The following is a 57671-nucleotide window of genomic DNA, read 5'->3' on the forward strand; positions in this document are numbered from 1 at the left end:
TTGCGGCCCATCAGAGTGGCAAAGGTGCACGCTACTTTTATTCCAGCCCGGCGGTGGCACTTGTTTATGTTGAGCAGTGTGTGAGCAAGGGGGAGGCGTTGCGCCAGGAGCGGTTGATCAAGAAATTGAGGAAGAGTGCGAAGGAGTGTCTGGCGGCGGGGTATTGCACCACGCTGCCCCGCGTTAAATAGCGGACCTCTATGCTGGGCTGCGAACACAATTCCCGTGGGAGCGAATTCATTCGCGAAGAGGCCGGTACATCCGCAGCTTATGCATCGTGTGGAATATCGCTTTCGCGAATGAATTCGCTCCCACTGGGTTCTGTATTCTTTCAGGCACACCTCGCTCTTGTACGCTTTGTCGGAGGTTACGACGGCGAAGATGCCGGTTTGTCTGGCGCGCCGCCATTCGCAGCCTTCGGCAGCTCCAGAACACTGTGTTTCGATCAATCGCTGTGATGATTTGCCATCATTGTTGTCGGGTAGGCTCGCTGCCTGTACCCGGTTAAGCTGCTGACTTACCTACCGTTGGAAAGCCAGCCATGACCGACATCATCCTGCACCATTACCCCACCTCGCTGTTCGCTGAAAAAGCCCGTCTGATGCTGGGGTTCAAAGGCCTGTCCTGGCGCTCCGTCACTGTCCCTTCGATCATGCCAAAACCCGATCTGACGGCGCTGACCGGTGGTTATCGCCGAACTCCGGTGCTACAGATCGGCGCTGATATCTACTGCGATACGGCATTGATGGCCCGTCGTCTGGAACAGGAAAAAGCCTCGCCTGCGTTTTTCCCGGAAGGGCAGGAGTTCACGGTCGCCAGCTTTGCAGCGTGGGCCGACTCAGTAATGTTCATGCACGCCGTGAGCCTGGTGTTCCAGCCTGAGTCGCTGGCGGTACGTTTCGCCAAAGTGCCGCCTGAAGGAGTGAAAGCCTTCGTCGCTGATCGCGCTGCGTTGTTCCAGGGCGGCAGTGCAACTCGTTTGCCCGTCGAGCAGGCCAAACACCAATGGCCAACGCTGATGTCCCGGCTGGAGCAGCAACTTGAGCGCAATGGCGACTTCCTGTTTGGCGCACCTTCGATTGCCGACTTCTCTGTTGCCCATACCCTGTGGTTCCTCAAGCAAACCCCTGTGACTGCGCCGTTTGTCGATGATTACCCTGAAGTGGCGGCCTGGCTGGCTCGGGTTCTGGGCTTCGGTCATGGCGCGCCAAGCGAGTTGAGCCCGGCTGAGGCGGTTGAGATCGCTTTGAACGCGACGCCTGCTGCGTTGCCGGATGAGCAGTTTGTTGATCTCAATGGCTTCAAGGCCGGTGATCAAGTGTCCATTTCAGCTGTTGATTACGGCGTGGATCCGGTTGAAGGCGAGCTAGTCTTCAGTGGTCGCGAAGAGTTAATCCTTCGCCGTGAAGACGAGCGGGCGGGTGTGGTGCATGTGCACTTTCCGCGGTTTGGATTTCGAATCGAGAAGGGCTGAGAGAGCCAGCTGTGAATCTACCTGTGGGAGCGAATTCATTCGGGAAGGCGGTGCTTCAGTCGATACAAGGTTGTGGATGTACCGGCCCCTTCGCGAATAAATTCGCTCCCACAGGAAGTGAGCTAGCAGGCCAATGTAGAGTCCCACAGGGTGTTGTCTAGCCTTGGAGCTCCGCGATCACTTCAGCGCCGCCAATATCGCCTCTTCGCTGAAGCCTCTGATGATCGTGCCATTCACATCAATCAACGGGATGCCACGGCCACCCAGCGCTTCATATGCCTTGCGGCCTTCATCTGACTTCTCGATGTCGTACTCCTTGAACGGAATACCTTTGCTGTCGAGGAAACGCCGCGTTTGTTTGCAGTAGCCGCACCACTCGGTCGCGTACATCACCACCCGGGCTTGCGCCTGAGTCTGTGCAGGGATTGCGTCCGAGGGGTTGAAGAAGTGCTCGATCTTGCCCCAGTTCTGATAAACCAATACGACCAGCATGATCAGAGCGAACTTCTTCAGGGTGCGTAGCAACATGCTCGTGTGTCCTCAGCGGCGCTTGAGCTGATCAGTCAGTTGCGTTGGCAGACCTTTGATGATCAATGTACCGGCGGCTTCGTCGTATTCGATCTTGTCGCCCAGCAGATGCGCTTCAAAGCTGATCGACAGGCCTTCTGCGCGGCCGGTGAAGCGGCGGAACTGGTTGAGGGTGCGCTTATCGGCAGGGATCTCCGGCGACAGGCCGTAGTCCTTGTTGCGGATGTGATCGTAGAACGCGCGTGGGCGCTCTTCGTCGATCAGGCCGGAGAGTTCTTCCAGGCCCATGGGCTCACCCATTTTGCTCTGGCTGCTGGCGTAGTCGACCAGGGTCTTGGTTTTCTCCCGGGCGGAATCTTCCGGCAGATCTTCGCTTTCGACGAAGTCGCTGAAGGCCTTGAGCAGGGTGCGGGTTTCGCCAGGGCCGTCGACGCCTTCCTGGCAACCGATGAAGTCGCGGAAGTATTCCGAGACCTTCTTGCCGTTCTTGCCCTTGATGAACGAGATGTACTGCTTGGACATCTTGTTGTTCTGCCATTCGGACACGTTGATCCGCGCCGCAAGGTGCAGTTGACCAAGGTCCAGATGGCGTGACGGGGTCACGTCGAGGGTTTCGCTCACGGCCACGCCTTCGCTGTGGTGCAGCAGGGCGATGACCAGATAATCCGTCATGCCTTGTTGATAGTGAGCAAACAGCACGTGGCCGCCGACGGACAGGTTGGATTCTTCCATCAGCTTTTGCAGGTGCTCTACTGCGACCCGGCTGAATGCCGTGAAGTCTTTGCCGCCGTCCATGTACTCCTTCAGCCAGCCGCTGAACGGATGCGCGCCAGACTCGGCGTGGAAGAATCCCCAGGCCTTGCCCTGTTTGGCGTTATAGCTTTCGTTGAGGTCGGCCAGCATGTTCTCGATGGCTTGAGACTCAGCGAGTTCGGAGTCGCGTGCGTGGAGAACTGCGGGCGTGCCGTCGGGTTTCTTGTCGATCAGGTGGACGATGCAATGACGGATCGGCATGGGTTTCTCGGCTGGTTGTGAGCGGAATACTGACGAGCGGCGCTGCTCGATTTACGGCACGCAGTGTAACGCACCCGAGACGTGAAACGAGGCTGAACCCCTTGGTTTTAGCTCTCATGAGGTGTCCGAACCGCTTTTTTTCGGTTCAAACGGGAGAAACCTGTCCAAACGGGTAGGTTAGTGCGGATATTTGCTCGGCTCTGTGCTAGTTTTGCCCCGTCTTGTGCAGCATAGCGCGCCAAGCACCGCAGTTTGTGTGCGTTTGGGCCGAACCAATGCCCGGTTTCAGTATCTACACTTCGCGATTAATCGTGGCTGCTACTGGAGGGTCGGGTTCATTATCCGGCTCCAGGCCGACGCTGCACTCTGCAATCCAAATGAATTTGATAGGGAAGGAACACCACCATGGCTCTGACTAAAGACCAATTGATCGCCGATATCGCAGAAGCTATCGACGCGCCAAAAACCACCGCGCGTAATGCTCTTGAGCAATTGGGCCAAATTGTTGCCGACCAACTGGAAAACGGCGCTGAAATCACTCTGCCGGGTATCGGCAAACTGAAAGTAGCCGAGCGTCCAGCTCGCACTGGCCGCAACCCTTCGACTGGCGCTGCCATCGAAATCGCTGCCAAGAAAGTCATCAAGTTCGTACCAGCTAAAGTGCTGAACGACTCGATCAACAAGTAAGCACACGCTTGCTGTTGAAAAAGCCGTGCACCGGTTAACCGGGCACGGCTTTTTTGTGTCTGTCTATTGGAAATGCGGGCCTGTGGGAGCGAATTTATTCGCGAAGAGGTCGGTACATTCAATGCACATCTATCGTGAGTAACGCCGTCTTCGCGAATAAATTCGCTCCCACAGGTGAGTACCGGTTGTTTATTTCAACACCCAGCGCTCCAGCCGCCACGCCTCCTGTTTAGCCTTGTCATGAAACGTCCACGCCACGAAGCGGCTTTGCTTCTGGCCCTGGCCCATCTCGATCACCTGGCTTTCAAACACTCCTGCTTTTTTCAGTGTGCTTTGAATCATTGGCAGGTTGGACGCCTTTGAAACCAGCGTGCTGAACCACAACACCTGTTTAGCTGATTGGGTGCTTTCTTTGATCAGTTGAGTGACGAAGCCGATCTCGCCGCCTTCACACCACAACTCCTGCGATTGCCCGCCGAAGTTGAGTACCGGAAGTTTTCGTTTCGGGTCCGCCTTGCCCAACGCCCGCCATTTACGCTGGCTGCCGCGCTGTGCTTCTTCCAGAGACGAGTGGAAGGGCGGGTTGCAGAGGCTCACTTCGAAGCGTTCATCGTCGCTCAGCAGGCCCAGCAGGATCTGATTGCGATTGGTTTGCTGACGCAGGCTGATGGCTTTGCTCAGGTTGTTGGACTTGATGATCGCAGTGGCAGCTGCAACGGCGGTGGTGTCGATTTCCGAGCCCAGGAATTGCCAGCCATAGTCGCTATGACCGATCAGTGGATAGACGCAGTTGGCGCCTGTGCCGACGTCCAGTGCCTTGATCGAGGCACCGCGTGGGATAACGCCTTCGTTGCGCTCAGCCAGCAGGTCGGCGAGGAAGTGCAGGTAGTCGGCGCGGCCCGGAATCGGCGGGCACAGGTAGTCGGCCGGGATATCCCAGTGGGCGATGCCGTAAAACGACTTGAGTAGCGCCCGGTTGAACACGCGTACGGCGGCCGGGTTGGCGAAGTCGATGCTTTCCTTGCCATACGGATTGGTGATCAGAAACTGCCCCAGTTCCGGGCTGCTTTTGATCAGCTTGGGAAAATCGTAATGGCCTTGATGGCGATTGCGTGGGTGCAAAGTCGCTTTTTCACGGGGCTCGGCGGGTTTGCCTGGCTGCGCCGGTTTAGGCTTTTTGCGGGGTGGTTTTGGCTTGTCTGGAGTAGTCATGACCAATTCAATTCTGGAGAGAGCACAAAACCCTGTAGGAGTGACCGGGGTGGCGCTCCACCTTGCTCGTGATAGCAGTTTGTCAGGTGTGAATGACAGACCGCTATCGCGAGCAAGGTGGAGCGCCACCCCGGTCGCTCCTACAGGGTTCGTTGTTGTCGGCCAGCCTTGGGGAAGGCTGGCTGACTGTTTTATTTACAAGCTCGCAATCCGCGCATGCTGCTCAGCCAGCTTGCCCAAGGCCTGTTCGGCCTCGGCCATCTTCGCGCGTTCCTTGGCGATGACCTCAGGCGGTGCCTTGTCAACGAAGGCAGCGTTGGACAGCTTGCCGCCGACCCGTTGCACTTCGCCTTGCAGGCGCAGGATTTCCTTGTCCAGACGCGCCAGCTCGGCATCTTTGTCGATCAGGCCAGCCATTGGCACCAGCACTTCCATTTCACCCACCAGACCGGTAGCCGACAGCGGTGCTTCTGCGCCTGCTTCCAGTACGGTGATGGATTCCAGCTTGGCCAGTTTCTTCAGCAGGTAATCGTTCTCCTGCAGGCGACGCAGGTCTTCGGCGTTGACGTTCTTGAGGAACAGTTGCAACGGCTTGCCCGGACCGATGTTCATTTCGCCACGGATGTTACGGGTGGCGAGCATCAGGCCCTTGAGCCATTCGATGTCGTCTTCGGCGGCTTGATCGATGCGCGCTTCATTGGCCACTGGCCAAGGCTGCAGCATGATGGTTTTGCCTTCTGCACCGGCCAGCGGCGCGAGGCGCTGCCAGATTTCTTCGGTGATGAACGGCATGAACGGATGCGCCAGACGCAGCGCAACTTCCAGCACGCGAACCAGCGTACGGCGGGTGCCACGCTGACGTTCAACCGGGGCATTCTCGTCCCACAGCACCGGCTTGGACAGTTCCAGATACCAGTCGCAGTACTGGTTCCAGATGAACTCGTACAGCGCCTGAGCCGCGAGGTCGAAACGGAATTGATCCAGTTGACGGGTCACTTCGGCTTCGGTGCGCTGCAGTTGCGAGATGATCCAGCGATCAGCCAGGGACAGTTCGACTTCTTCGCCGTTCTGGCCACAGTCTTCGCCTTTGTCCAGCACGTAGCGTGCGGCGTTCCAGATCTTGTTGCAGAAGTTGCGATAGCCCTCAACGCGGCCCATGTCGAACTTGATGTCGCGACCGGTAGACGCCAGCGAGCAGAAGGTGAAGCGCAGGGCGTCGGTGCCGTAGCTGGCGATACCGTCAGCGAACTCGTCGCGAGTCTGCTTTTCAATTTTCTTCGCCAGTTTCGGCTGCATCATGCCGGAGGTGCGTTTCTGCACCAGGTCTTCCAGCTCGATGCCGTCGATGATGTCCAGCGGGTCGAGGACGTTGCCCTTGGACTTGGACATCTTCTGACCTTGGCCATCTCGGACCAGACCGTGCACATACACCGTCTTGAACGGCACTTGCGGCGTGCCGTCTTCGTCTTTCACCAGATGCATGGTGAGCATGATCATCCGGGCAACCCAGAAGAAAATGATGTCGAAGCCAGTAACCAGTACGTCGGTGGAGTGGAAGGTTTCCAGCGCTTTGGTCTTTTCCGGCCAGCCTAGGGTGGAGAAGGTCCACAAGCCCGAACTGAACCAGGTGTCGAGTACGTCGTTGTCCTGTTGCAGCGCAACGTCGGGGCCCAGGTTGTTCTTGGCACGTACTTCGGCTTCATCGCGACCGACGTATACCTTGCCGGACTCGTCGTACCAGGCCGGGATGCGGTGGCCCCACCAGAGTTGACGGCTGATGCACCAGTCCTGGATGTCACGCATCCACGAGAAATACATGTTTTCGTACTGCTTGGGCACGAAGGCGATGCGGCCGTCTTCAACTGCAGCGATAGCCGGTTCAGCCAAAGGCTTGGTAGACACGTACCACTGGTCAGTCAGCCACGGCTCGATGATGGTGCCGGAGCGGTCGCCTTTCGGGACTTTCAGGGCGTGATCGTCGACGCTGACCAGCAGGCCGGCGGCGTCGAATGCAGCAACGATCTGCTTGCGCGCTTCGAAACGGTCAAGACCTGCGTATTCGGCGGGCAGGGTTCCGTCTACGGTTTCGTTCAGGGTGCCGTCGAGGTTGAACACCTGAGCGGCGGCCAGTACGTTGGCGTTCTTGTCGAAGATATTCAGCAGCGGCAGGTTGTGGCGCTTGCCGACTTCGTAGTCGTTGAAATCGTGGGCCGGGGTGATTTTCACGCAGCCGGTGCCGAATTCCGGGTCGCAGTATTCATCTGCAATGATCGGGATGCGGCGGCCAACCAGTGGCAGCTCAACGAACTTGCCGATCAGCGCTTTGTAACGCTCGTCTTCCGGGTTAACGGCGACGGCGGCATCACCGAGCATGGTTTCCGGACGCGTGGTGGCAACGATCAGATAATCCAGACCGTCAGCGGTTTTCGCGCCGTCAGCCAGTGGATAACGCAGGTTCCACAGGAAACCTTTCTCGTCGTGGTTCTCCACTTCCAGGTCGGAAATAGCGGTGTGCAGTTTGGTGTCCCAGTTGACCAGACGCTTGCCGCGATAGATCAGGCCGTCTTCATGCAGACGTACGAAAGCTTCTTTAACCGCGTCCGACAGGCCGTCGTCCATGGTGAAGCGCTCACGGCTCCAGTCAACGGACGAGCCCAGGCGGCGGATCTGACGGCTGATGTTGCCGCCGGACTGATCTTTCCATTCCCAGATTTTCTCCAGGAATTTTTCGCGGCCCAGATCGTGACGGTTCAGGCCTTGCGCTTCGATCTGACGCTCTACCAGCATTTGCGTGGCGATACCGGCGTGGTCGGTGCCCGGTTGCCACAGGGTGTTGCGACCCTGCATGCGGCGGAAACGGATCAAGGCGTCCATGATCGCGTTATTGAAACCATGGCCCATGTGCAGGCTGCCGGTGACGTTCGGCGGCGGGATCATGATGGTGTACGAGTCACCCGCGCCTTGTGGGGCGAAGTAATTCTCGGATTCCCAGGTTTGATACCAGGAAGTTTCAATAGCGTGCGGCTGGTAGGTCTTGTCCATGCGCGGCGGGAACCTATTGCTGTAATTCGGGAAAGCCGACAAGTATAGCGGGGATGAACGGCTGGGCGTAGAGCGGGGCGATGATGGGTGACGCAAAATTGGGTTATGTGTGAATCAGATACTGAATTTTCGACTGTTAAGGCTTTTTCGCGAATGAATTCGCTCCCACAGGTAAATGCGGTTACCCCTGTGGGAGCGAATTCATTCGCGAATGCATCAGTCCAGGCGCCGCCGTGGTTATTTAATTCTGATACTGGCTCAGCAGCCGTTCCATCCGCGCTTCAAGACGGCGTTTGATTTCCGTCTCGATATGCGGCGCGAAGTCGTCGATGACGTCCTGCATGATCAACTGGGCGGCGGCGCGCAGCTCCGAGTCCAGATGCAACAGAGCATCTTCTTTTGATCTTGCCTGCGCCGGAGCAGCAGCCACGGGCGTTTCGACGGGTTGTGCGACAGGCTCAGGTGTCAGGGTTGGAATATCGGCCTCATCTTCATCGCCGAAATCCAGTTCCTGGTGCAGTGCCGGTTTTGCGCCCACCACATCGAACAGCAAAGGGATCTGCCCTTCGCCATGAGTGGGCGGTTGCTGGGAGTCATCGCCGAGCAGTTGGCGGATCGACTCGAGGTCGTCCAGCAAATGGGCGGAGTTTTTCAGAGGGTTTGAATTATCCATCGTGTGCTCAAAGCCGCTGTAGTCGGTGATCTTGCAGAGGATAGCCCTGTTCACGATAGAAACGAAAACTCTCTCGTGCGGCCAGTCGTATGGCGGGGTCTTCCACCACTATTTCCGCCACGCGGGCGAAACGTTTGAAAAATTCGGGGATGCGCAGGTCCAGATTGACCAGCAGATCCTGATGTTGCCCCGGGTCTTCTCCGAGGCCCAGCACCACTGGCGCGACCTGATCGTCTTCAGCGTCACCGTGGGGAATAAAAGTTTCGCCCTTGAAGCGCCATAGCCGGGCATCCAGATCTTCACGCTGCGCGGCATCGCTGCAATGCAGGTAAATCCGATGGCCCATGCGCCAGGCTTTCTCCGTGAGCTTGCAGGCGAAGTCCAGACGTGCCGAAGGATCGGGGCTGGGGAGAATGTAGAAATCGACTTGTGTCATGTAGGTTCCAGGTCGCGGGGCGCTTGTCAAACATCACATGAAACGCAGTTTCCGGTAGGAGCGAACTTGTTCGCGAGGCGTAATAAATGCGTTTGCAGGTCTATCGCCTCGCGAACAAGTTCGCTCCTACCGGGCTGTTAACGCCCCCGGTTTCCTCACGCGCCGGCGCGGTCGAGCAGGTACTGGGTCAACAACGGAACCGGACGGCCGGTGGCGCCCTTGTCCTTGCCGCCGCTCAGCCAGGCTGTGCCGGCGATGTCCAGGTGCGCCCAGTCATAGGTTTTGGTGAAGCGCGACAGGAAGCAGGCTGCGGTGATGGTGCCGCCTTTCGGGCCACCAATGTTGGCGATGTCGGCGAACGGGCTGTCCAGTTGCTCCTGATATTCGTCGAACAACGGCAATTGCCATGCACGGTCGTCGGCAAACTTGCCAGCGTCGAGCAACTGATTGATCAGTGCATCGTTGTTGCCCAGCAGACCGGATGTGTGACCGCCCAATGCCACGACGCAAGCGCCGGTCAGCGTAGCGATGTCGATCACGGCCTGAGGCTTGAAGCGTTCGGCGTAGGTCAACGCATCACACAGCACCAGACGGCCTTCGGCGTCAGTGTTGAGAATTTCCACGGTCTGACCGCTCATGGTGGTGACGATATCGCCTGGACGCGTCGCGGTGCCGCTCGGCATGTTTTCCGCGGCGGCGATGACGCATACCAGATTGATCGGCAGTTGCAGTTCCAGCACGGCGCGCAGAGTACCGAACACGCTGGCAGCGCCACACATGTCGAACTTCATCTCGTCCATGCCCGCAGCAGGCTTGATGCTGATGCCGCCGGTATCAAAAGTGATGCCTTTACCGACCAGCACGAAAGGCTTTTCGCTTTTCTTGCCGCCGGAGTAGTTCATCACGATCAGGCGTGGCGGCTGAGCGCTGCCCTGTGCCACGGCGAGGAACGAACCCATGCCCAGTTCGGCGAGTTTCTTCTCGTCGTGAACTTCAACCTTGAGGTTCTTGTGTGCTTTACCCAGCGCCTTGGCCTGTTCGCCCAGATAAACCGGGTGGCAGACGTTAGGCGGCATGTTGCCCAGATCGCGAGTGAACGCCATGCCAGCGGCGATGGCCTGTGCATGAGTAGCTGCACGCTCTACATCGGCGACGCTGATCTTGTCGGTCAGCAAGGTGACCTTTTTCAGCGCTTTGGCTTCGGCTTTCTTGCTCTTGAAACGATCAAAAACATATTCGCCGTCGGCGAGGGTTTCTACCAGCAGACGTGCCTTGCCGTAGGTATCCCGGCTTTTGACGACGACCTGATCCAGGGCGATGGCTGCGTCGCTGCCGCCCAAACCTTTAAGAGTCGACAGCACGGCGCTGATGACTTTCTTGAATTGACGGTCAGACAATTCCGCTTCTTTACCGGTGCCGACCAGCAAAACGCGCTCGGCTTTCAAATTGGGCAGGTTGTGCAGGAGCAGGGTTTGAGCCACTTTGCCGGCCAGATCGCCACGTTTGAGCACTGCACTGATGGCGCCGCCGCTGAGCGCGTCTACGGTTTTTGCAGCGTCGCTGAGCGCGCGGCCTTCGCCTACGGCGACTACCAGGGTCGCGGTTTTCAAGGTTTCTGGGCTTACGCTTTTAACAACCAATTCCATGTCGGGGTCCCCGAATAAACGATGAGCTATCGCGAAATGAATGACGTGCGCGGCAGGGAGCGGGTGTTTCGCATCAACATGCCAACGACAAGGCCCGCAGTTTGACCCCGCCACGGGATCGCTGACAACCCCGGAAAACATGTGAATGTGGCTCTGTGCAGGACGTTTCCGAGAGAACTATCCGGAGCACGCAGTGACAGAGGACCTCATTCACAGGATAATGCCGCATATTTTTTGGCAGACCTGTGTTGAATCTGCCGCCACTGCTAGTACCTTTTCTTGTCTGGCTGCCTGAGCCTGGCGACCCTGGAGTGTCTGGTTTGATCGTCTTTCGTTATCTGTCCCGAGAAGTGCTGGTTACCCTGAGCGCTGTGAGCGCCGTGTTGTTGGTAATCATCATGAGCGGACGCTTCATCAAGTACCTCGCGCAGGCTGCGTCCGGGGCACTGGATCCGGGCGTACTGTTCATGATCATGGGCTTTCGTATGCCCGGCTTCCTGCAACTGATCCTGCCGCTGGGTCTGTTTCTGGGGATTCTGCTGGCTTACGGTCGGCTTTACCTTGAAAGCGAAATGACTGTTCTTGCCGCGACCGGCATGAGCCAGCAGCGTTTGCTGTGGATGACCATGGCACCGGCGACCGTGGTGGCGCTGCTGGTAGCCTGGCTGAGTTTTAGCCTGGCACCGCAAGGCGCGACCCAGTTCTCCCTGCTTATTAACAAGCAGGACGCGATGACCGAATTCGATACGTTAGTGCCAGGCCGCTTCCAGGCGCTACGCGATGGTACTCGCGTCACTTATACCCAGGAGCTTTCCGAAGACCGTTCGAATCTGGGCGGCGTGTTCATTTCGGAAAAGCGTGTCTCCTCCGACAAGAGCAAGGATCGCGGGATTACCGTTCTGGTGGCAGAAAAAGGCCACCAGGAGATCAAGCCGGACGGCAACCGCTTCCTGATCCTGGAGAACGGCTATCGCTATGACGGCAATCCGGGTGAGGCCAATTATCGGGCGATCAAGTACGACACTTATGGCGCGATGCTGCCCAAGCCGGACATCAGCGACGAGATCACTGACCGCGAAGCCATTCCGACCTCCGACCTGTTCGGCAGCGATGTCTTGCGCAATAAAGCCGAACTGCAGTGGCGTATCTCGCTGCCGATTCTGGTGTTCATCGTGACCTTGATGGCAGTGCCGCTGTCCCGCGTCAACCCGCGTCAGGGTCGTTATCTGAAGCTGCTGCCTGCAATCCTTCTCTATATGGCTTACCTGACCATGCTGATCGCGGTGCGCGGTGCACTGGAGAAAGGCAAGCTGCCAATGGCGCTGGGAATCTGGTGGGTGCATGTGCTGTTTCTGTTGATCGGCCTTGGGCTTTTGTACTGGGAGCCGCTGCGCTTGAAGATGGCGAGTCGCCGCAGCGCGTCGGAGGTGGCTCATGGTTAAGCTCGATCGTTACATTGGCAAAAGCGTTTTCGTTGCCATCCTGGCGGTTCTCGGGATCATTCTCGGTCTGGCGTCGTTGTTCGCCTTTATCGATGAAATGGGTGACATCAGCGACAGCTACACCTTGCTGGATGCCAGCAGCTTCGTATTGATGACTGCGCCACGGCGTGTGTATGAAATGCTGCCAATGGCGGCGCTGATTGGCTGCCTGATCGGCCTGGGCAGCCTGGCCAGCAGCAGCGAACTGACGATCATGCGTGCCGCTGGCGTGTCTATCGGCCGTATCGTCTGGGCGGTCATGAAACCAATGCTGGTGCTGATGATTGCCGGTGTACTGATCGGCGAATACGTAGCTCCCGCAGCCGAGAACCAGGCTCAGGCCAACCGTTCTCTGGCGCAGGGCAGTGGTGATGCGCAAAGTGCACGCCACGGTATGTGGCACCGTCAGGGCGATGAGTTCATTCACATCAACTCAGTGCAACCTAACGGCATTCTGTACGGCGTGACACGGTATCGTTTCGACAATGAGCGTCACATGCTCAGCGCCAGCTTCGCCAGACAGGCCAAGTTCAACGAAGATCACTGGTCGTTGAACGACATCTCCACCACCTTCTTCCGCGATGGCAGCACCGAGGTGATCAAGACCGCTGACGAGCGTTGGGACGTTGCGCTGAGTCCGCAGTTGCTCAGCACGGTTGTCATGCCGCCCGACTCGCTGTCGATCACCGGTTTGTGGCAATACGCGCACTACCTGGCCGATCAAGGCCTGAGCAATGGCCGTTACTGGCTGGCGTTCTGGACCAAGGTTCTGCAGCCGCTGGTAACCGTCGCGTTGGTGTTGATGGCGATTTCCTTCATCTTCGGTCCGCTGCGCTCCGTGACGCTGGGCCAGCGGGTGTTCACCGGCGTGCTGGTGGGGTTCACCTTCCGCATCGTGCAGGACCTGCTGGGGCCATCGAGCCTTGTGTTCGGCTTCTCGCCGTTATTTGCAGTGCTGGTGCCTGCGGGTGTCTGTGCATTGGCCGGGGTGCTGTTGTTGCGCAGGGCCGGGTAAGGTTCGCAGCTGTGAAAAAGCCGACTTCGTGTCGGCTTTTTTGTGTGTGCAGTTAAGTACCGTGGCGAACTTACTACAGCTGCCGCGGGCAAGCGCGCTCCTACATAACCGCGCGCTCCGGTAGGAGCGAACTTGTTCGCGAGGCGGTCAGCCTGAATCGCCGCATCAAGCCCGTTCGCCAACAAGTTGCCTCCTACCGGATCGCGATCCGGCTGTAGGGATCTAATGGCACCACCCACCCGCAAAGATGAGCTGTTCTACCGCTTCTTCGGCACCCGCACCAACTGGCTATTGGAATACAGGTCATGCCAGCTACGATTCCGCTTATCAAACAACGCCCAGATAAACCCCAGCCCTAAACACAGCCACGATGCGATGGACACCATGAAGCGCAGCAGCGCTTGCAGCAGACTGATTCCGCTGCCATCGGCGTTCTGCACGCGGATGCCCCACACCTGCATGCCCAGCGTTTGCCCTGAGTGAGTCCAGAATTTCGCGAAGAAACCAAATATCACCAGCAGCAAAATCGTAGACAGGAATGGGTCGCCGTCCAGCGAGCCTGATTCCGACATCGCCTTCAGTCGGGCCTCGCCAATGAACGCCATCAACACCAGCTTGTAGATAAAGGCTGTGACCAGCAGCAGAGCAAAGCACAGCAGCGCGTCGTAGAAAATCGCAGCAAGGCGACGGCCCAGGCTCGCGGGCGGGAAGTCACCTTGCGGGCTAAGCAGGTGTCGGGACATGGCAGCGGTTCTCAATCATCGAAAGCGTGCATGTTACTGACTCGCGCCCACAAAAAAGCCCCCTGATATCAATACCAGGGGGCTTTTCATGTTCCAAGGCTTACGCTTCGGCTTGAACTTCGTCAGCCTGCATACCTTTCTGGCCTTGCACCGCAACGAAAGTCACTTTCTGACCTTCTTTCAGGCTCTTGAAGCCGTTGCCCTGAATAGCGCGGAAGTGCACAAACAGATCCGGACCGCTTTCTGGAGTGATAAAACCAAAACCTTTCTCGTCGTTAAACCACTTGACGGTACCGCTCTGACGTTCAGCCATTTTCTTATTCCCTGGAACTTGAATTGATGACAGCCTCTTTCACATGAAAGAGTACTGGGCTGGTTGCAGGAATTAAGAAGCGTAGAGCGGGTTGTAGCAAACTTGGCGCTACTGCCCAGGTCCCGATTCAGCGACCCATGCAAACACAGTTGAGAAACTCTACGCTAACTCTTATTACAAACACAAGCCCCTGTCTGGTGCCCGGATTCAGGCGGTTTCGCGGCGTTTTAAAATATTTACCAGTTATCAGGAATCGATAGTTTTTTACTGTTAGGCGCACTCTTCGAGTGCGCTGTTTTGGCTATTACGCTGCTGTTTAGTGCGTGTAATACAAGCGGCTGATATAGGCGTTAGCCGCCGTATTTTTTTGACGCCGTTAATCAGCCGCGACTGGCACTTACCCGCGATAGTAGCGTTGTGCAACGAAAGGCATTTTGCTGACCAGCATCGGTACTTGCTTGCCGCGCACTACCGCCCAGACTTGAGTGTCCAGTGCGGTAAACGCGCTGTTCAAATAACCCATCGCCAAAGGACCGCCAAGGCTGGGGCCGAAGCCGCCGCTGCATACGGTGCCAATCGAGTTGCCGTGGGCATCGACAATATCTGTGCCTTCGCGCACAGGCGTGCGTTCCTGTGGCAACAGGCCAACGCGTTTGCGGGCTGGGGCGGTCTGTTGTTGAGCAAAGATCTGCTCGGCACCGGGGAAGCCGCCGGCACGAGCGCCATCAGCGCGGCGAACTTTGGAAATAGCCCACAGCAGGCTGGCTTCAATGGGGGTTGTCTCGGTGTTCATGTCGTGGCCGTAAAGGCACAAGCCTGCTTCCAGACGCAGCGAGTCGCGCGCACCCAGGCCAATCGGGGCCACTTCCGGTTCATCCAGCAAGCGCCGGGCCAGGGTTTCAGCCTGATCGGCCGGTACAGAAATCTCGTAGCCGTCTTCGCCAGTGTAGCCCGAGCGGCTGACGTAGCAGTCCACGCCCAGCAACTGCACGCTGGCGAACTGCATGAAGGTCATTTTTGCGACTTCCGGCGCCAGACGCGCCAGCACGGTCACAGCCTGCGGACCCTGAAGGGCGAGCAGGGCGCGCTCTTCAAACAGGGGCTGGATTTCACAATGCTCACCCAGATGTTTCTGCAGGTGGGCAAGGTCGTCGTTCTTGCAGGCAGCGTTGACCACCAGCATCAGTTGGTCATTGCCGAGATTGGCGACCATCAGATCGTCAAGGATGCCGCCGGTGTTGTTGGTGAACATTGCGTAACGCTGCATGCCGACGGGCAGGTCAATGATGTCCACCGGCACCAGAGCTTCCAGTGCCTTGGCGGCATCGGCACCGCTCAGGCGAATCTGGCCCATGTGCGACACATCAAACAACCCGGCTTTTTCCCGGGTGTGCAGGTGTTCTTTCATCACGCCCGCCGGGTATTGCACCGGCATGTCGTAGCCCGCGAAAGGCACCATTTTGGCACCCAGTTCACGGTGCAGGGCGTGGAGCGGGGTGGTGAGCAGTTGTTCGGTTGTCATGGTTCAATCCTTTTGAAGAGGCGGATGAAATCCCTGTAGGAGCTGCCGCAGGCTGCGATCACCTGCGGAGCAGGTGTCAGAGGGTCGAAGACCGTTCCGGTCTTTTCGCAGCCTTCGGCAGCTCCTACAAAGGAGTTGCGCAATGAATCACGCCTCTTGATAGCTCTCGATGGACGGGCAGGCACAGATCAGGTTGCGGTCGCCAAACACGTTGTCGACGCGGCCAACCGGTGGCCAGTATTTGCCATCGATCAAGGACTCAACTGGATACACCGCTTGCTCGCGGCTGTAAGGATGGGTCCATTCGCCGACGATTTCCGCCGCAGTGTGCGGGGCGTTTTTCAGCGGGTTGTCTTCCTTGTCCAGTACGCCGCTTTCCACTGCGCGGATCTCTTCGCGGATCTTGATCATGGCGTCGCAGAAGCGGTCCAGCTCTTCTCTGGATTCACTTTCGGTCGGCTCGATCATCAAGGTGCCAGCAACCGGGAACGACATGGTCGGTGCGTGGAAGCCAAAGTCGATCAGGCGCTTGGCGACGTCATCAACGCTGATGCCGCTGGTTTCTTTCAGCGGACGCAGGTCGAGGATGCATTCGTGAGCCACCAGACCGCTGCTGCCGGTGTAGAGCACCGGGTAGTGTTCTTCAAGGCGGCGAGAAATGTAGTTGGCGTTGAGGATCGCCAGTTGCGAGGCGCGTTTCAGGCCTTCGCCGCCCATCATGCTGATGTACATCCAGGTGATTGGCAGGATGCTCGCGCTGCCGAACGGTGCTGCACAGACTGCGCCTTCCTTGCGGGCCATGGTCGCGTGGCCCGGCAGGAACGGGGTCAGATGCGACTTGACGCCAATCGGGCCAACGCCCGGGCCGCCACCGCCGTGCGGGATGCAGAAGGTTTTGTGCAGGTTCAGGTGGGAAACGTCGCCGCCGAACTTGCCCGGTGCGCAGAGGCCGACCATGGCGTTCATGTTGGCGCCGTCGATGTAAACCTGGCCGCCGTTGTCGTGAACGATAGCGCAGATCTCGCGGATGCCTTCTTCAAACACGCCGTGGGTCGACGGGTAGGTGATCATGATCGCGGCCAGATGATCGCGGTGCTCGATGGCCTTGGCGCGCAGGTCTTCGATGTCGACGTTGCCACGCGAATCGCACGCTGTCACAACAACGCGCATGCCAGCCATGTTGGCGGTGGCCGGGTTGGTGCCGTGAGCAGATTGCGGGATCAGGCAGATGTCGCGGCGCTCGTCGCCCCGGCTCTGGTGATAGGCACGGATCGCCAGCAGGCCGGCGTATTCACCTTGAGAGCCCGCGTTAGGCTGCAGCGAGATCGAGTCGTAACCGGTGGCTGCGCAAAGCATCGCTTCCAGTTCGTCGGTCAGTTGCTGGTAGCCAGCGCTTTGGTCCGCAGGTGCAAACGGGTGCAGGTTGCCGAACTCAGCCCAGGTCACCGGGATCATTTCGCTGGCTGCGTTGAGCTTCATGGTGCACGAGCCCAGCGGGATCATGGTGCGATCCAGCGCCAGGTCCTTGTCGGCCAGTTTGCGCAGGTAGCGCATCAACTCGGTTTCAGAGTGATAGCGGTTGAACACCGGGTGGCTGAGGATCGCCGACTCGCGCAACAGTGCTTGCGGCAGGCGAGCTTCAACACTTTGTTCCAGTGCTGCGAAGTCCGGCAGGGTTTGCCCGTCACCGGCAAAGATCGCCCACAGGTCTTCGACCGATGCTTGCGAGGTGGTTTCGTCCAGCGACAGGCCAAGACGCTGAGCGTCGATTTCCCGCAGGTTGATCTGCTGGGCGCGTGCTTTGGCATGCAGCGCTGCGGTATCAGCGCCGGTGTTCACAGTCACGCTGTCGAAGAAGTATTGCTGTTCGACGTTCAGGCCCAGCTGGCTCAAACCCTTGGCGAAAATTGCAGTCAGGTGATGCACGCGGTTGGCGATTTGCGTCAGGCCGCGTGGGCCGTGATAAACGGCGTACATGCTGGCGATGTTGGCCAGCAGCACTTGGGCGGTGCAGATGTTGCTGGTGGCTTTCTCGCGACGGATATGTTGCTCGCGGGTCTGCATGGCCAGACGCAAGGCCTGCTTGCCGTGACGGTCCACGGAAACACCGACCAGACGGCCAGGCATGTCGCGCTTGTACGCATCTTTAGTCGAGAAGTAAGCAGCATGCGGGCCGCCGAAACCCAGTGGCACGCCAAAACGCTGGGCGCTGCCGATGGCCACGTCTGCACCGAACTCACCGGGCGGCGTCAGCAGGGTCAGGGCCAGCAGGTCTGCCGCGACGGCCACCAGAGCGTTGGCAGCATGGAAGCGTTCAACCAGTTCGCGGTAGTCGAACAGGTCGCCGTTGCTGGCAGGGTATTGCAACAGGGCGCCGAAGAACGGGCTGACGTCGGTCAGCTCTGCTTCATCAGCCACTACGACGGAGATGCCCAGTGGCTCGGCGCGAGTGCGCAGCACGTCGAGGGTTTGCGGATGGCAGTGGCTGGAAGCGAAGAACTGGTGGCTGCTCTTGTTCTTGCTCAGGCGTTTGCAGAAGGTCATGGCTTCTGCAGCGGCGGTGGCTTCATCGAGCAGCGAGGCGTTGGCGATTGGCAGGCCGGTCAGGTCGCTGATCAGGGTCTGGAAGTTCAGCAGCGATTCCAGACGGCCTTGGGAAATTTCTGGCTGATAAGGCGTGTAGGCGGTGTACCAGGCCGGGTTTTCCAGCAGGTTGCGCAGGATCGGCGCAGGCGTGTGGGTGTTGTAGTAACCCTGACCGATGTAGGTCTTGAACAGCTGGTTCTTGCTTGCGATGGCTTTGATCGACGCCAGTGCGTCTGCTTCGCTCAGGCCTGGCTGCATGCCCAGAACGCTGGTGCCTTTGATGCTTTCCGGGATGACGCTGGCGCTCAGGGCTTCCAGCGAATCAAAGCCCAGGGTTTGCAGCATGGCCTGTTCGTCAGCGGCGCGTGGGCCTATGTGACGGGCGATGAACTCGTTGGCGGTGTTCAATTGAATACGGTCAGTCATGGTCTGCTCCTCAGGCTTCGGCGTTGGCTTTGATCAGGCGGTCGTAGGCGTCCTGATCAAGCAGGCTATCGATAGCGCTGGCGTCTTGGGGAATGAAGCGGAAGAACCAGCCGGCGCCCAGGGCGTCTTCATTGACCAGTTCTGGAGTGGCGTCGAGGGCCTGGTTGACTTCAACCACTTCGCCATCGAGCGGCATGTTGATGCTGCTGGCTGCTTTTACCGATTCGACGACCGAGGCTTCGGCGTCTTTGGCGTAGGTCTGCAGCTCAGGAAGTTGCACGTAAACCACATCACCCAGAGATTCTTGCGCGTAAGGCGTGATGCCTACCGTGACACTGCCATCGGCTTCGGCCCGCAGCCATTCGTGATCGACGGTGAATCGCAACTCGCTCATAGATACTCCTAAGGTGACTTTGATGCTCGCGGCAGGCCCGAGCATTGATGACAAACACTTAGCAAATATGCGGCCAGTTTTATTTTTGTTATATAAATCAGCTAGTTATATGATATCGAATATCTAGCAATGATTTGCGGTGTAGCGAAATCGATACAACCTGTATCCGGTTACAAACTTTCGACGGATCAGAGCCTTGGCGGCGGCGGGCATGCCAATTTCGTATTGAAATCGTTACGGTGTATTGAAATCGATACGATTGTGGGGGCCGTTGCTGGCACTGGCTGAACGAAGTCCTGTGGGAGCGAATTCATTCGCGAATGGGCCGGTACATTCAATACATCTCTTTCTTCTGGAATTCCGCTTTCGCGAATGAATTCGCTCCCACCGTGATCAGCGTTTGCATGCCAACATAGAATCGCCCACAGGTTCTGCGTCGTTCACACCATCACCGCACCGCACTCACCCCATCCAGCGTCGAGAACGACGTGTCCTTGGCAGTCAGCAGGAAGTCGCGCATGTAGGGCGCGTCCAGCATGTCGGTTCGCACTCCGGCATAGAGTGTAGCGAACAAACCTTTTTCGCCCAGGCGTTTGCCTTTCACATAGCCTCGCGAGCTGTATTCATGCAATGCCCAGTGGGGCATGCCACAGACGCCACGGCCGCTGGCGACCAGTTGCATCATCATGACGGTGAGTTCCGATGTGCGCACCTGCGCCGGTTCGATGTCGGCGGGTTCAAGGAAGCGCGTGAAGATATCCAGCCGATCCCGTTCCACGGGGTAAGTGATCAGGGTTTCCTTGATCAGGTCTTCGGGCACGATGTACGGCTTGCTCGCCAATGTGTGCTGATTGGCAACCGCCAGCATGGCCTCGTAGGTAAACAACGGCACGTAGGTAATGCCCACCAGTTCAAGCGGATCGGACGTCACCACCAGATCCAGATCTCCTCTGGCCAGAGCAGGCAAGGGTGCGAAGGCAAAGCCGGAAGCCAGGTCCAGTTCGACTTCCGGCCAGGCGTCGCGGAACTGGTCGATGGTTGGCATCAGCCATTGAAAACAGCTGTGGCACTCGATCGCCATGTGCAAACGCCCGGCGGTGCCGCCCGCCAGTCGGGCAATGTCCCGTTCAGCGCCACGCAATTGTGGCAGCACCGAGTCCGCCAGTTGCAGCAGGCGCAGCCCGGCGCTGGTAAAGCGTACGGGTTTGGTTTTACGCACAAACAACTGCATGCCCATTCGCTCTTCCAGTTCCTTGAACTGGTGGGACAACGCTGATTGCGTCAGATGCAGGCGCTCGGCGGCTTCCACAAGGCTATCGGCCTCGCGCAAGGCATGCAGGGTTTTCAGATGGCGTATCTCAAGCATCTCGTCTCGCAGACATCTCTGCGCTCCATGAATGAATTTTGTGATCAACACGAAAACAATGAGTTTGTCTCACGTTGGTCCGGCTGTCGACAATGGCGTCATATTTCGACAGGAGCTTCATCATGGCCTTGGCCCACAATCTTGGTTTCCCGCGCATCGGCGCTGACCGTGAACTTAAAAAAGCGCTGGAAGCGTACTGGAAAGGCGATATCGATCAGTACGGTTTGCGCACAGTAGGCCGTGATCTGCGGGCCACCCATTGGCAACTGCAAAAAGATGCGGGTATCGAACTGCTGCCGGTGGGCGACTTCGCCTGGTACGACCAAGTGTTGAGCCACTCGCTGGCATTCGGTGTGGTGCCTGAGCGCTTCGCTGATACACGAGATTTCCGAGGTTTGCCGACACTGGACACCTTGTTCGCCATGGCCCGTGGTGCTGAAAGCTGCTGCGGTACACATGTTCAGGGGCATGGCCAGCAGCAATATGCTCAGGAACTGACCAAGTGGTTCGACACCAACTACCACTATCTGGTCCCGGAATTTACCCAGGATCAGCGCTTCCAGTTGAGCTGGGAGCAGTTGTTCGAAGAAGTGGATGAAGCCCGCGCTCTGGGTCACAAGGTCAAGCCGGTAATCATCGGCCCGTTGACTTACCTGTGGCTGGGCAAGGCCAAGGGTGAACTTTTCGACAAGCTCGACCTGCTGGAGCGCCTGCTTCCTGTTTACGGCGAAATCCTCGGTCGTCTGGCCGGGCAGGGTGTGGAGTGGGTGCAGATCGATGAGCCTATCCTCACACTGGACCTGCCTCAGGACTGGAAAAATGCCTTCGAGCGCGCTTATCACAGTCTGCAATATTCACCGCTGAAAAAGCTCATCGCGACTTACTTCGGTGGTCTGGAAGACAACCTTGGGCTGGCGGCTTCTTTGCCGGTGGACGGTTTGCACATCGACCTGGTACGTGCGCCGGACCAACTGGCTGCCGTGCTGGATCGCTTGCCGACTTACAAAGTGCTGTCGCTGGGTGTGGTCAACGGGCGAAATGTCTGGCGCTGTGATCTCGAGCAAGCACTGGATCAGTTGCGTGAAGCGCAGCAGCGTTTTGGCGACAATCTCTGGGTAGCCGGCTCCTGCTCCTTGTTGCACAGCCCGGTTGACCTGGGTCGTGAAGACAAGCTCGATGTCGAACTCAAGAGCTGGCTGGCGTTCGCCGTGCAGAAGTGTGGTGAAATTTCGCTGCTCACCAAGGCTTTGAATGATCCCGACAGTGTAGAAGGCGCGTTGGCCGAAAGCCGCGCGGTACAAGCTAGCCGCGTGCAGTCGTCGCGTATTCACAAGCCGCAGGTCCAGGCACGTATCGCTGCGATCACAGCGGAGGACAGCCAGCGCCAATCTGCTTTCGCCGAACGTATCGAGCAGCAACGCCAGCGTCTGGACTTGCCTGCGTTTCCGACGACGACTATTGGCTCATTCCCACAGACTGCGTCGATTCGTCTGGCGCGTCAGTCGTTCAAGCAGGGCAAGCTGTCGGCCAATGATTACCACGATGCCATGCGTCACGAGATTCGCCATGCCGTGCAGATTCAGGAACGCCTGGGGCTGGACGTATTGGTGCACGGCGAGGCCGAACGCAACGACATGGTCGAGTACTTCGCCGAGCAACTGGACGGTTATGCATTTACCCGCTTTGGCTGGGTGCAGAGTTACGGTTCGCGCTGCGTAAAACCGGCGGTGATTTTTGGCGACCTGAGTCGCCCGCAGGCCATGACTGTGGACTGGATCAGCTATGCACAAAGCCTGACCGACAAGCTGATGAAGGGCATGCTGACGGGGCCGGTGACTATGTTGATGTGGTCGTTCCCACGGGAAGACGTGTCCCGCAAAGTGCAGGCGCAACAGCTGGCATTGGCGATTCGTGATGAAGTGGTGGACCTGGAAGCGGCCGGAATCAAGATCGTGCAGATCGACGAAGCCGCCTTCCGCGAAGGCTTGCCGCTGCGCCGGGCGCAATGGCAGGAATATCTGGATTGGGCCGTTGAAGCGTTTCGCTTGTGTGCCAGCGGTGTGCGGGACGAAACGCAGATTCACACCCATATGTGCTACAGCGAATTCAACGACGTGATCGAGTCCATCGCGGCGATGGATGCCGACGTGATCACTATCGAAACCTCGCGCTCGGACATGGAGTTGCTGGAGGCTTTCAAAGCGTTCGACTACCCGAATGACATTGGTCCCGGTGTTTACGACATTCACTCGCCACGCGTGCCGGGTACGGATGAGATGGTGCGATTGATGAGCAAGGCCGTGCAGCATGTGCCTGCCGAGCGCTTGTGGGTCAACCCGGATTGCGGCCTGAAAACCCGTGCCTGGCCCGAAACCGAGGCGGCATTGGTGAACATGGTGGCCGCAGCGCGGAAACTGCGCAGCCAGTTGGCCTGAAGCTTCAAAGGTGACTGCGCATCCTGTGGGAGCGAATTTATTCGGGAAGGCGGCATTCCAATCGATAAACAGGCTGCGGATGTACCGGCCTCTTCGCGAATGAATTCGCTCCTACGGGATTGTGCGGTTGGCTCGAAAACGACCGCTCAGCCCCCTTCATCAAACTGTCACGTAACTGTGGCAGCGCGCTTTGCAAAACTTCATCACACTCGCTGCCTACTGGGGATTTGTTTGTCGGTGTTTCTTAATGCGCGTTCTTCTTTTTCTGGCCGCACTTTTGTGCGGCTTGCCGTCTTTTGCGGCCTCCAAATGTGATGTCAATGTTCCTGTGCAGATAGCCGCGCTCAAAGAAGTGCGGCTCGCCTATCAGAGTATCGGCAGCGAATCCGACCCAGCGTTGCTGCTGGTCATGGGGCTGGGTGGTCAGTTGATTCACTGGCCTGACGAAGTCGTGGCTGCTCTGTGTCAGCAGGGTTATCGGGTCATTCGCTATGACAACCGTGACGTCGGTCTGTCGACCTGGAACGCTCCGCCAGCCAATGCCAACCTCGCCTATGAAGTGCTGCGCTACAAGCTGGGCTTGCAAGTGTCTGCACCGTATTCATTGACCGACATGGCTGACGATGCGCTGGGGCTGATGGATGCCCTGCAGATTCGCCAGTTTCATGTATTAGGCGCGAGCATGGGCGGCATGATTGCGCAGCATCTGGCGGATCTCGCACCGCAGCGCGTCGAGAGCCTGACCCTGATCATGACCAGCTCCGGAGCGCAGGGTTTACCGATGCCCAATCCCGCGTTGCTGCAGTTGCTGGCTAAACGTGGTGCGCCTAATCGCGAAGCAGCACTGGAACAACAGGCTGATTTGCTCGCGGCGCTGGGCAGTCCGGAGGTCAAGGATGATCGCGCAATGCTGTTGCAGCAAGCTGCTGCGTCCTACGACCGGGCTTTCAATCCTGAAGGCGTAAAGCGTCAGATCCTGGCGATTCTTGCTGAGCCGAGCCGGGTGGAATTGCTTGACCGTCTTCGCCTGCCGGTGCTGGTGGTGCACGGCACCGCCGACCCGCTATTGCCGGTCATGCACGGTGTGCATGTGGCGGCGCACATTCGCGGCAGCCAATTGCGGCTGATTCCAGGCTTGGCGCACCGCTTTCAGGAGGCCTTCAAAGCGCCCTTGCTGGCAGCCGTGTTGCCTTACTTACGTGCGCAGCACGACGACGGTCGCAACATGGCTCAGCTTTGAACAACCTCCCGACTTAGGCGTATCGTGGTGGCTTTCTTTATCCAGAGAGAGCCTGCCATGAGCACTCCGCTAAAAATCGATTTCGTTTCCGATGTGTCCTGCCCTTGGTGCGTGGTCGGCCTGAGAGCCTTGAACGACGCCCTGGCTGAGCTGGGCGATGAAGTGCGCGCACAGATTCATTTCCAGCCTTTTGAGCTGAACCCGAACATGCCTGCTGAAGGGCAGGACCTGAACGAGCACATCTTCGAGAAATACGGTTCGACGCCTGAACAGTCTGCCGCCAACCGGGAAAATATTCGTCAGCGTGGGGCCGAGCTAGGCTTCACTTTCACTCAGGGTAACCGCCGCATCTACAACACGTTTGACGCCCATCGGCTGCTGCATTGGGCCGAGCTTGAAGGCAAGCAAAAAGCGTTGAAGGAAGCATTGTTCGCGGCTTATTTCACAGACCTTGCTGATCCGTCCAGCCATCGCGTGTTGGCTGATGTTGCGCAGAAAGTCGGCCTTGATCGAGTGCGTGCAGAGGCGATTCTGAGCAGCGATCAATTTGCCGCCGAAGTCCGCGAGCAAGAGCAATTGTGGGTTTCACGAGGCATCAGCTCGGTGCCGACGATTGTCTTCAATGACCAATATGCAGTATCGGGCGGGCAGCCGGTTGAGGTGTTTGTGGGTGCCATTCGTCAGATATTGGGCGAGGGGAAGTAACCGGATATTCGCTATAGATTCTTCGGGATCTATCTCGGTAGGAGCGAATTTATTCGCGAAAGGGCTGGTCTGGTCGACAGAGTTTCTGTCCTGTATGCCACCGCCTTCGCGAATGAATTCGCTCCCACACACATAAACTCTGGTTTCCTCCGTGAAATAAATGTTGCCGACCAAGGCAGCTTTCGGTTATCACTTTGTACATGATTAGACATGTCCGATTTGATAAAAAACAACGCGTAGTGGATGAGCTTGCACGACGCATCGAATGTGGCCAGCTAGAGTCGGGCAATCTGTTGCCGGGCGAGCATCTGCTGGCGCAGGAATTCGATGTCAGTCGCGGCACGTTGCGTGAAGCCCTCGCCGAACTCAAACGACGCAATTACATCGCCACCCAGTCGGGTGTCGGTTCGATTGTGACCTACGACGGCATCAGCCTTGATCAGCGCAGCGGCTGGGCGCAGGCGTTGGCTGATACCGGAGCGAGGGTTACTACCGAAATCCTGCGCGTCGTGCAGGTCGAGCGGGCAGACCTGCACAGCCGCTTTGGCACCGTCCACTTCATCGCTATTGACCGTCGGCGCAGCGCTGCCGATGGCAGCGTGGTTTCCCTTGAACGGGCGTTGGTCCCGGCTATCGAAGGGCTGGAAAACCTGCCCGACACCGGCTTGATCGAGGACTCCCTGACCATCACGCTGGCGGCTCACGGCTTCGTCGGTGATCGTGGTGATCAATGGATCGGCGCCGAGCCGCTGAGCTCCGACGATGCGATGTTAATGATGCGCAAGCCGGGCAGCGTTTTCCTCAAGGCTATCCGTACAACTTACGATCGACAAGAGCGCTTCATGGAGCACGTGGAGAGCTTGCTGGACCCGGTGCATTTCAGGATGCATCTGGCGTTCGGAGGTCAGTCATGAGCCTTGTCGACACAACCGATCGCGCCTTGGGGGCGTTCTACGGGCTGGCCTTGGGCGATGCCCTGGGCATGCCGACCCAATCGTTGAGTCGTGCTCAGATCGAGGCGCGTTTCGGTCGAATCCTGACCTTGATGGCCGCCGATGCTGATCAACCCATTGCGCCGAATATGCCCGCAGGGTCAATCACCGATGACACCGAGCAGGCTGTATTGGTCGGCGAATTGCTGGTGGCTGGGGCAGGGCGCATCAACCCTTCTGATCTGGCTCAAAGCCTGATCGACTGGGAAGCGGTGATGCAGGCCAAGGGGTCACAGGATCTGCTGGGCCCTTCCACCAAGCGCGCCATCGGAATGATTCTTGCGGGTCACAGCCCTGAAGAGTCAGGCCGGTTTGGCACCACCAACGGTGCCGCGATGCGTATCACCCCGGTGGGCATTGCCGCCAACATTGCCGACCCGCAGCGGTTTATTGCTTCGGTAGTCCAGGCCTGTCAGGTCACCCATAACACCACCCTTGGGATTTCCAGTGCTGCTGCAGTGGCCGGTGCCGTTTCCGCCGGGATCAACGGTGCGAGCCTGAGCGATGCGCTGAAGCTCGGCATCGTCGCCGCCAAACTGGGCGAGCAGCACGGTCATTGGGTCGCGGGCGGGCGCGTCGGGGCACGTATCGAATGGGCGCAACAGTTGTGCGCCGATTGCGATAACGAGGCACTGCCGGATTTGCTCTACGACGTGATCGGCACCTCGGTGGCGTCACAGGAATCGGTGGTCGCAGCCTTCGCTCTGGCGCAGCAAGTCGCAGTGGATCGTTTGTCGGCATTTGAAGCGCTGTGCATGGCAGCCAGCCTCGGCGGCGACACCGACACCATCGCGGCGATTCTCGGCGCAATTCTGGGTGCCAGTCAGGGTTTGCGAGCCTGGCCACCGGTGCTGATTGATCAGGTCAAACGCGTTAACGGGCTGGAGCTGACGGCTCTGGTCGAGGGACTGCTGGCCTTGCGTTCAGCCTGAGTTTGCTGATGTGAAGAATGTTGACGCCGCGCGGGCAACCGTTGTGGCGCCAGGCATCCGGCTGTCCCGACAGCCACACATGACACGGACGTGTTACTGATTCCGCACTGCCCACAACCAAAATAACCGGCACTGGAGCTAGGCTCATGACTTCATCAAGCAGCACACAAAGCGCAGGACAACTGGAAACCCGCGGCATTGAGCCGGTCCCGGAAAGCGAATGCAATGGCCATCCGTTGCAGCTGTTCTGGGTGTGGTTTGCCGCCAACATCAGCATCCTCGGTTTGCCTTTGGGTGCGACGTTGGTGGCGTTCCGGGGGTTGTCGATCTGGCAGGCAATCATTGTGGCGATTCTCGGTGCGGCGGGATCGTTTGCGGTAGTCGGGGTGATCTCCATCGCCGGTCGCCGTGGACGCGCGCCGAGCCTGACGTTGTCCCGCGCCATCTTCGGTGTGCGCGGCAATATTGGTCCGACCATCGTTTCGCTGATGTCTCGCCTGGGCTGGGAAACGGTCAACACCACGACGGCAGCTTTCGTGCTGCTGTCGCTGTCCGCGATCCTGTTCGGCACTCCGGTTGAAGCGAAAAACACGCCGGCCCTGACCTTGGTGTTCATCGCCATTTTCGTGCTGATGACGCTGTGCGTTTCCGGCTTGGGCCACGCCACGTTGCTGGTTATCCAGAAGTGGGCGACTTACATCTTTGGCGCGCTGAACGTGGTGGTTGGCGGCTTCCTGATTGCCCATATCGACTGGAATGCGGTGTTCAGCGCGGCGCCTGCACCACTGAGCGCAATGATCATTGGCGTGGGCATCATGGCGGCAGGCACCGGCATCGGTTGGGCCAACGCCGGTGCGGACATGTCCCGCTATCAGCATCGCAGCGTCAAAGCCACGCGGCTGGTGGCCTCGGCGGCATTTGGTGCGGGGATTCCGCTGGTGTTGCTGATTACCCTTGGTGGGTTGTTGTCGGTGGGCAATGATCATCTGGCCTCGGCCACCGACCCGATCATCGCGATCCGCGAACTGTTGCCGAACTGGATGGCTGTGCCGTACCTGATTACTGCGTTTGGTGGCTTGCTGCTGTCGAATAACCTCTCCGTTTACTCGGCCGGTTTGACCACCTTGACCCTGGGTTTGAAGGTCAAACGGGTTCACGCTGTGATCGTCGATATCGTCGCGATTTTCATCGGCTCGATCTATTTCATGCTCATCGCCGAGAGCTTCTACGGCCCGTTCATTACCTTCATTTCGCTGCTGGCAGTGCCGATTACGGCGTGGGTCGGGATCTTCATTGTCGACCTCATTCATCGCCAGGTTTACTCGGGTAAAGACCTGATGGACGTATCGCCGAGCAGTGCTTACTGGTACAGCGGCGGCGTGGAGTGGCGTGCACTGGGAGCCTGGGCATTGGCGATCGTGCTGGGCTTCAGCTTTACCACCGTCGCCACTACCGCTGACAACGTGTTGTTCACCGGTTTCCTGTCCGACTCTTGGTTGGGTCATAACGGCCTGGGCTGGATCGTGACCTTCCTGGTGGCGGGTGGTGTCTATGGGATTCTGGGCGGTGCCCGTGATCGCCGAGCGTTTTCCGAAGAGGCCCAACATGCCCGCTAGATTGCTGCACACCGGCCAGGTCGTTGTCGACCTGGTCATGGCGCTGGACAAGCTGCCAGCTTCTGGCGGCGATGTACTGGCCAGTTCCGCCCGGTTTGAAGCGGGTGGCGGTTTCAATGTCATGGCTGCGGCCCGGCGCAACGGCATGCCGGTGGTCTATCTGGGTCGCCATGGCAAAGGTCAGTTCGGTGATCTGGCGCGTCAGGCCATGACAGCCGAAGGTATTCAGTTCAGTGCTGCGTGCAGCGAGGAGCAGGACACCGGGCTGTCCGTGGCACTGATCGAACCGTCAGCGGAGCGCTCGTTCATTTCTTACGTGGGGGCCGAAGGCGGTTTGTCGGCACAGGATTTGAATAGCGTGACGGTGCAAGCCGATGACTATGTTTACGTCAGTGGCTACAGCCTGTTGCACGAAGGCAAAGTGCAGAGCCTCCTGGATTGGCTGGGGTCCTTGCCGACCAGTGTGACCGTGGCGTTCGATCCGGGGCCGCTGGTGCATTCGCCCGATGCGCCGCAGGTCAGGGCGTTGCTGCCTCGGCTTGATCTGTGGAGCAGCAATTGCGAAGAGGCGTTGCGTTTTACTCAGTGTGAAGACATTGCCCAGGCGCTTGACCGGCTGGATGAGTTGCTGCCGGATGATGCCTTGATCGTGGTCCGCGACGGACCGAAAGGGTGCTGGGTTCGTCAGCATCGACAGACGCGGCATGTGGGCGGCTTTCCGGTCAAAGCCATCGATACCAATGGCGCGGGTGATGCCCATGCGGGCGTGCTTCTGGCTAACCTGGCGGCAGGGCTTTCATGGGAACAGGCGGCCTTGAGGGCCAACGCTGCGGCGGCAATTGCCGTGACTCGCTGGGGTCCGGCGACATCGCCGGATGCGCAGGAAGTAGAGGAGTTGGTCGCGCGATCCCGGTAGGAGCGAATTTATTTGCGAAGAGGCCGGTACATTCGACCCATGTCTGTCGTTTGGGAAACCGCTTTCGCGAATGAATTCGCTCCCACAGGGCGCCGGGGCCATAGGACGTTTTTGTCCTTCAACCATGAAATCTCACCCACAACGTCACCAGCAACGTCGCCGCCACCAGCCAGGCGACGGCGGCCAGTGCGAGTGACACCTCCAGCCGCCAGCGGTCCACCAGCAGGTACAGGGCCGCCAGATAGACAAAGTAGGGAATGATCGACCACATGCCAAACAGGATGGTGGTCTTGAGGTCGTCCAGAGAACGACCTTTGCCAACGATGTAATGAGCGATCAAGGCGAAAGTCGGGAACAGCGGCACCAGGCCTGCGATGTAGTAGTTTCTGGTCTTGGCCAGTGCGGCGAGAATGACCACGACGGCTGCGCCGATCAGGGCTTTGAACACTAGATCCACAGAATCCTCTTTCTAAAATTGAAATAAGCATGAACTGTAGGAGCCAACTTGTTGGCGAGGCGTCAGACCTGCGTGATCAGCAATTTCGCTTCGCCAACAAGTTGGCTCCTACAGGTCCGGGGTGATTATCCAAGCCCATACTTTTTGACCTTATCAAACAGCGTGGTCTTGGCCATGCCCAGCTCCTGGCTGGCTTGGCTCAGGTTGCCGCCGCTGCGTTGCAGGGCTTCGCTGAGCAGGTTTTTCTCGAAGGCTTCCACGGCTTCGGCGAAGCCCAGACTTTGAGGTTCTTCCGGGTTGGCGTTGGGTTTCTTGAAAGCGGGCAAGCCCAGGGCATAACGTTCGGCGACGTTACGCAACTCCCTTACGTTACCGGGCCAGTCGTGGCTCATCAGGCTCGATAACGTGTTCGGGTCCAGTTCTGGAGGCTCGCGATCAAAACGCAACGCGGACAACTGAAGGAAGTGTTCGAACAGTTGCAGGATGTCTTCACGACGCTCCCGCAACGGCGGCAGTTCAAGCGTGACCACGTTCAGCCGGTAGTACAGGTCGCTGCGGAACTGTCCGGCTTTGCTTTGCTCATCGAGGTCTGACTTGGTCGCGGCAATCACCCGGCAATCCACTTCGACACTCTGATTGGAGCCGAGGCGTTCCAGCGTTCGCTCCTGCAAAACCCGCAGCAGTTTGATCTGCAGGCTGATCGGCATGCTTTCCACTTCATCGAGAAACAGCGTGCCGTTATGCGCGTGTTCGATCTTGCCGATGCGTCGCTTGCCCGCGCCCGTGAACGCGTTGGATTCATGGCCGAAGATTTCGGTTTCGAACAGGGTCTCCGGAAGGCCACCGCAGTTGAGCGCTACGAACTGGTGCTGATGACGACGACTGAAATCATGCAGGCAGCGGGCAACCAGCTCTTTACCGGTACCGGTTTCACCTTCGATCAGCACATTGGCTGAAGTGTCGGCAACGTTGGCAATCAGCGCGCGCAAGTTCTGCATGGCGGGCGAGCGGCCAATGATCTTGCCTTCAAGTGAATCGCGCTCGGCCAGTTGCTTGCGCAATGACCAGACTTCTCGCGCCAGACCTCGCTGCTCAAGGGCGCGGCGGGTCACCTCCACCAGACGTTCAGGGGAGAAGGGTTTCTCCATGAAATCGTAAGCGCCGTCGCGCATGGCGTTGACTGCCATGGAGATATCGCCATGACCGGTGATCAACACCACGGGAAGGCTGCGGTCACGCGCCTTGAGACGGCTGAGCAACTCCAGACCATCAATGCCTGGCAGACGAATATCACTGATCACGATTCCGGCAAAGTTATCGCCGATCCGCGCCAATGCTTCTTCGGCACTGCCCACGCCTTCGCTGGGAATGTCCTCCAGCGTCAGCGCCTGCTGGCAGCCGAGCAAAACGTGAGGGTCGTCTTCGACGATGAGTACGGTCAGGTCAGTGGTCATTTGAAGGTCTCATCTTTGGCTTGGTAAACCCTGTAGGAGCTGCCGCAGGCTGCGAACCGCGGTGTGTCAGGTTCATCGCTTTCGCAGCCTTCGGCAGCTCCTACAAAAGCAGAGCTGGTCATACCTGAGGCTCCTTCACCACATGCAACCACAACACAAACGCTGTACCGCCACTCTCCGGCTGTTCAGCGCTCAGGCTACCACCGGTTGCGGCTGCGAGGCTGGCGGAGAGGGTGAGGCCCAGTCCCAGACCTTGCTCGCCGGGTTTGGTGGTGAAGAACGGTTCGAACAGATGCTTGCGGGTTTCGTCGTCTATGCCGTGGCCGTTGTCTCGAACCCGCAAGCAGTAACGGCCTTCGATGACCGAGCCTTCAAGCCAGATTTCCGGCAGGGGCTGGGCGTGCATGGCGTCCAGAGCGTTGCCAATCAGGTTGACCAGAATCTGCTCGAGGCGAGTCTGATCAATCATCAGCTCGGCGTCGGCATAGCGCTGGTGCAGTTCGAGGGAAAAACTTTCCAGGCGTGGGGTCAACAACTGCAGTGCAGCATCGACGGCTTTGCTGAGTCTGGCCTGACCCTTGTCATCTCCACGACGGGCGAACGCGCGCAGGCTGGCGGTGATACGGCCCATGCGGTCGACCAGATCGTTGATGGTGCGCAAGTTGGTGCTGGCGGTATCCAGCGCGCCCCGTTCGAGGAAGCGCACGGTGTTGCCGGACAAGGTACGCAGTGCAGCCAGCGGTTGATTCAGTTCGTGGGCAATGCTGGTGGACATCTGCCCGATAGCCGCCAGTTTGCCCGCCTGAACCAGTTCGTCCTGTGCCTTGCGCAAGGTGTCTTCAGCTTGCCGACGTTCGCGGATCTGACCCTTGAGGCGTTCGTTACTGGCACGCAAATGCTCGGTGCGCTCGGCGATCTTGCGCTCCAGTTCGTCATTGGCCGCTTGCAGGGCTTCACGTGCGGCGAGGCGGGTTGAAAGCACTTTGCGCCGTTCATTCCAGGCGATTAGCAGAAACGCGACCAGTGCGCAGGCCACCGCGACCAGCATGCCCTGACTGCCTGCTTCACGGCGCAGGTCTTCAAGGGGCGTCAGCAGCGTCAGATGCCAGGGCGTGTCGCTCAACTGGCGTGTCTGGGCCAGATAGCTGACCTGTTTGTGTTCAAGGTCGACGCTGACATTGGCCGGGAAGGTCAGCTTCTCCACACCCTCCGAAAGCAACTCGCGCTCCAGCGGCACCAGCTCGTTGAGCGGCCACCAGTAATATTGCAGGCTGCGTGCCAGACGTTCTTTGATTTCCGGCGTGAGTGGGCGTACTGATTTCAGACGTCGGGCCGGGTCGCTGGAAAGAATAATGATGCCGTTCTCATCGCTGACGAAGGCTTCCAGTCGTGCACGTTGCCAGCGCTGCTCCAGGGCTTCGAGTTGCACCTTGATCACCGCCACGCCGACGATCTTGCCTTTCTCTTCCAGACCGTGCGCCAGGTAATAACCGGGCTCACCGGTGGTACTGCCGATGCCGTAGAAGCGTCCCGGCAAACCCCGCACCGCATCCTGAAAATAAGCCCGGAATGACAGGTCTTCACCCAGATAACTGTCGGCATCGCGCCAGTTGCTGGTGGCAAGTACCCGGCCGGAGGTATCGAGTACGTAAATTGCCCGGCTACGGCTGCGGCGATTCAGGCCTTCAAGGTAATCGTTGACCTCGCTGCGCAGCTCGGGAGTAGGGTCGTTGAGCAGGGCTGAGACGCTGGACTCCAGCTCCAGCACGCTGGGCAAATAAGTGTATTTGTTGATTTCACTTTCGAGGGTGCGGGCGTGCAGCTCAAGCTGACGTTCGCCGCTCTCGCTGAGGGTTTTGATGCCGTAGTGTTCGCTGATCAAATAGGCGACGTAGCCCAGGCCGAACATCAGCACGATGATCAATGGCGGCAGAAACAGGTGGCGAATCAGACGGGGTTTCACGGCAAGTGATGGCGGCGCGGCGCGATAAAGATTGGGGTCGCATTTCATCACAGTCGTCCTGAGCCGAACAGCGGCCCGACGCTTCAAAGCGCCGAGCCGCTGTCGAGTCTCACTTAATGCTGAAGAATTTTAGCGAGGAACTGCTGCGCACGTTCGGAACGGGCGCTGACATCACCGAAAAACTCTTCTTTCTCACAGTCTTCAACGATTTGTCCCTGATCCATGAAGATCACGCGGTTGGCCACTTTACGGGCGAAGCCCATTTCGTGGGTCACGCACATCATGGTCATGCCTTCCTGAGCCAGCTGCACCATTACGTCGAGCACTTCGTTGACCATTTCCGGATCGAGCGCCGAGGTCGGTTCGTCGAACAGCATGACGATCGGGTCCATGGCCAGTGCCCGGGCAATCGCTACACGCTGTTGCTGACCGCCGGACAATTGGCCCGGATGCTTGTTGGCGTGGGCCGACAGACCTACACGATCCAGCAGCTTCAGGCCTTTTTCAGTCGCTTCTTCCTTGCTGCGCCCCAGCACTTTGATCTGCGCAATGGTCAGGTTTTCAACGATGCTCAGGTGTGGGAACAGTTCGAAATGCTGGAACACCATGCCAACCCGGGAGCGCAATTGCGGCAGGTTGGTTTTAGGGTTGGCAATCGAAGTACCGTCCACGGTGATGTCGCCTTTCTGGAACGGTTCCAGGGCGTTCACGCATTTGATCAGAGTCGATTTGCCGGAGCCCGACGGGCCGCAGACCACGACCACTTCGCCTTTTTTGACCTCGGTGCTGCAATCAGTCAGCACCTGGAAGTCGCCATACCACTTGTTAACGTTTTTGATGGAAATCATACGGCGAACCTTTTTTGCAGACGCTTCACCAGCAACGAGGCGGCAAAGCTGATCGTGAAGTACACCAGACCGGCGATGATCAGGAACTCATTGGCGCGGCCAATGATGTCGCCACTGGCCCGCGAGGCGTTGAGGAAGTCCACCAGGCCTACGGTGTAAACCAGCGAGGTGTCCTGAAACAGGATGATGCTTTGCTGGAGCAACAGCGGGGTCATCTTGCGAAAGGCCTGAGGCAGGATGATCAACCGCATCATCTGCCCGTAGGTCATGCCCAGCGCTTGCGCTGCGCCCATCTGGCCCTTGGAAATCGACTGCACACCGGCACGAACGATTTCGCAGAAGTAGGCCGCCTCGAACATCATGAATGCGATGACGCAGGAGGTGAACGCACCGATGGGCGTGTCTTCGCCGGTGATCCAGCGCAGCACGAACGGCACCGCCAGATAGAACCAGGTGATGACCAGCAGCAGCGGAATGGAGCGGAAATAGTTGACGTAAGCACCGGCCACGTTGGCCAGCAGCTTGCTCGACGACAAGCGCATCAAAGCCAGAAGGGTGCCCAGCACCAGACCGCCGATGATGCCCATGACCATCAGTTGCAGGGTCATGACCATGCCGTTCCACATACCGGGAATGGCCTGAACGACTCCAGAAAAGTCCATATCCATTATTTGCCCCCCAGGGAGATCAGTCCGGGCACAGCGACTTTCTTCTCGACCAGGCGCATCAGCAACATCAGGCTCATGTTCAGGGTGAAGTAGATCAGTGTCGCCAGGGTGAAGGCTTCGAACAGGTTGGCGGAGAACTCGGCGGTCTGTTTAGTCTGCGCGAGCAATTCCATCAGGCCGATCAACGACGCCACCGATGAGTTCTTGAACACGTTGAGGAATTCGGAGGTGAGCGGCGGAATGATGATCCGGTAAGCCTGTGGCAGCAGCACGTTCCAGTAGATCTGCGGCAGTCTGAAACCCATGGCGCGAGCAGCAGATTCCTGGCCGCGAGGCAGCGCTTCGATACCGGTGCGCACTTGTTCACACACCCGTGCAGCAGTAAACAGACCCAGGCAGACGATCACGCTGAGGAACGCGGAAGTCGTCGGGTTCAGGTCTTGCTTGTACCACTCCTGCATGCCTTCAGGCAGCAGATCCGGCACCAGGAAGTACCAGATGAACAGCTGCACCAGCAGCGGCACATTACGGAAGATTTCCACGTAGACCGTGGCAATACCAGCAACTATACGGTTCGGTACGGTACGCATGACACCGAGCACGGAGCCCAGCAGCAAGGCGATGATCCAGGCAACGACAGCGATAGCGATAGTCCAGCCCAGACCTGAGATGTACCAGTCCAGATAGGTTTCGCTGCCGACGCCAGTGGACCTGAAGAAAACGCTCCAGTCCCAGTTGTAATTCATCAGGGTCTCCCCTCTGATCGATCCAGATGCATGCACGGCATCCTGAAACCGCACGGTGCGGTCTCAGGCTGTTTTATTGACGAGTGGGTAATCGGCGCTTAGGCCTTTTTGTCGTCTGCCGCTTTGTCGGTCGGTTCGGCGATCAGTTTTTTCAGCTCGTCGCTCATCGGGAAGTTCAGGTTCAGGCCTTTTGGCGGGATTGGAGCCTGGAACCACTTTTCGTAGATCTTGTTGATCTCGCCCGATTTGTAGGTCGCAACGATGGCGTCATCGACGGCTTTCTTGAACGGCTCATCGCCTTTACGCACCATGCAGCCGTAGATTTCGTAAGACTGAGGGGTACCGGTTACAGCCCAGTCAGTCGGCTTCTTGGCCTTGGCCATTTCACCGGCCAGCAAGGCGTCGTCCATCATGAATGCCACTGCACGACCCGATTCCAGCATCTGGAAGGATTCGCCGTGGTCTTTGGCCGAGATCACGTTCATGCCCATTTGCTTGTCAGCGTTCATGGACTTGAGGATGCGCTCGGACGTGGTGCCCGCGGTGGTCACGACGTTCTTGCCTTTCAGGTTATCGAAATCCTTGTATTCCGAAGTTGCTTTGGACAACAGACGGGTACCGATTTCGAAGATGCCGACCGAGAAGTCGACCTGTTGCTGGCGCTCAACGTTGTTGGTGGTCGAACCACATTCAACGTCGACGGTGCCGTTCTGCACCAGCGGGATACGCGTTTGCGAAGTGACCAGGTTGTACTTGACCTTAAGGTCCGGCATGTCCAGGTCTTTCTTGATGGCTTCAACGATTTTCAGCTGGATGTCGTGGGAGTAACCCACCGGCACGCCGGAAGCATCAGCGATGTAGGAGAAAGGGATCGAAGCGTCGCGGTGACCGAGGGTGATGGTGCCGGACTCTTTGATTTTCTTCAGGGTGCCGGTCAATTCGGCGGCAGAAACTGGAGAGCTGATCAGAGCAGCAGCGATTGCTGCGCCCAGAAGATGGGGAACGATGCGCATCGGTTATACCTCGAATTATTTTTTTTATGGGGCCTGCTACCTGGCGGCCGCCTCTTCGGTCCATGCTTCAACGGCGGCCGACAGAAGACAGGCTACGGTCGAAGCAATCGACTGCTTATTACAGAGCAGGAGGCGTGCCAAGCTGGTTTATAGAGGTTAACTGGCTGATTTATAAGAGGATAAATCCGGGTGTGATCCAGGCGGGGGAGAGGCCGGCGTCCGGGATGCCGAACTAATGGGGGAGAGGTGTTCGGAAATCCGAATGGGGCACTGGCGGTAGAAATGCAGAACCCGTGGGAGCGAATTCATTCGCGAAGGGGGCAGTCCACAAAACATCCGGGTCTGACACACCGCATTCGCGAATGAATTCGCTCCCACTGAGGCCTTTATTTGCTGTGCACGAGCGCTGTGTCAGTGACAAGCAAAGGAGCAGCGGCAGCACCTATCAAAGCCGCTGCAAAAGCACCTTTGTTACGCGCCACAGTGTCCAGATACTGCTGAACGCCTTCGCGCTCCTCAGCGGTCATGAACAGGCCGAGTTTGCTGCGGCGCCACAGAATGTCATCAGCAGTCGTTGCCCATTCGGTGCTGCACAGGTAGTCGACTTCCCGGGTGTACAAGCCCGCGCCCAGGTGATCGCCCAGATCGGCAATGCTCTGTACGCCTTCCAGCAGACGCCAGGTGCGGCTCCCGTAAGTGCGAGACCAGCGTTGCGCGATTTCGCCTGGTAGCCAGCCAAAGCGGCTGACCAACTGGTTGGCCAACTCCGCCGGAGTGGTCATGTCTTCGCCACCGGGAAGACTGGATTTGGCTGTCCAGCTTGGCTTCATCTGCTTGAAGAACGGGGCCAGTTGCGCCATCGCCGACTCTGCCAGCTTGCGATAGGTGGTCAGCTTGCCGCCGAACACCGACAGGATTGGTGCTTCATCAGCACCACCGGACAGCGACAGGGTGTAGTCGCGGGTGATGGCTGAAGGGTTGTCAGACTCGTCGTTGCACAGCGGACGAACGCCGGACCATGTGCTGAGAACGTCATCGCGGCTCAGTTGCTTCTTGAAGTGGTCGTTGGCCACTTTGAGCATGTAGTCCATCTCGCCGTCGGTGATCTCGACCTTGTTCGGGTCGCCTTGGTACTCGCGATCCGTGGTGCCGACGATGGTGAAGCGCTCCATATAAGGAATTGCGAACACGATGCGCTGGTCTTCGTTCTGCAGAATGAACGCGTTTTCCCCCTCATACAGTTTCGGCACGATCAGGTGGCTGCCCTGGATCAGACGGATGCCGTACGGCGAATCCAGCTTCAGGTCGTCACGAATGAACTTGGCAACCCATGGGCCGGCAGCATTGACCAACGCCTTGGCGCGGATCGAAAACAGCGTGCCATCGGCGCGCTCCATGTGCAGGTGCCACAGGCCGTTGGTACGGCGGGCATTCAGGCAGCGCGTCTGGGTGTGAATGTGCGCGCCTTGTTCACGGGCGGCCATGGCGTTGAGCACTACGAGACGGGCGTCGTCGACCCAGCAATCCGAATATTCGAAACCATGAGTGATATTCGATTTCAGCGGGCTGTCGCTACCGAAACGCAAGCTGCGCGAACCCGGCAGCTTCTCGCGCTTGCCCAAGTGGTCATAAAGGAACAGACCGGCGCGGATCATCCACGCAGGGCGCAAGTGTGGGCGGTGTGGCAGCACAAAGCGCATCGGCTTGACGATATGCGGCGCCTTGGCCAACAGCACTTCACGTTCTGCCAGTGCTTCACGCACCAGTCGGAACTCGTAATGTTCCAGGTAGCGCAGGCCACCGTGGATCAATTTGCTGCTGGCAGAAGAGGTATGGCTGGCCAGGTCGTCTTTTTCACACAGAAAAACTGACAGACCGCGACCGGAGGCATCCGCTGCGATCCCGACACCATTGATCCCACCACCGATAACGGCGATGTCGTAGACCTCGGAAAGTGGCGGTGTAGACACGTTGGAATGGGGCATCGATGGCCTCCTGAGTTTATTGCTCGGATAACGAATTCGAACATTAATGTTCATTTTCGAAAATCATAGCTCAATAACGCAGGGGCTTCCAGTCAGTTGTCATTGAAAATACTGATCGGGAAGGGAGAAAGGAACAAAAGTGAACATGGTGGGATGGCACAGGAAACCCGTAGGACCGGCTTTAGCCGGGAGGGCTTTGGGCTGTTCGCTAAATCTTCTTTGGCAGAACCACGGCCCTCCCGGCTAAAGCTGGTCCTACGGATATGACTTTCGAAGCGCGATTGGCTCTAAACCACTTCCAGCCGAATCTTGTTCTGCGCCAGCAACTGCACCAGTGCGGGAGCCGGGGCCTGGTCAGTTACCAGGCAGTCGATCAGGGTGATCGGTCCCAAACGAACCATGGCGTTGCGGCCGAACTTGCTGGAATCGGCAGCCAGAATGACTTGCCGGGCGTTGGCAATGATCGCCTGGGAGACGCGTACTTCCTGATAATCGAAATCCAGCAGACTGCCGTCTTCATCAATCCCGCTGATGCCCACCAGCGCGAAATCGACTTTGAACTGGTTGATGAAGTCCACGCTTGCCTGACCCATCACACCACCGTCACGACGCACGTTGCCGCCCGCCAGCAGGACATCGAAATCCTCTTTGGCGCTGAGCATCGAGGCGACGTGCAGATTGTTGGTGATGATTTTCAGGTTGTTGTGGTTGAGCAGGGCGCGGGCGATCGACTCGGTGGTCGTACCGATGTTGATGAATATCGACGCGTGATCGGGGATCTGTGCGGCAATGGCTTCGCCGATGCGTTGTTTCTCGTCGCGCATCTGATCCGCACGCATGGCGTAAGCGGTGTTTTCAATGCTCGAGTCATAAGCTGCGCCACCGTGGTAGCGGCGCAACAGGTTCGATTCCGCAAGCTGATTGATATCGCGGCGGATAGTCTGAGGGGTTACAACGAATAGCGTGGCCATTTCCTCGATGCTGACATAGCCGCGTTCACGGACCAGCTCGAGGATTTGCTGTTGACGGGGAGGCAGGTTCATTTTTGTTGAGTGTCCTTCAGGCTGCCAAATGGCGCCCATGATGCCGCAGGCGTGTACTGCCTGTCAGCCGGAAACTCGAAAGCGATGATCCTGCCACTCCGTCGCAAGCGTAACCGTTAGTCGTTGTTGTCGTGCGGTTCCCAGTCGCGGGTGCGCGCTACGGCCTTCTGCCAGCCGGCGTAGAGCTTTTCCTTCTCTTCTTCGGCACATTGCGGCTCGAACTCGCGCTCGATAACCGCCTTGTTCTTCAACTCGTCCAGGCTGCTCCAGAAACCAATGGCCAGGCCGGCCAGATAGGCGGCACCCAATGCAGTGGTTTCGCGCATTTTCGGGCGTTCAACCGTAGTGCCGAGGATGTCGGCCTGGAACTGCATGAGGAAGTTGTTAGCCACTGCGCCGCCGTCAACCCGCAGGGATTTCAGGCGTTCGCCCGAGTCTTGCTGCATGGCGTCCAGAACGTCGCGTGTCTGGTAAGCGATGGACTCCAGCGCTGCGCGGATGATGTGATCGACTTTCACACCGCGTGTCAGGCCGAACAATGCACCACGGGCATACGGGTCCCAGTACGGAGCGCCCAGACCGGTAAATGCTGGCACCAGATAAACGCCGTTGCTGTCCTTGACCTTGCCCGCGAAGTATTCGGTGTCGACGGCATCGGTGATGATTTTCAGCTCGTCACGCAGCCATTGCACCGTCGAACCGCCGTTGAACACAGCGCCTTCCAGCGCGTAAGCCACTTCGCCACGCGGACCGCAACCGATGGTGGTCAGCATGCCGTGGGCGGACTTCACGGCTTTCTTGCCGGTGTTCATCAACAGGAAGCAGCCGGTGCCATAAGTGTTTTTGGCCTGACCGGGTTCGACGCACATCTGGCCGAACAGCGCGGCTTGCTGATCGCCTGCGATACCGGCAATCGGAATACCGCTTTTGCTCTGGCCGTAAACTTCGGACGAGCTTTTCACTTCCGGGAGCATCTCGCGCGGGATATCCAGCACGTCGAGCATGCGCTGATCCCATTCCAGGGTGTGGATGTTGAAGAGCATGGTGCGTGATGCGTTGGTGTAGTCGGTGACGTGCACCTTGCCGCCAGTGAATTTCCAGATCAGCCAGCTATCAATGGTGCCGAACATCAGCTCGCCTTTGCGGGCGCGTTCGCGGCTGCCTTCAACGTGGTCGAGGATCCACTTGACCTTGGTGCCCGAGAAGTACGGGTCGATCACCAGGCCAGTGGTGTCCTTGATGTACTCTTCCATGCCGTCGCGCTTGAGCTGCTGGCAGATTTCGGTACTGCGGCGGCACTGCCAGACGATGGCGTTATAAATAGGACGACCGGTTTCCTTTTCCCAGATAACCGTGGTTTCACGCTGGTTGGTGATACCGATGGCGGCAATCTGATTGTGGTGCAGATCAGCCTGAGCCAGTGCTTTGGTCATGCACGCGGTTTGAGTGGCGAAGATCTCCATAGGATCATGTTCAACCCAACCCGCTTGGGGGTAATGCTGAACGAATTCGCTTTGCGCGGTGCTGACGACATTGGCGTCGCGGTCAAAGATGATTGCACGAGAGCTGGTCGTGCCCTGATCGAGGGCAATGATGTAGTTCTTGTTCTGTGAGTCGGTCATGTCGATTGCCTTGTGCTAATGGGTGAAGTTAAAAGCAGACGCGCGAGATTCAAGATGAAATCTGGGCTTTGCCTGGAACAACGTCAGCGTCTTTTACAGCCACAGTCTCTACAGCAGGAACGGCGCGTGGCAGATGGCGCGCAATCAGCGCACGATAGCCAGCGGCACCGAGGCACGCACCAAGAATCGGCGCGAAAATCGGAATCAGAAAATACGGTATGTCACGGCCACCGGTAAACGCGACTTCATCCCAGCCCGCGAGGAACGTCATCAGTTTAGGACCAAAATCCCGGGCCGGATTCATCGCGAAGCCAGTCAGTGGAGCAGTCGAGGCGCCAATCAGTGCCACCAGCAAACCGATTAGCAGAGGCGCGAGTGCGCCGCGGGGCAGGCCGTTGTTGTCGTCAGTCAAGGACATGATGACGCACATCAGAATCGCCGTGATTACACATTCCACCAGTGCAGCCTGACCTACGGAAATGGCCGGGTTGGGATAGGTGGAAAATGCTGAGGCGAGTTCAAGGCTGGCAACTGAACCACGAATCATCTGATGCGTTTGTTCGAATTCGAAGAACAGGCTGGTGTACAGCAGATAAACCAGACCGGCACCGCAAAAGGCACCTGCGATTTGTGCGGCGATGTAGAAGGGTAGTTTTCGTTTTTCAAAACCGGCAAAAATACTCAGCGCGATGCTGACGGCCGGATTGAGGTGCGCGCCGGAAACACCTGCGCTCAGATAGATAGCCATGGCGACTGCCAGGCCCCAGATAATGCTGATTTCCCAAAGCCCGAACGTGGCACCCGCAACCTTGAGCGCTGCGACACAGCCGGTACCGAAAAAAATCATCAGGGCGGTGCCCATGAATTCGGCCACGCATTGACCTTTCAGCGTTGGTTCTTGCAGTGCATTCGTCATGTAAACCTCTTTTTTGTTCTTGTGCGGCTCTGTGTGAAATCCACCAGTGCGCGTCTTTTAACGAGCTCGAGGAAACCCCATCCTCGACCTCTGGATTCGACCTTAAATGGAACTAAAGTTCCAGTGAATATTCGCAAACGAAAAAAAATAAACAGGAACGAATGTGGCTGAGGGTGGAACCGAACCTGTGGGCACTGTCAGGCGCAGGGCTTTTTACGCGCATTGATCGGGGTTGTGTACACCTTCTTTGATTTTTTTGAGCATTTCACGTCCTGCCCAGTAATCGCGGGGTATACAGGCGGTTGGTCGCCTAGAATAATCCACCAGTAATGGTCGCCTTGGCCTTGGAGCGCTGTATGACACCTGCACTGGATCTGTTGAAAAAAGTTCGTGCTGAACACCGAATACACAGTTACGAACATGACCCCAAAGCTGCCTCTTATGGCCTTGAGGCGGCGGAGAAGTTGGGCCTCGAACCGGCGCAGGTATTCAAGACACTGCTGGCAAGTACTGAAAAAGGTGAATTGCTGGTCGCTGTGGTGCCGGTTGTTGGCACCCTGGACCTCAAGGCGTTGGCAACCGCTGCGAAGGCCAAGAAAACCGAAATGGCTGACCCGGCTGCTGCGCAGCGCTCCACCGGCTATCTCTTGGGCGGTATCAGCCCGCTGGGTCAGAAGAAGCGGTTGCGTACTTTTATTGATCAAAGCGCTGAGCAGTTCGCGACGATTTACGTCAGTGCCGGGCGGCGCGGTCTTGAAGTAGAACTGGCGCCGAAGGCACTTGCTGAACATACCGGCGCGATGTTTGCGCCGGTGGGGCGCGGCTGAAAGTAGTTCTCTGCTTTGTAGCTGCACGCAACTCACCTACGGAAGAATTTCAATAACTGCCGCCAGGTTCGCGGCAGTCACAGAATCTGTAGGAGCTGCCGAAGGCTGCGATAGCGGTGTGTCAGGATGAACGCTTCGCAGCCTGCGGCAGCTCCTACAGAAATGCATTCCAATTCACTGGTTTGCATTTTGTTTGGCCAGAGTAACCAAGGCTTTCAATCGCACTGGAGCATCACTTATGTATCTCGAGTTTCATCAGGTCGACGCCTTCAGTGATCGTCCGTTCAGTGGCAATCCGGCGATGGTTTATCGCCTCGATGCATGGCTGGCTGATGAGTTGATGCAGCGCATTGCCGCTGAACACAATCTAGCGGAAACCGCGTTCGTTGTTCGCGAGGCGCTCGGTTGGCACATCCGCTGGTTCACGCCCAGGACTGAAGTCCCCTTGTGTGGGCATGCGACGCTGGCTGCTGCTCATGTGCTGTTTAATATTTTCAGCGAGCCTTCGGAGCAGCTCGATTTTTTCAGCAAGTCAGGTGCTCTGAGCGTCACGCGTGAGGAGGGGCTATTGCTGCTGGACTTCCCGGCGATGATTCCTCACGAGGTCGGCGTGACCATTGAGCTTGAGCGTGCCTTGGGCACCAGTATTGTTGATGCGCTGGGTTCGGCGGAGTTGATGGTGGTGCTTGAGTCCGAACAGGCAGTGCGTGAATGCACGCCTGACATGGCGGCGCTGGCACGGTTGCCCTGGCCTGGTGTGATCGTGACCGCGAAGGGTGAACACGCTGACTTCGTCTCGCGCTATTTCGCTCCGGCAATTGGCATTCCCGAAGATCCGGTCACCGGCTCGACCCACTGTGTGTTGATTCCGTACTGGGCCGGTCGACTGGGCAAGGATGTGCTCAATGCCTACCAGTGTTCTGAACGTGGCGGGGCGTTGTTCTGTCGGCTGGAAGGGGATCGGGTGAAGATCGGCGGGCATGCCACGCTGGTGGCCGGCGGGACGTTGATGGTGAGTCTGGGCTAAACCGCCTGCTGCACCGCCACACTACCTGCCGCCGGGAACAGCACCAGATGGTCGGCCGATACCCGAATGCCTACCTGCTCACCGGGTTGATAATCCGCATGGCTAGGGAAAACCGCTTCCAGTTGGCTGCCGGTAGGCAGTTGCAGGCGGTAAAGCGTCGCTGCGCCCTGAAAGGTTTTGCTGGTGACGCGGGCGGCAAGAGTGCTATCGGCATCGAAGACGATGTCATCCGGTCGCAGCAATACGTCCACTGCGCTGCCTTTTGTGCCTGAGTAAGCGCGGTTGCCTTGCAGTACACCCAATTCGGTCTGAACGGATTGCGGGTCAATCATGACGCCGCGAATGAAATACCCCTGACCGATAAAGCTGGCGACGTAGGGAGTCAGCGGTTCGTGATACAGGTTGTAGGGCGTGTCCCATTGTTCCAGACGACCTTCTTTGAAGACGCCTACATGATCGCTGACAGCGAAGGCTTCTTCCTGATCGTGTGTGACCAGTATTGCGCTGGTGCCTCGGGCCTTGAGGATGTCGCGGACCTCGTGACTGAGGCGGCGGCGAAGTTCGCCGTCCAGATTGGAAAACGGTTCGTCGAGCAGCAGCAGTTGCGGCTCTGGCGCCAACGCACGTGCCAGCGCAACGCGTTGCTGTTGGCCGCCGGACAATTCATGAGGCAGGCGTTTGCCTAAGGCGCCCAGATTGACCAGCTCCAATAGCTCGTCGGTCACTTGCTTGAGGCGTGGATGCTTGCGAATGCCAAAGGCGACATTCTCGGCAACGCTCAAGTGCGGGAAAAGCGCGTAATCCTGAAACACCATGCCGATCCGGCGTTTCTCAGGAGGCAGGGTAAAGCCTGGCCTGGAGATGACTTCGCCAGCCAGAGTAATTTCCCCGGCGTGAACCGGCTCGAACCCGGCAATGGCGCGTAAAGTCGTGGTCTTGCCACAGCCCGATGAGCCCAGCAAGCAGCCGATATCCCCTGCGTTGAGGTGCAGGTTCAAATCCTGCACCACGCGTTGTTCCTGATATCCACAGGCCAGATTGCGCAGGTTCAGCAGCAGTGGCGAACTCATGCTGGCTGGCAGGCAGGCGCAACCAGAAACTCCAGCAGCGCCTTCTGTGCATGCAGGCGATTTTCAGCCTGGTCCCATGCCACAGAGCGAGGATCGTCAAGCAGGTCGACGCTGATTTCTTCGCCACGATGCGCTGGCAGGCAATGCATGAACAGCACGTCTTTGTCAGCGAGATCGAGCAGGGGGCGGGTGACCTGGAACGGGGTGAACAAGGCGATGCGCCTGGCGGTTTCTTCTTCCTGGCCCATGGAAGTCCAGACATCGGTGCTCACCAGATGCGCACCCGCCACTGCTGCACGCGGATCACGCAGCACAGTCACGCGATCACCCGCCAGCGCCAGAAACTCCGGATTTGGCTCATAGCCTTCAGGGCAAGCCACGCGCAACTGGAAGTCGAACTGGATCGCGGCTTCTATATAGCTGTTGCACATGTTGTTGCCGTCGCCGATCCAGGCAACGGTCTTGCCTTTGATTGAGCCGCGATGCTCAAGGAAGGTCTGCATGTCGGCCAGCAGTTGGCAGGGGTGCAAGTCATCGGACAGGCCATTGATGACAGGCACGCGGGAATTAGCGGCGAACTCGGTCAGATTGCTATGGGCAAAAGTACGGATCATCACGGCATCAAGCATGCTTGAAAGCACTTTCGCGCAATCGGCAATCGGCTCGCCACGGCCCAATTGGGTGTCACGAGGGGACAAAAAGATGGCCTGACCGCCAAGCTGGATCATGCCGGCTTCAAACGAAACACGGGTACGAGTCGAAGATTTCTCGAAGATCATGCCCAGAACCCGACCTTTCAACGGTTCGAAAAGCACGCTTCGGTTTCGCAGGTCTTTGAGCTCTACGCCTCGACGGATCAAGCGCAGGAGTTCTTCTGGCTTGTAATCCATCATCGAGAGAAAGTGCCTGGCGTTCATTATTAACTACCTTTTTTGCAACAGACCGCAGATGCTCAAAGCCGGGTTTTATCGGGAAAACGGGCGAGACCTGCGGCGGAAGCCGCACGGGGCGACGAATAGGGAAGGCGCGATGGTATAAAAAAATGTCGCCTCTTACCAATAGGATGCTCATGTCCGAATGTTTTTTATTCGCAACACAGGCGTTTTTTGCATTTAGAACTTGATGGCGCTCTCGAACCAGATAATGCTCTGGCTGGCGGCAACTGGCCATTTTCTGGCAACCGAGGCAGGTATTTGTACACTGCCGCGATGTGACATTGCAATTGGTGCGATTTCTGCAACAGTTTTACTTTCGGAAGGTCATATCGTTGGCTTATGCGATCTGCTTCACGCGGCGCACTGTTAGCCCGTTCCATAAATAATCGCCGTAGGTTATAACTGCGCATCGCGTATCAGGGGGTGGGGAATGGAATCTAAAGAAAAACAGTTGACGGAATTACTCGGGCTCACGGCTCGTACCCTTACGCACCTCACAGCTTCGATGACGTCCATGTCTTTCGAGCTGTTGCGCAGTAACGATGAAGTCACCCGGGCTGCCGGACGACACATGATCGACCGGATGGCGACAATCAGTTCCGGGCTTGATGAACACTGGCGCCTGATCGGCGAGTTGACCGGCGTTCATCTGGCTCAAGAGCAGATCGAAACGGTCCACGAAATCCAGCTGCAGCGCAAAATCACCCCTATCGGCGGTTGATCGTTTTTAGTCATCGGCCCGCCTGATGCCTGTCGATTCATGAGACGAACGTCTCTGGCGCAGTCGCAAGCCACGCCCCATAGTTTCGTTTGAGCGATCGTTTCAGGTCGTCCTGACAAAATATGAGGCTGGCCATGACCAAGACCCTCCATCACCGTGCCTGCCATCTCTGCGAAGCCATCTGTGGCTTGAGCATCGAGACCACCACCAGTGCTGAAAATCAGGTGTCGATCACTTCGATCAAGGGCGATCCCCTGGACTCGTTCAGTCGCGGCCACATTTGCCCCAAGGCGGTGGCGCTGCAAGATATTCAGAATGACCCTGACCGATTACGCCAACCCATGCAGCGTGTGGGCGATCAGTGGCGGCCCATCGAGTGGCAGGCGGCATTTGATCTGGTCGCCGAGCGGTTGCTGGATATCCAGCAACGTTATGGCCAGAACGCCGTAGCGGTCTATCAGGGCAATCCGAGCGTACACAACTACGGGTTGATGACCCATAGCAATTACTTTCTGGGTTTGCTGAAAACCCGTAATCGCTACTCGGCGACCTCTGTCGACCAGCTTCCCCATCACCTGACCAGTTTCCTGATGTATGGCCACGGCTTGCTGCTGCCCATCGTCGATATCGATCACACCGATTTCATGCTGATTCTGGGCGGGAACCCGCTGGCATCCAATGGCAGCATCATGACCGTGCCGGATGTCGAAAAACGTTTGAAGGCTATCCAGGCTCGCGGTGGAAAAGTCGTGGTGGTCGATCCTCGGCGCACTGAAACGGCTGCAATCGCCGATCAGCATATTTTTGTGCGACCGGGTGGCGATGCAGCCTTACTGTTTGGGTTGCTGAATACGTTGTTCGAGGAGGGCCTCATCCGCGACAGCCATTTGCCAGTGGACGGGCTGGATCTGGTGCGGGCCGCTATCGCTGATTTCAGTGCCGAAGCCATGAGTCTGCGATGTGGGGTACCGGCCGGGCAGATTCGCCAGCTGGCGCGAGACTTCGCCGCTGCTGACAAAGCTGCGTGTTATGGGCGAATGGGCATTTCCACTCAGGTGTTCGGCACGGTGTGTCACTGGCTGGTGCAGTTGATCAATCTGGTGACAGGCAATCTTGATCGGGTGGGCGGTGTGCTCTGTACCGAGCCAGCGGTGGATCTGGTGGGCGCAACGTCCGGCGGTCATTTCAATCAATGGCAAAGCAGGATTTCCGGGTTGCCGGAATACGCCGGTGAGCTGCCAGTCGCGGCATTGGCGGAAGAAATGCTCAATGAGGGGGAGGGGCAGATCAAGGCCCTGGTGACAGTCGCAGGCAACCCGGTTTTATCGACGCCCAATGGCCGCCAGCTTGATCAGGCGCTGGATGGTCTGGAGTTCATGCTCAGCATCGATCTTTACATCAACGAGACCACGCGCCATGCCGATCTGATTCTGCCTTCGACCTCGGCACTGGAAAATGACCACTACGACACGACGTTCAACACGTTTGCGGTGCGTAACGTCACGCGCTTCAATCGGGCCATTCTGGCCAAACCCGAGGGGGCGCTGCACGACTGGGAAATCTTCGTCGGGCTGGCGAAAGCCTTTGCCGCAAGGGCGGGGCGAGAGTTGAAGCCGACGATGCCTCCGGCGCTGATGATTGATCGCGGTCTGCGTGCGGGTCTTTACGGTGATGGTTCGGATTACAAGCTTTCGCTGGACACCTTGCGGGAGCATCCTCATGGTCTGGACCTTGGCGCGTTGAAGCCCAATCTCGGCCCGCGTCTGAAGACCGCCAATGGCCGTATTCAGGCCGCGCCTGATGTTGTCCTGTCGGACCTCAAGCGGTTTGCGCGGGTTGACGCTCCGGCAGCGGGTGAGTTGTTACTGATCGGCCGCCGCCATGTACGCAGCAACAATTCGTGGATGCATAACTATCATCGGTTGGTTAAGGGCAAGCCTCGTCATCATCTGTTGATGCACCCTGATGACTTGGTCAGTCGTGGCTTGAGCGACGGGCAGCAAGTACGCGTGAGTTCCCGGGTGGGCGTTATTGAGGTGCAGGTTTTAGCCAGTCTGGACATGATGCCGGGCGTAGTCAGCCTGCCTCATGGCTGGGGGCATGCCAAACCCGGTGTGCAGATGGACATTGCCGCGCAGCAGCCGGGGGAGAGTGCCAACGACCTGACCGATGAGCGAGAACTTGATAGCCTTTCCGGCAATGCGGTACTCAATGGCGTGAGCGTTCAGGTCGCTGCGGCATGATCGCCGGCGTAAGGTAAGGCTGAGCGTAGCGCTCGGGTTTCCGTTACAATGCGCCACCGTGTCGACAACTGAGTCGGAAAAGTTAAGCCGAGGTGCTCCATGGATATCATCGAAACGATCAAAGACCAGATTGCCAACAACACCATTCTGCTCTACATGAAAGGTGCTCCGAATGCCCCGCAGTGCGGCTTTTCGGCAAAGGCTTCCCAGGCGTTGATGGCATGTGGCGAAAAATTCGCTTATGTCGACATCCTGCAAAATCCTGAAATCCGCGCCAACCTGCCAAAGTACGCCAACTGGCCAACGTTCCCGCAACTGTGGGTGGCCGGTGAGTTGGTCGGCGGTAGCGATATCATCACGGAAATGCAGGCTGACGGCTCGCTGCAAGAGCTGGTGAAAGGCGCAGCAGCCAAGGCAGCTGCGGGTAATACCGAAGCCTGATAAGAGTCGCTCACCTGCAGGAGCCAACTTGTTGGCGAAGCGGTTGACCGGTTTGCAGATGTGTTGGCTGACCTGACGCCTCGCGAACAAGTTCGCTCCTACCGGTTGGTGTTCATACGGCACCAACGTAGCGACAAAGAAAAGCCCGCTTTCGAGAGAAGGCGGGCTTTTTCGTTAGCGTCACCTTGGCCGCTTACCTGTAGGAGCCAACTTGTTGGCGAAGCGGTTGACCGGTTTGCAGATGTGTTGGCTGACCTGACGCTTCGCGAACAAGTTCGCTCCTACCGGTTGGTGTTCATACGGCACCAACGTAGCGACAAAGAAAAGCCCGCTTTCGAGAGAAGGCGGGCTTTTTCGTTACCGTCACCTTGGCCGCTTACCTGTAGGAGCCAACTTGTTGGCGAAGCGGTTGACCGGTTTGCAGATGTGTTGGCTGACCTGACGCTTCGCGAACAAGTTTGCTCCTACCGGTTGGTGTGCATACGGCACCAACGTAGCGACAAAGAAAAGCCCCGCTTTCTCTCGAAAGCGGGGCTTTTTCGTTACCGGCAGACCAGATGGATCAGTCTTCGCCCATCTGCGATTGCAGGTAGTTCTCGATACCGATTTTCTCGATCAGGCCCAGTTGGGTTTCCAGCCAGTCGATATGTTCTTCCTCGGACTCGAGTATGTCTTCCAGCATTTCACGGCTACCAAAGTCACCGATGACTTCGCAGTGAGCAATGGCTGCTTTGAGATCAACCAGGCCTTTGTGTTCGATCTTCAGGTCGCACTCAAGCATTTCCTTGGTGTGTTCGCCGATCAGGATTTTGCCCAGCTCTTGCAGGTTAGGCAGGCCTTCCAGGAACAGGATGCGCTTGATGAGCTTGTCAGCGTGCTTCATCTCGTCGATGGATTCGCGATACTCGTGCTTGCCCAGCTTGTTCAGGCCCCAATCTTCATACATGCGGGCATGCAGGAAGTACTGATTGATCGCGACCAGCTCGTTTCCGAGGATCCTGTTGAGATGCTGGATGACTGTAATGTCGCCTTTCATTTTTGAGGTCCTGCCGATGGCTTGTATATATAAAGCGCGAGTTTGATCTGCGCGTATTAGTCTGTCAAACCTAAGTTATTGAATAATAAGTGAAATTAAATAGGAATAAGAATGTTTGTGTTCCGCATCTTGACGCTAAGCGTTTGAATTACAGGCATAAAAAAACCGGACACTAGGTCCGGTTCTTTGAAATAGGTCAATCAGGCGGGTGAAAATTCTGCTGGATAAGCTAACGCCGCCTGGCTGGTTTGCAGCTCGGTAAGGGTTTCGCGTACCACTTCTTTGGCTAAACAGGCGCATTTGCCACATTTGGTGGCAACACCCAGTGTTTCACGGACGTCTTTGTAACTGCAGCAACCCTCGAATATTGCATCTCGGATTTGACCGTCGGTAACACCTTGGCAGAGGCAGACATACATAAATGAGAACCATCGCTGTAATTTCTCGTTGCCGGGGATACTAATGTTAATGAGAATGCTTGTCAAAACTCATTGAGAAGGTTTCTCTCTGTACCGACGAGTGGTGAAATTACATCAGGTGAGGGGCGCATTAGTGGCTGAAAGGGGGGATGACAGTGGGATTTGTTGTGGCCTGTTAAAAAGCATTCGCGGGCAAGCGCGCTCCTACAGCTGAAACGCGATCCAACTGTAGGAGCGCGCTTGCCCGCGATAACATCAGCTCAGTCACAACAGAATTGCAGTTGTTAATCAGTCGCCGAAATCTTCCCAGCCACCCATCTGCTTCCAGCGATTGACGATGCCGCAGAACAGCTCGGCGGTTTTCTCGGTGTCGTAACGCGCTGAGTGCGCTTCACGGCCGTCGAAGTCGATACCGGCTGCCTGACAGGCCTTGGCAAGAACGGTCTGGCCGTAGGCAAGCCCGGCCAGCGTCGCGGTGTCGAAGCTGGAGAAGGGGTGGAACGGGTTACGCTTCATGTCGAGCCGCGCAACCGCCGCGTTCAGAAAGCCCAGGTCGAAGCTGGCGTTGTGGCCGACCAGCACCGCACGCTTGCATCCATTGGCCTTCAGTGCCTTGCGAACACCACGGAAGATGTCATTCAGCGCGGTTTCTTCACTGACGGCCATACGCAATGGATGATCGAGTTTGATACCGGTGAACTCAAGGGCGGCCGCCTCGATGTTGGCGCCCTCGAACGGTTCTACGCGGAAGAAGTGCGTGTGCTCCGGGAACACAAATCCGTCTTCGTCCATGCCGATGGTCACTGCCGCAATTTCCAGCAGGGCGTCGGTAGCGCAATTGAAGCCACCGGTCTCTACATCGATGACAACAGGCAGGTAGCCGCGAAAACGGGCTGCCATGGGGTGGCGCGAACCGCCGCCCTGACCTTCCTGTTCGTCGTCGAAATGATCTTCACTCACGCGTGTTTCTCCAGCAGACGCCAGCGCAGTTTTTCACCGGCGCGCAGCGGTATTACGGACAGCTCGCCAAACGGCAGACTGGTGGGCGCGGTCCATTCTTCACGGACCAGCGTAATAGTGTCCTGAGGCGCAGGCAGGCCGTAGAACGCCGGACCGTGGAGGCTGGCGAACCCTTCCAGTTTGTCCAGTGCATTACGTTGCTCGAAAGCCTCAGCGTACATCTCGATCGCTGCATAGGCGGTGTAGCAGCCTGCACAACCGCAAGCGTTTTCCTTGGCATGCTGGGCATGCGGCGCCGAATCGGTGCCGAGGAAGAACTTCGTGCTTCCACCGGTAGCTGCATCAAGCAGCGCGGTCTGGTGCGTATTGCGCTTCAGAATCGGCAGGCAATAGAAGTGCGGACGAATCCCGCCCACCAGCATGTGGTTGCGGTTATAGAGCAAGTGATGCGCAGTAATCGTGGCGCCGACATTGGCCGAAGCCTGATTGACGAACTGCACAGCCTCAGCGGTGGTGATGTGTTCAAACACCACTTTGAGTGTCGGGAAGCGTTCAACGACACGCGTCAGGTGTTCATCAATGAAGATTTTCTCGCGATCAAACACGTCGATGTCGCTACGGGTCACTTCTCCGTGTACCAGAAGCGGCATGCCGACTTCGGCCATTGCTTCGAGAACAGGGAAAATCTTGTCGATGCTGGTCACACCCGAATCGGAGTTGGTGGTCGCTCCGGCCGGGTACAACTTGGCAGCATGGATAAAGCCAGTGGCTTTGGCCGTGCGGATATCTTCCGGCTGCGTCAAGTCAGTCAGGTAAAGCACCATCAGCGGTTCGAACGGGCTGCCGGCAGGGCGAGCCGCCAGGATGCGCTGACGATAAGCGTCGGCCTCCTGAGCATTGCGAACGGGCGGTACCAGGTTAGGCATGATGATTGCGCGGCCAAAAGTGCGCGCAACGTCAGCAACGGTGTGGGGCAAAACAGCTCCATCGCGGAGGTGTATGTGCCAGTCGTCGGGACGCAAAAGGGTCAGGAGGTCGGACATTGGGGATTCCAGGCGGGTCAAACTCGCTGGGAATGCTACCGGAAAAGACTCTCTCAGGCACCCGCTATCAAGTTTTGTAGGAAGTTACCGATAGCCCGTTGTAGGAAGTCTTTTTGTTATGCAGTCATTTTTTAGTGGAGCCTCCCGTGCGCCAGCGATATCTAGCCCTGCTCAGCGTGTTCGCCAGCTTCCCGGCCATGGCAATGACTTTCCAGACCCGTCTGGAAAGTATTGAGTGGAAAGTGGAAGGCGATCAGTTCGAGTGTCGCCTCAGCCAGCCCATCACCGATTTCGGTGCGGGTGAGTTCGTGCGTCGTGCAGGTGAGCAGGCCACATTCCGGATCAAGTCGGCCGGCGGGATGGCGGGCGGCGGCTCGGCGACCCTTTTGGCGGCTGCTGCGCCATGGCAGCCGGGGCGCGGCGATATCAATCTGGGTTCAGTCAAAGTCAATAATGGTGAATTTCCGTTCAGCAGTTCGCAGGTACAGGCCAGTCGGCTGATCAGCGGTCTGATGGAAGGTCGCAGCCCGGTCATCCGCCATTACTCCCGTGATGCTGCTGGTACCACCGAAGTGCGCCTGCTACCGGTCAAATTCAATAAAGCCTTCAGCGATTATCAGCAGTGCGTCACCAAACTGCTGCCGATGAACTACGACCAGGTCAAGCAGGGCGAAGTCGGTTTCCCGGGCGGAGGCATCGATCTTGATGCGCAAGCCAAGGCTCGCTTGCAAACCATCGTGGCCTATCTCAAAGCCGATCCGACGGTTAATCACGTCGAACTGGACGGACATTCAGATAACAGTGGCAATCGCCTGACCAATCGTGACTTGTCCCGGCGTCGCGCCTTGGCTGTCATGGATTTTCTTAAGGCTCAAGGCATTCCCGAAGAGCAGATTACTCTGCGTTTCCACGGCGAACGCTATCCGCTGGTGCCTAATACCAACAACGCCAACCGTGCGCGCAACCGTCGCGTAAACATCCATCTGGAGCGTATTGCGCCGGATGAAAGACCCGCTCCTGTTGCGTTGAACACGGCTCCCGCGAAAATCTGACGACGACTCGCCACTCGTCGCCAGATCGACATAATCTGTCGCTTCATCGTCAGAAGCTGTCGCGCTACTGTAAATCACGCCGTTTGAGCGGTAGAATCACCGGTTTTCCGTACAACCCGGTGGAGTGATGGCATGGCGGACGTAAACAAGGTAGTTCTCGCGTATTCCGGTGGCCTGGATACTTCGGTAATCCTCAAGTGGCTGCAAGATACGTATAACTGCGAAGTAGTGACCTTTACCGCTGACCTGGGTCAGGGCGAAGAAGTCGAACCCGCACGCGCCAAGGCAAAAGCCATGGGCGTCAAAGAAATCTACATCGATGACCTGCGCGAAGAGTTCGTGCGTGATTTCGTGTTCCCGATGTTCCGCGCCAACACCGTCTACGAAGGCGAGTACCTGCTCGGTACCTCTATCGCTCGTCCGCTGATTGCGAAGCGCCTGATCGAAATCGCCAACGAAACCGGCGCTGACGCCATTTCCCACGGCGCTACCGGTAAAGGTAACGACCAGGTTCGTTTCGAACTGGGTGCATACGCACTGAAGCCTGGCGTGAAAGTCATTGCCCCATGGCGCGAGTGGGACCTGTTGTCCCGCGAGAAGCTGATGGACTACGCCGAGAAGCACGCGATCCCGATCGAGCGTCACGGCAAGAAGAAGTCTCCATACTCCATGGATGCCAACCTGCTGCACATCTCCTATGAAGGCGGCGTGCTGGAAGACACCTGGACCGAGCACGAAGAAGACATGTGGCGTTGGACCGTGTCCCCGGAGAAGGCTCCGGACACCCCACAATATCTGGAGCTGACTTACCGCAACGGCGACATCGTCGCGCTGGACGGCGTTGAGATGACGCCTGCCACTGTGTTGGCAACGCTCAACCGTATCGGTGGCGAGCACGGTATCGGTCGTCTGGACATCGTCGAGAACCGTTACGTGGGTATGAAATCCCGCGGCTGCTACGAGACGCCAGGCGGCACTATCATGCTGCGCGCTCACCGTGCCATCGAGTCGATCACTCTGGACCGCGAAGTGGCTCATCTCAAAGATGAGTTGATGCCCAAGTACGCCAGCCTGATCTACACCGGTTACTGGTGGAGCCCTGAGCGTCAGATGCTGCAGCAGATGATTGACGCGTCGCAGGCTCACGTGAATGGCGTGGTGCGCCTCAAGCTCTACAAAGGCAACGTGATCGTGACCGGTCGCAAGTCTGATGAGTCCCTGTTTGATGCCAATATCGCGACCTTCGAAGAAGATGGTGGCGCTTATAACCAGGCAGATGCTGCAGGCTTCATCAAGCTCAATGCGCTGCGCATGCGTATTGCAGCGAACAAGGGCCGTAAACTGTTTTAACGACGTGTCCTGAAATGAAGATGCAGCACCTTTGGGGTGCTGCATCTGAAAATGACTGAGACTTGCGAGATGCTGCCTGCGCGGCGGCTCTTGCAGTCTGTTCAGTTACCTTTGCGGCGTCCAAAGTTGCCGTTCAATGTGCTGCCGTGGTGCCTAAGGGGCGGGGATAAATCTGCCCGCGTTCAGTTGTGACGTTTCAGTGCGTCATGATTTTTCCGAATTTTTATTCTCCCTGTAAATTCTATATCTAACGTGTTTGCCAGATCGTTACGCCTGCATGAGCGTGTCTTCACGCTGAGCGTCTTTGTGCGCTTTAACAAGGTGGCGAGGAGGGGCGGACATACACTGGGTTTTCCGAAAGCCTTGATAGCGACCAGGCTATTTATCTGATGGATCGACTGGAGGATAAAGAACCCGGCTGTTGAAATTGAGCGTGAGGAAAAATAACACAACCAGTGCAGAGGGAAACGCAATAAGAAACCATATATAAATCTGACGGTTTTCTTCATCAAGATGAGGGAGTACCGTTGTCGCTGATGCTTCACACAAGGCAGCGAACATCGCGATGATGCTGATCGGGTTGATAAGGCGTGGTAGTAGTTTCATGGTGTTTTCTCAAATAAGACCTTAATGGAGAAAGAGGGTGTAGGTTCGGTGAACTTCAAAAGAGGTGCACGCTTACCTGAATCGTGTATGAGTTTTCTTTGTTTTTTCAGTTTTCTTTTTTAAACCCTTCTAAGGGGAGGGGTCGCCCTCGTTTATCTTGAATTCGAATCGATACGCTTTTCCTATGTTCCATACCTGGCGAACGCTCAAGCCGAGAATGTTGGCAATCTCGGGTGCGGAGTATCCAAGGCTTGAGTAATGCATTGCATGCCCCGCCACAGTATCGTCAATATCTGACGTTTCAGACCGATGTGCTCTACCGGTTTCGCTGACCGGGCGGCTGAATGCGATTTTTACACCGTGCTCCGCGGCCAGTTGTTTGATATCTCTCTTGTTCATTCTCAGCGAGTATTGCAGTGCGTTAATTCCGGCGCCTTTCGCCACTAGCGCTTTGAGGGTTTGCAACTTTTCAGGGTTATCAACGGCTGCAATTTCAGGTGCTGTTTTTGCACTGGAGGTACCCAGTGTGGCTGCCTGATGTGCAGCTTGCGAGACGATGTCAATAACGCCGCCCTGGGCTACAAAGTGTTCAACAGCTGCCGCAAGATCCAGAGAGTCTGCCTCTTGAGGGCAGGCACCGGAGATTTTGTTGTTCATGATATATCCCTTTTTGAACATGGTTGTACACAGGGCCCATTCAAAAAAGAATCGTCGGTCCATATCAGGGCGCGGTCAGCGGAGGCTGTTCGGATGGGGGCATGTTCGTGCTGCCCGAATCCCTTCGGCTCTCTAGTGAGGGAGAGTCCATTTAAAGCAACGCTTTTTTGATGGGTCAAATTGGCATCATTTGTTAAGTGGGTTTCATGTAGTCCTGCATGTTTTATCTGTGATTAGTGGAAGGGTTCTTGAAAAAGTAACGACTGGTAATAAAATTTGCAAGTAAAAAAGCTTTCGCTAGAGGGATTGATTTATAAGGCAATTGATTTTCTTACATGGTGATTTTCAACGTCTGTTAGTGTTGTAGTACATTTCCTCTTTAGTGAGGGTATATGGATTTGCATGGGGATATAGTATTAGCTTTCAGCCGGTTGGCTGCCTGAGGTCGGTCTCTGTCAGAAAAGTCATGCATTATTTTTGGAAATTTCTTATGAGGTAGAGGTTGTCCGATTTTATGGCTTGTGCGGTGCATGAATACCGCACAATTAAATGAGCAAGGAGGCCATTCTTGCTTGAATGCTCAGTCGTTTCCGAAATCTAAGTAGGAATTTTCGTAAAATATATATATTTACAAAATTGCTGCTGCAAAGTGTGTATTTTTTAAACGTCGCAGAGGCTGATGGCCTGAAATATTCTGTTGGCACAACCGTGACGCTTAATGTGGCGGTGTTCTGACATATTGAACCTCGCCGCCGAAGCACAGGGCCAGTGTCTCAGAAATGTAACAGTGTGTTTGTGCTCGTGAGGTCCGGAAAATTTGAGGACGTGTGAAGGGAATATGAAAGCACCTTTTCTGGTGATGGCTTGAAGCTACCTAGACTGAGTGCTCGACCTGTTGTCACGGATGTCGATAGCTTGAAGATCCACCAGGTCGGTGTAATGCATGTTTATTAGTCCAAAGGGATATTTGAAAAATGCTTGACCTGAACATAATAATTCTATTAGTTGAGCCACGCCCCATTATCTTGACTTTGTACAAATCAGTTAATTTCTCTTTTTCAGCGCAGGCAGACTTGTGATGGCCTCTTATGTAGCGTCATTTAGACTGATATTTGTAGGAGTATTCTGCGCTAATTGTGGGAATGGTCTTTGGCTGTCAGTCCCAAGGGGGGCGC

At 57.2% G+C, this 57671-nt stretch carries 50 protein-coding genes and 1 pseudogene (1 of these 51 only partly in view); 19 read left to right on the top strand and 32 right to left on the bottom strand.

Annotation, left to right across the window (positions count from 1 at the left end):
- On the top strand, positions 1-191 hold the 3' portion of the coding sequence (locus tag KDX30_RS07735) for a GIY-YIG nuclease family protein (RefSeq protein WP_231675428.1). Its footprint begins 133 nt before the window's first position; 191 of the gene's 324 nt are visible here — the last part of the coding sequence; the start codon falls outside the window, past its left edge; it ends in the stop codon at positions 189-191.
- A 350-nt stretch (positions 192-541) separates the two neighbouring features.
- On the top strand, positions 542-1474 hold the full coding sequence (locus KDX30_RS07740; protein WP_231675429.1) for a glutathione S-transferase family protein: 933 nt from the start codon (positions 542-544) through the stop codon (positions 1472-1474).
- A 177-nt stretch (positions 1475-1651) separates the two neighbouring features.
- On the opposite strand, the gene KDX30_RS07745 is transcribed toward KDX30_RS07740, so the two are convergent.
- Entirely contained in the window at positions 1652-2002 is a 351-nt protein-coding gene (locus KDX30_RS07745; RefSeq protein WP_231675430.1) for a glutaredoxin family protein, read from the bottom strand.
- 12 nt (positions 2003-2014) lie between these two features.
- Positions 2015-3016, bottom strand: coding sequence for a nucleoid-associated protein YejK (gene yejK, locus KDX30_RS07750; RefSeq protein ID WP_027900722.1), 1002 nt, complete (start codon positions 3014-3016; stop codon positions 2015-2017).
- 405 nt (positions 3017-3421) lie between these two features.
- Between yejK and KDX30_RS07755 the strand changes: the two genes are divergently transcribed.
- Positions 3422-3703: an HU family DNA-binding protein gene (locus KDX30_RS07755; RefSeq protein ID WP_027900723.1), complete on the top strand. Its 282-nt coding sequence runs from the start codon at positions 3422-3424 to the stop codon at positions 3701-3703.
- Positions 3704-3892: 189 nt separating this feature from the next.
- On the opposite strand, the gene rlmF is transcribed toward KDX30_RS07755, so the two are convergent.
- The 5 genes from rlmF to KDX30_RS07780 all read right to left on the bottom strand — a co-directional run bounded on the left by rlmF (position 3893) and on the right by KDX30_RS07780 (position 10712).
- Complete coding sequence (gene rlmF, locus KDX30_RS07760) at positions 3893-4915, bottom strand: 23S rRNA (adenine(1618)-N(6))-methyltransferase RlmF (protein ID WP_231675431.1); 1023 nt, start codon at positions 4913-4915, stop codon at positions 3893-3895.
- A gap of 195 nt (positions 4916-5110) precedes the next feature.
- Positions 5111-7957: a valine--tRNA ligase gene (locus tag KDX30_RS07765; protein WP_122807207.1), complete on the bottom strand. Its 2847-nt coding sequence runs from the start codon at positions 7955-7957 to the stop codon at positions 5111-5113.
- A 241-nt stretch (positions 7958-8198) separates the two neighbouring features.
- Positions 8199-8630: a DNA polymerase III subunit chi gene (locus KDX30_RS07770; protein WP_122703920.1), complete on the bottom strand. Its 432-nt coding sequence runs from the start codon at positions 8628-8630 to the stop codon at positions 8199-8201.
- Positions 8631-8637: 7 nt separating this feature from the next.
- Positions 8638-9066: a DNA polymerase III subunit chi gene (locus tag KDX30_RS07775; protein WP_099270403.1), complete on the bottom strand. Its 429-nt coding sequence runs from the start codon at positions 9064-9066 to the stop codon at positions 8638-8640.
- A gap of 155 nt (positions 9067-9221) precedes the next feature.
- Positions 9222-10712 carry a leucyl aminopeptidase gene (locus KDX30_RS07780; protein ID WP_099270402.1) on the bottom strand — a complete coding sequence of 497 codons (1491 nt, stop codon included), beginning with the start codon at positions 10710-10712 and terminating at the stop codon, positions 9222-9224.
- A 320-nt stretch (positions 10713-11032) separates the two neighbouring features.
- On the opposite strand from KDX30_RS07780, the gene lptF reads away from it, so the two are divergent.
- Positions 11033-12154 (top strand): LPS export ABC transporter permease LptF, encoded by a 1122-nt coding sequence (gene lptF, locus KDX30_RS07785; protein ID WP_027902260.1) that lies wholly within the window; start codon positions 11033-11035, stop codon positions 12152-12154.
- Positions 12147-13208, top strand: coding sequence for an LPS export ABC transporter permease LptG (gene lptG / locus KDX30_RS07790; protein WP_027902259.1), 1062 nt, complete (start codon positions 12147-12149; stop codon positions 13206-13208). Before lptF ends, lptG begins: the two co-directional genes overlap by 8 nt.
- A 257-nt stretch (positions 13209-13465) precedes the next feature.
- On the opposite strand, the gene KDX30_RS07795 is transcribed toward lptG, so the two are convergent.
- From KDX30_RS07795 to metR, 6 genes are all read right to left on the bottom strand, one after another.
- The gene (locus KDX30_RS07795) at positions 13466-13951 is read right to left on the bottom strand and encodes an RDD family protein (protein WP_231675432.1); all 486 of its coding nucleotides are present in this window, start codon (positions 13949-13951) and stop codon (positions 13466-13468) included.
- Positions 13952-14051: 100 nt separating this feature from the next.
- On the bottom strand, positions 14052-14264 hold the full coding sequence (locus KDX30_RS07800; protein ID WP_027902257.1) for a cold-shock protein: 213 nt from the start codon (positions 14262-14264) through the stop codon (positions 14052-14054).
- A gap of 397 nt (positions 14265-14661) precedes the next feature.
- Positions 14662-15786, bottom strand: coding sequence for a glycine cleavage system aminomethyltransferase GcvT (gcvT, locus tag KDX30_RS07805; protein WP_122703924.1), 1125 nt, complete (start codon positions 15784-15786; stop codon positions 14662-14664).
- 147 nt (positions 15787-15933) lie between these two features.
- Positions 15934-18798: an aminomethyl-transferring glycine dehydrogenase gene (gcvP, locus tag KDX30_RS07810; RefSeq protein ID WP_231675433.1), complete on the bottom strand. Its 2865-nt coding sequence runs from the start codon at positions 18796-18798 to the stop codon at positions 15934-15936.
- A 10-nt stretch (positions 18799-18808) separates the two neighbouring features.
- Positions 18809-19192, bottom strand: coding sequence for a glycine cleavage system protein GcvH (gcvH, locus tag KDX30_RS07815; protein WP_095101330.1), 384 nt, complete (start codon positions 19190-19192; stop codon positions 18809-18811).
- Between the two features lie 448 nt (positions 19193-19640).
- A complete protein-coding gene (gene metR, locus KDX30_RS07820) occupies positions 19641-20558 on the bottom strand; it encodes a transcriptional regulator MetR (RefSeq protein WP_231675434.1) in 918 nt (305 codons plus the stop codon).
- Positions 20559-20680: 122 nt separating this feature from the next.
- Between metR and metE the strand changes: the two genes are divergently transcribed.
- The 7 genes from metE to KDX30_RS07855 all read left to right on the top strand — a co-directional run bounded on the left by metE (position 20681) and on the right by KDX30_RS07855 (position 29394).
- Positions 20681-22993 carry a 5-methyltetrahydropteroyltriglutamate--homocysteine S-methyltransferase gene (gene metE / locus KDX30_RS07825; RefSeq protein ID WP_231675435.1) on the top strand — a complete coding sequence of 771 codons (2313 nt, stop codon included), beginning with the start codon at positions 20681-20683 and terminating at the stop codon, positions 22991-22993.
- A 247-nt stretch (positions 22994-23240) separates the two neighbouring features.
- On the top strand, positions 23241-24233 hold the full coding sequence (locus KDX30_RS07830) for an alpha/beta fold hydrolase (protein WP_099270397.1): 993 nt from the start codon (positions 23241-23243) through the stop codon (positions 24231-24233).
- Positions 24234-24290: 57 nt separating this feature from the next.
- Positions 24291-24938 carry a DsbA family oxidoreductase gene (locus tag KDX30_RS07835; RefSeq protein ID WP_231675436.1) on the top strand — a complete coding sequence of 216 codons (648 nt, stop codon included), beginning with the start codon at positions 24291-24293 and terminating at the stop codon, positions 24936-24938.
- Between the two features lie 200 nt (positions 24939-25138).
- The gene (locus tag KDX30_RS07840) at positions 25139-25852 is read left to right on the top strand and encodes a GntR family transcriptional regulator (protein ID WP_049826996.1); all 714 of its coding nucleotides are present in this window, start codon (positions 25139-25141) and stop codon (positions 25850-25852) included.
- On the top strand, positions 25849-26862 hold the full coding sequence (locus KDX30_RS07845) for an ADP-ribosylglycohydrolase family protein (protein ID WP_231675437.1): 1014 nt from the start codon (positions 25849-25851) through the stop codon (positions 26860-26862). The genes KDX30_RS07840 and KDX30_RS07845 overlap by 4 nt, the downstream gene beginning before the upstream one ends.
- A 146-nt stretch (positions 26863-27008) precedes the next feature.
- Positions 27009-28478 (top strand): purine-cytosine permease family protein, encoded by a 1470-nt coding sequence (locus KDX30_RS07850; RefSeq protein ID WP_027900774.1) that lies wholly within the window; start codon positions 27009-27011, stop codon positions 28476-28478.
- On the top strand, positions 28468-29394 hold the full coding sequence (locus KDX30_RS07855; RefSeq protein WP_231675438.1) for a PfkB family carbohydrate kinase: 927 nt from the start codon (positions 28468-28470) through the stop codon (positions 29392-29394). The genes KDX30_RS07850 and KDX30_RS07855 overlap by 11 nt, the downstream gene beginning before the upstream one ends.
- Before the next feature lie 118 nt (positions 29395-29512).
- Here KDX30_RS07855 and KDX30_RS07860 read toward each other — a convergent pair whose 3' ends face one another.
- The 11 genes and pseudogenes from KDX30_RS07860 to KDX30_RS07910 form a co-directional block, all read right to left on the bottom strand.
- Positions 29513-29842 (bottom strand): GlpM family protein, encoded by a 330-nt coding sequence (locus KDX30_RS07860; protein ID WP_122703974.1) that lies wholly within the window; start codon positions 29840-29842, stop codon positions 29513-29515.
- Positions 29843-29976: 134 nt separating this feature from the next.
- Complete coding sequence (locus KDX30_RS07865; protein ID WP_027900771.1) at positions 29977-31305, bottom strand: two-component response regulator AauR; 1329 nt, start codon at positions 31303-31305, stop codon at positions 29977-29979.
- 118 nt (positions 31306-31423) lie between these two features.
- Positions 31424-33316 (bottom strand): two-component sensor histidine kinase AauS, encoded by a 1893-nt coding sequence (locus KDX30_RS07870; RefSeq protein ID WP_231675439.1) that lies wholly within the window; start codon positions 33314-33316, stop codon positions 31424-31426.
- A gap of 65 nt (positions 33317-33381) precedes the next feature.
- Positions 33382-34116, bottom strand: coding sequence for an amino acid ABC transporter ATP-binding protein (locus KDX30_RS07875; RefSeq protein WP_099270392.1), 735 nt, complete (start codon positions 34114-34116; stop codon positions 33382-33384).
- Entirely contained in the window at positions 34113-34784 is a 672-nt protein-coding gene (locus KDX30_RS07880) for an amino acid ABC transporter permease (RefSeq protein ID WP_164581605.1), read from the bottom strand. Before KDX30_RS07880 ends, KDX30_RS07875 begins: the two co-directional genes overlap by 4 nt.
- Positions 34784-35530: an amino acid ABC transporter permease gene (locus tag KDX30_RS07885; protein WP_122703942.1), complete on the bottom strand. Its 747-nt coding sequence runs from the start codon at positions 35528-35530 to the stop codon at positions 34784-34786. Before KDX30_RS07885 ends, KDX30_RS07880 begins: the two co-directional genes overlap by 1 nt.
- 98 nt (positions 35531-35628) lie before the next feature.
- A complete protein-coding gene (locus KDX30_RS07890) occupies positions 35629-36543 on the bottom strand; it encodes a glutamate/aspartate ABC transporter substrate-binding protein (protein ID WP_099270390.1) in 915 nt (304 codons plus the stop codon).
- A 449-nt stretch (positions 36544-36992) separates the two neighbouring features.
- Positions 36993-38528, bottom strand: a pseudogene (glpD, locus tag KDX30_RS07895) (glycerol-3-phosphate dehydrogenase); the annotation flags it as partial.
- A gap of 287 nt (positions 38529-38815) precedes the next feature.
- Positions 38816-39571, bottom strand: a complete 756-nt coding sequence (locus KDX30_RS07900; protein ID WP_027900765.1) for a DeoR/GlpR family transcriptional regulator — start codon at positions 39569-39571, stop codon at positions 38816-38818.
- Between the two features lie 116 nt (positions 39572-39687).
- Positions 39688-41193, bottom strand: a complete 1506-nt coding sequence (gene glpK, locus KDX30_RS07905; protein WP_027900764.1) for a glycerol kinase GlpK — start codon at positions 41191-41193, stop codon at positions 39688-39690.
- A 49-nt stretch (positions 41194-41242) separates the two neighbouring features.
- Entirely contained in the window at positions 41243-42109 is an 867-nt protein-coding gene (locus KDX30_RS07910) for an MIP/aquaporin family protein (RefSeq protein WP_099270388.1), read from the bottom strand.
- A 356-nt stretch (positions 42110-42465) separates the two neighbouring features.
- Between KDX30_RS07910 and ybaK the strand changes: the two genes are divergently transcribed.
- Both ybaK and KDX30_RS07920 read left to right on the top strand, forming a co-directional pair.
- Positions 42466-42936, top strand: coding sequence for a Cys-tRNA(Pro) deacylase (gene ybaK / locus KDX30_RS07915; RefSeq protein ID WP_099270590.1), 471 nt, complete (start codon positions 42466-42468; stop codon positions 42934-42936).
- A 238-nt stretch (positions 42937-43174) separates the two neighbouring features.
- On the top strand, positions 43175-43963 hold the full coding sequence (locus KDX30_RS07920; RefSeq protein ID WP_231675440.1) for a PhzF family phenazine biosynthesis protein: 789 nt from the start codon (positions 43175-43177) through the stop codon (positions 43961-43963).
- Here the strand turns inward: KDX30_RS07920 and KDX30_RS07925 are convergent.
- Both KDX30_RS07925 and argF read right to left on the bottom strand, forming a co-directional pair.
- Positions 43960-45033, bottom strand: a complete 1074-nt coding sequence (locus KDX30_RS07925) for an ABC transporter ATP-binding protein (RefSeq protein WP_231675441.1) — start codon at positions 45031-45033, stop codon at positions 43960-43962. The two genes, KDX30_RS07920 and KDX30_RS07925, sit on opposite strands and share 4 nt — an antisense overlap.
- Positions 45030-45950 (bottom strand): ornithine carbamoyltransferase, encoded by a 921-nt coding sequence (gene argF / locus KDX30_RS07930; protein ID WP_231675442.1) that lies wholly within the window; start codon positions 45948-45950, stop codon positions 45030-45032. The genes KDX30_RS07925 and argF overlap by 4 nt, the downstream gene beginning before the upstream one ends.
- 448 nt (positions 45951-46398) lie before the next feature.
- Here argF and KDX30_RS07935 point away from each other — a divergent pair, with 448 nt between their 5' ends.
- The 3 genes from KDX30_RS07935 to grxD all read left to right on the top strand — a co-directional run bounded on the left by KDX30_RS07935 (position 46399) and on the right by grxD (position 49373).
- Positions 46399-46689, top strand: a complete 291-nt coding sequence (locus KDX30_RS07935; RefSeq protein WP_027900758.1) for a hypothetical protein — start codon at positions 46399-46401, stop codon at positions 46687-46689.
- A 134-nt stretch (positions 46690-46823) separates the two neighbouring features.
- Complete coding sequence (locus KDX30_RS07940) at positions 46824-48932, top strand: molybdopterin oxidoreductase family protein (protein WP_231675443.1); 2109 nt, start codon at positions 46824-46826, stop codon at positions 48930-48932.
- Between the two features lie 99 nt (positions 48933-49031).
- Positions 49032-49373: a Grx4 family monothiol glutaredoxin gene (grxD, locus tag KDX30_RS07945; RefSeq protein ID WP_087269113.1), complete on the top strand. Its 342-nt coding sequence runs from the start codon at positions 49032-49034 to the stop codon at positions 49371-49373.
- Between the two features lie 562 nt (positions 49374-49935).
- Here the strand turns inward: grxD and bfr are convergent.
- From bfr to pyrC, 4 genes are all read right to left on the bottom strand, one after another.
- Positions 49936-50409 carry a bacterioferritin gene (bfr, locus tag KDX30_RS07950; protein WP_027900754.1) on the bottom strand — a complete coding sequence of 158 codons (474 nt, stop codon included), beginning with the start codon at positions 50407-50409 and terminating at the stop codon, positions 49936-49938.
- A 200-nt stretch (positions 50410-50609) separates the two neighbouring features.
- The gene (locus KDX30_RS07955) at positions 50610-50828 is read right to left on the bottom strand and encodes a bacterioferritin-associated ferredoxin (RefSeq protein WP_027900753.1); all 219 of its coding nucleotides are present in this window, start codon (positions 50826-50828) and stop codon (positions 50610-50612) included.
- 288 nt (positions 50829-51116) lie between these two features.
- Positions 51117-51788 carry a ribonuclease T gene (gene rnt, locus KDX30_RS07960; RefSeq protein ID WP_027898437.1) on the bottom strand — a complete coding sequence of 224 codons (672 nt, stop codon included), beginning with the start codon at positions 51786-51788 and terminating at the stop codon, positions 51117-51119.
- Complete coding sequence (pyrC, locus tag KDX30_RS07965; RefSeq protein ID WP_027898438.1) at positions 51785-52831, bottom strand: dihydroorotase; 1047 nt, start codon at positions 52829-52831, stop codon at positions 51785-51787. Before pyrC ends, rnt begins: the two co-directional genes overlap by 4 nt.
- 146 nt (positions 52832-52977) lie before the next feature.
- On the opposite strand from pyrC, the gene KDX30_RS07970 reads away from it, so the two are divergent.
- Positions 52978-53883, top strand: coding sequence for a flagellar protein MotY (locus tag KDX30_RS07970; protein WP_027898439.1), 906 nt, complete (start codon positions 52978-52980; stop codon positions 53881-53883).
- A gap of 132 nt (positions 53884-54015) precedes the next feature.
- A complete protein-coding gene (locus KDX30_RS07975) occupies positions 54016-55233 on the top strand; it encodes an argininosuccinate synthase (RefSeq protein WP_027898440.1) in 1218 nt (405 codons plus the stop codon).
- Between the two features lie 378 nt (positions 55234-55611).
- On the opposite strand, the gene KDX30_RS07980 is transcribed toward KDX30_RS07975, so the two are convergent.
- Both KDX30_RS07980 and KDX30_RS07985 read right to left on the bottom strand, forming a co-directional pair.
- Positions 55612-55839 carry a hypothetical protein gene (locus KDX30_RS07980; protein WP_122394860.1) on the bottom strand — a complete coding sequence of 76 codons (228 nt, stop codon included), beginning with the start codon at positions 55837-55839 and terminating at the stop codon, positions 55612-55614.
- Positions 55840-55968: 129 nt separating this feature from the next.
- Positions 55969-56496, bottom strand: a complete 528-nt coding sequence (locus KDX30_RS07985; protein WP_231675444.1) for a hypothetical protein — start codon at positions 56494-56496, stop codon at positions 55969-55971.
- Positions 56497-57671 lie beyond the last annotated feature (1175 nt).

Source organism: Pseudomonas quasicaspiana (assembly GCF_021147825.1).
Taxonomy (GTDB): Bacteria; Pseudomonadota; Gammaproteobacteria; order Pseudomonadales; family Pseudomonadaceae; genus Aquipseudomonas; species Aquipseudomonas quasicaspiana.

Bases quoted from the DNA above. Each gene is read 5' to 3' on its own strand.
- KDX30_RS07890 (WP_099270390.1), bottom strand. From the start codon at position 36,543: ATGCGCATCGTTCCCCATCTTCTGGGCGCAGCAATCGCTGCTGCTCTG.
- KDX30_RS07875 (WP_099270392.1), bottom strand. From the start codon at position 34,116: ATGATTTCCATCAAAAACGTTAACAAGTGGTATGGCGACTTCCAGGTG.
- KDX30_RS07975 (WP_027898440.1), top strand. From the start codon at position 54,016: ATGGCGGACGTAAACAAGGTAGTTCTCGCGTATTCCGGTGGCCTGGAT.
- lptG (WP_027902259.1), top strand. From the start codon at position 12,147: ATGGTTAAGCTCGATCGTTACATTGGCAAAAGCGTTTTCGTTGCCATC.
- gcvP (WP_231675433.1), bottom strand. From the start codon at position 18,798: ATGACTGACCGTATTCAATTGAACACCGCCAACGAGTTCATCGCCCGT.
- ybaK (WP_099270590.1), top strand. From the start codon at position 42,466: ATGACACCTGCACTGGATCTGTTGAAAAAAGTTCGTGCTGAACACCGA.
- rlmF (WP_231675431.1), bottom strand. From the start codon at position 4,915: ATGACTACTCCAGACAAGCCAAAACCACCCCGCAAAAAGCCTAAACCG.
- bfr (WP_027900754.1), bottom strand. From the start codon at position 50,409: ATGAAAGGCGACATTACAGTCATCCAGCATCTCAACAGGATCCTCGGA.
- pyrC (WP_027898438.1), bottom strand. From the start codon at position 52,831: ATGTCCGACCTCCTGACCCTTTTGCGTCCCGACGACTGGCACATACAC.
- KDX30_RS07795 (WP_231675432.1), bottom strand. From the start codon at position 13,951: ATGTCCCGACACCTGCTTAGCCCGCAAGGTGACTTCCCGCCCGCGAGC.
- KDX30_RS07900 (WP_027900765.1), bottom strand. From the start codon at position 39,571: ATGAACCTGCCTCCCCGTCAACAGCAAATCCTCGAGCTGGTCCGTGAA.
- KDX30_RS07850 (WP_027900774.1), top strand. From the start codon at position 27,009: ATGACTTCATCAAGCAGCACACAAAGCGCAGGACAACTGGAAACCCGC.
- gcvH (WP_095101330.1), bottom strand. From the start codon at position 19,192: ATGAGCGAGTTGCGATTCACCGTCGATCACGAATGGCTGCGGGCCGAA.
- metR (WP_231675434.1), bottom strand. From the start codon at position 20,558: ATGCTTGAGATACGCCATCTGAAAACCCTGCATGCCTTGCGCGAGGCC.
- KDX30_RS07830 (WP_099270397.1), top strand. From the start codon at position 23,241: ATGCGCGTTCTTCTTTTTCTGGCCGCACTTTTGTGCGGCTTGCCGTCT.
- KDX30_RS07940 (WP_231675443.1), top strand. From the start codon at position 46,824: ATGACCAAGACCCTCCATCACCGTGCCTGCCATCTCTGCGAAGCCATC.
- KDX30_RS07985 (WP_231675444.1), bottom strand. From the start codon at position 56,496: ATGAACAACAAAATCTCCGGTGCCTGCCCTCAAGAGGCAGACTCTCTG.
- KDX30_RS07740 (WP_231675429.1), top strand. From the start codon at position 542: ATGACCGACATCATCCTGCACCATTACCCCACCTCGCTGTTCGCTGAA.
- KDX30_RS07780 (WP_099270402.1), bottom strand. From the start codon at position 10,712: ATGGAATTGGTTGTTAAAAGCGTAAGCCCAGAAACCTTGAAAACCGCG.
- metE (WP_231675435.1), top strand. From the start codon at position 20,681: ATGGCCTTGGCCCACAATCTTGGTTTCCCGCGCATCGGCGCTGACCGT.
- KDX30_RS07835 (WP_231675436.1), top strand. From the start codon at position 24,291: ATGAGCACTCCGCTAAAAATCGATTTCGTTTCCGATGTGTCCTGCCCT.
- KDX30_RS07745 (WP_231675430.1), bottom strand. From the start codon at position 2,002: ATGTTGCTACGCACCCTGAAGAAGTTCGCTCTGATCATGCTGGTCGTA.
- KDX30_RS07980 (WP_122394860.1), bottom strand. From the start codon at position 55,839: ATGAAACTACTACCACGCCTTATCAACCCGATCAGCATCATCGCGATG.
- grxD (WP_087269113.1), top strand. From the start codon at position 49,032: ATGGATATCATCGAAACGATCAAAGACCAGATTGCCAACAACACCATT.
- KDX30_RS07765 (WP_122807207.1), bottom strand. From the start codon at position 7,957: ATGGACAAGACCTACCAGCCGCACGCTATTGAAACTTCCTGGTATCAA.
- KDX30_RS07755 (WP_027900723.1), top strand. From the start codon at position 3,422: ATGGCTCTGACTAAAGACCAATTGATCGCCGATATCGCAGAAGCTATC.
- KDX30_RS07920 (WP_231675440.1), top strand. From the start codon at position 43,175: ATGTATCTCGAGTTTCATCAGGTCGACGCCTTCAGTGATCGTCCGTTC.
- KDX30_RS07775 (WP_099270403.1), bottom strand. From the start codon at position 9,066: ATGACACAAGTCGATTTCTACATTCTCCCCAGCCCCGATCCTTCGGCA.
- KDX30_RS07865 (WP_027900771.1), bottom strand. From the start codon at position 31,305: ATGACCACTGACCTGACCGTACTCATCGTCGAAGACGACCCTCACGTT.
- argF (WP_231675442.1), bottom strand. From the start codon at position 45,950: ATGAACGCCAGGCACTTTCTCTCGATGATGGATTACAAGCCAGAAGAA.
- KDX30_RS07840 (WP_049826996.1), top strand. From the start codon at position 25,139: ATGATTAGACATGTCCGATTTGATAAAAAACAACGCGTAGTGGATGAG.
- KDX30_RS07935 (WP_027900758.1), top strand. From the start codon at position 46,399: ATGGAATCTAAAGAAAAACAGTTGACGGAATTACTCGGGCTCACGGCT.
- KDX30_RS07845 (WP_231675437.1), top strand. From the start codon at position 25,849: ATGAGCCTTGTCGACACAACCGATCGCGCCTTGGGGGCGTTCTACGGG.
- KDX30_RS07955 (WP_027900753.1), bottom strand. From the start codon at position 50,828: ATGTATGTCTGCCTCTGCCAAGGTGTTACCGACGGTCAAATCCGAGAT.
- KDX30_RS07855 (WP_231675438.1), top strand. From the start codon at position 28,468: ATGCCCGCTAGATTGCTGCACACCGGCCAGGTCGTTGTCGACCTGGTC.
- KDX30_RS07885 (WP_122703942.1), bottom strand. From the start codon at position 35,530: ATGAATTACAACTGGGACTGGAGCGTTTTCTTCAGGTCCACTGGCGTC.
- KDX30_RS07870 (WP_231675439.1), bottom strand. From the start codon at position 33,316: ATGAAATGCGACCCCAATCTTTATCGCGCCGCGCCGCCATCACTTGCC.
- glpK (WP_027900764.1), bottom strand. From the start codon at position 41,193: ATGACCGACTCACAGAACAAGAACTACATCATTGCCCTCGATCAGGGC.
- KDX30_RS07770 (WP_122703920.1), bottom strand. From the start codon at position 8,630: ATGGATAATTCAAACCCTCTGAAAAACTCCGCCCATTTGCTGGACGAC.
- KDX30_RS07910 (WP_099270388.1), bottom strand. From the start codon at position 42,109: ATGACGAATGCACTGCAAGAACCAACGCTGAAAGGTCAATGCGTGGCC.
- yejK (WP_027900722.1), bottom strand. From the start codon at position 3,016: ATGCCGATCCGTCATTGCATCGTCCACCTGATCGACAAGAAACCCGAC.
- gcvT (WP_122703924.1), bottom strand. From the start codon at position 15,786: ATGACAACCGAACAACTGCTCACCACCCCGCTCCACGCCCTGCACCGT.
- KDX30_RS07800 (WP_027902257.1), bottom strand. From the start codon at position 14,264: ATGGCTGAACGTCAGAGCGGTACCGTCAAGTGGTTTAACGACGAGAAA.
- KDX30_RS07880 (WP_164581605.1), bottom strand. From the start codon at position 34,784: ATGGATATGGACTTTTCTGGAGTCGTTCAGGCCATTCCCGGTATGTGG.
- KDX30_RS07925 (WP_231675441.1), bottom strand. From the start codon at position 45,033: ATGAGTTCGCCACTGCTGCTGAACCTGCGCAATCTGGCCTGTGGATAT.